General features: G+C 72.8%; 47 protein-coding genes and 1 tRNA gene (1 of these 48 running past the window's edge). 24 read left to right on the forward strand and 24 right to left on the reverse strand.

Going from position 1 to position 56,405, the window contains the following annotated elements; genetic code table 11:
• Positions 1-659 carry the 5' portion of an AEC family transporter gene (locus tag ACGFYY_RS08300; RefSeq protein ID WP_393707686.1) on the reverse strand. Its footprint begins 304 nt before the window's first position, so only the first 659 of its 963 coding nucleotides appear in the window; the start codon lies at positions 657-659; its stop codon lies off the left edge, out of view.
• Positions 660-725: 66 nt separating this feature from the next.
• On the opposite strand from ACGFYY_RS08300, the gene ACGFYY_RS08305 reads away from it, so the two are divergent.
• The 4 genes from ACGFYY_RS08305 to ACGFYY_RS08320 all read left to right on the forward strand — a co-directional run bounded on the left by ACGFYY_RS08305 (position 726) and on the right by ACGFYY_RS08320 (position 5,216).
• Positions 726-2,093: a histidine kinase gene (locus ACGFYY_RS08305; protein WP_393707687.1), complete on the forward strand. Its 1,368-nt coding sequence runs from the start codon at positions 726-728 to the stop codon at positions 2,091-2,093.
• Positions 2,090-2,770 carry a response regulator transcription factor gene (locus tag ACGFYY_RS08310; protein ID WP_030384870.1) on the forward strand — a complete coding sequence of 227 codons (681 nt, stop codon included), beginning with the start codon at positions 2,090-2,092 and terminating at the stop codon, positions 2,768-2,770. Before ACGFYY_RS08305 ends, ACGFYY_RS08310 begins: the two co-directional genes overlap by 4 nt.
• Positions 2,771-2,886: 116 nt before the next feature.
• Complete coding sequence (locus ACGFYY_RS08315; protein WP_393707688.1) at positions 2,887-3,990, forward strand: alpha/beta hydrolase; 1,104 nt, start codon at positions 2,887-2,889, stop codon at positions 3,988-3,990.
• Positions 3,987-5,216 (forward strand): acyltransferase, encoded by a 1,230-nt coding sequence (locus ACGFYY_RS08320; protein WP_393707689.1) that lies wholly within the window; start codon positions 3,987-3,989, stop codon positions 5,214-5,216. Before ACGFYY_RS08315 ends, ACGFYY_RS08320 begins: the two co-directional genes overlap by 4 nt.
• 83 nt (positions 5,217-5,299) lie before the next feature.
• Here ACGFYY_RS08320 and ACGFYY_RS08325 read toward each other — a convergent pair whose 3' ends face one another.
• Positions 5,300-5,722: a DUF350 domain-containing protein gene (locus tag ACGFYY_RS08325; protein ID WP_030766760.1), complete on the reverse strand. Its 423-nt coding sequence runs from the start codon at positions 5,720-5,722 to the stop codon at positions 5,300-5,302.
• A gap of 95 nt (positions 5,723-5,817) precedes the next feature.
• Between ACGFYY_RS08325 and ACGFYY_RS08330 the strand changes: the two genes are divergently transcribed.
• The gene (locus ACGFYY_RS08330; protein ID WP_393707690.1) at positions 5,818-7,593 is read left to right on the forward strand and encodes a GNAT family N-acetyltransferase; all 1,776 of its coding nucleotides are present in this window, start codon (positions 5,818-5,820) and stop codon (positions 7,591-7,593) included.
• Between the two features lie 74 nt (positions 7,594-7,667).
• Here ACGFYY_RS08330 and ACGFYY_RS08335 read toward each other — a convergent pair whose 3' ends face one another.
• A complete protein-coding gene (locus ACGFYY_RS08335) occupies positions 7,668-9,731 on the reverse strand; it encodes an AMP-binding protein (protein WP_393707691.1) in 2,064 nt (687 codons plus the stop codon).
• A gap of 140 nt (positions 9,732-9,871) precedes the next feature.
• Between ACGFYY_RS08335 and ACGFYY_RS08340 the strand changes: the two genes are divergently transcribed.
• The 3 genes from ACGFYY_RS08340 (at position 9,872) to ACGFYY_RS08350 (ending at position 12,959) form a co-directional block, all read left to right on the forward strand.
• Complete coding sequence (locus tag ACGFYY_RS08340; protein ID WP_393707692.1) at positions 9,872-11,761, forward strand: ABC transporter ATP-binding protein; 1,890 nt, start codon at positions 9,872-9,874, stop codon at positions 11,759-11,761.
• A 7-nt stretch (positions 11,762-11,768) separates the two neighbouring features.
• Positions 11,769-12,152: a VOC family protein gene (locus tag ACGFYY_RS08345; RefSeq protein ID WP_393707693.1), complete on the forward strand. Its 384-nt coding sequence runs from the start codon at positions 11,769-11,771 to the stop codon at positions 12,150-12,152.
• A gap of 273 nt (positions 12,153-12,425) precedes the next feature.
• The gene (locus ACGFYY_RS08350; protein ID WP_393707694.1) at positions 12,426-12,959 is read left to right on the forward strand and encodes an HIT family protein; all 534 of its coding nucleotides are present in this window, start codon (positions 12,426-12,428) and stop codon (positions 12,957-12,959) included.
• 2 nt (positions 12,960-12,961) lie between these two features.
• Here the strand turns inward: ACGFYY_RS08350 and ACGFYY_RS08355 are convergent, their stop codons facing one another.
• A complete protein-coding gene (locus ACGFYY_RS08355) occupies positions 12,962-13,309 on the reverse strand; it encodes a hypothetical protein (RefSeq protein ID WP_052872935.1) in 348 nt (115 codons plus the stop codon).
• Between the two features lie 101 nt (positions 13,310-13,410).
• Between ACGFYY_RS08355 and ACGFYY_RS08360 the strand changes: the two genes are divergently transcribed.
• Together ACGFYY_RS08360 and ACGFYY_RS08365 are read left to right on the forward strand one after the other, a co-directional pair.
• Positions 13,411-14,328, forward strand: coding sequence for a sigma-70 family RNA polymerase sigma factor (locus ACGFYY_RS08360; RefSeq protein ID WP_393707695.1), 918 nt, complete (start codon positions 13,411-13,413; stop codon positions 14,326-14,328).
• Positions 14,329-14,421: 93 nt separating this feature from the next.
• On the forward strand, positions 14,422-15,648 hold the full coding sequence (locus tag ACGFYY_RS08365; protein ID WP_393707696.1) for a hypothetical protein: 1,227 nt from the start codon (positions 14,422-14,424) through the stop codon (positions 15,646-15,648).
• Positions 15,649-15,681: 33 nt separating this feature from the next.
• Here ACGFYY_RS08365 and ACGFYY_RS08370 read toward each other — a convergent pair whose 3' ends face one another.
• On the reverse strand, positions 15,682-16,398 hold the full coding sequence (locus ACGFYY_RS08370) for a FadR/GntR family transcriptional regulator (protein ID WP_393707697.1): 717 nt from the start codon (positions 16,396-16,398) through the stop codon (positions 15,682-15,684).
• A gap of 130 nt (positions 16,399-16,528) precedes the next feature.
• Here ACGFYY_RS08370 and ACGFYY_RS08375 point away from each other — a divergent pair, with 130 nt between their 5' ends.
• A complete protein-coding gene (locus ACGFYY_RS08375) occupies positions 16,529-17,050 on the forward strand; it encodes a gluconokinase (RefSeq protein WP_393707698.1) in 522 nt (173 codons plus the stop codon).
• Between the two features lie 53 nt (positions 17,051-17,103).
• On the opposite strand, the gene ACGFYY_RS08380 is transcribed toward ACGFYY_RS08375, so the two are convergent.
• From ACGFYY_RS08380 to ACGFYY_RS08410, 7 genes are all read right to left on the reverse strand, one after another.
• Complete coding sequence (locus ACGFYY_RS08380; RefSeq protein WP_393707699.1) at positions 17,104-18,381, reverse strand: glycosyltransferase; 1,278 nt, start codon at positions 18,379-18,381, stop codon at positions 17,104-17,106.
• Positions 18,382-18,614: 233 nt separating this feature from the next.
• Positions 18,615-19,967 carry a collagen-like protein gene (locus ACGFYY_RS08385; RefSeq protein ID WP_393707700.1) on the reverse strand — a complete coding sequence of 451 codons (1,353 nt, stop codon included), beginning with the start codon at positions 19,965-19,967 and terminating at the stop codon, positions 18,615-18,617.
• 578 nt (positions 19,968-20,545) lie between these two features.
• Entirely contained in the window at positions 20,546-21,514 is a 969-nt protein-coding gene (locus tag ACGFYY_RS08390; RefSeq protein WP_393707701.1) for a hypothetical protein, read from the reverse strand.
• A 142-nt stretch (positions 21,515-21,656) separates the two neighbouring features.
• Positions 21,657-23,006 (reverse strand): cytochrome P450, encoded by a 1,350-nt coding sequence (locus tag ACGFYY_RS08395; RefSeq protein WP_393707702.1) that lies wholly within the window; start codon positions 23,004-23,006, stop codon positions 21,657-21,659.
• Between the two features lie 264 nt (positions 23,007-23,270).
• Positions 23,271-23,780, reverse strand: coding sequence for a protein phosphatase (locus ACGFYY_RS08400; protein ID WP_393707703.1), 510 nt, complete (start codon positions 23,778-23,780; stop codon positions 23,271-23,273).
• A gap of 51 nt (positions 23,781-23,831) precedes the next feature.
• Complete coding sequence (locus ACGFYY_RS08405) at positions 23,832-24,587, reverse strand: hypothetical protein (protein ID WP_393707704.1); 756 nt, start codon at positions 24,585-24,587, stop codon at positions 23,832-23,834.
• A 137-nt stretch (positions 24,588-24,724) separates the two neighbouring features.
• Positions 24,725-28,333: a S8 family serine peptidase gene (locus ACGFYY_RS08410; protein ID WP_393707705.1), complete on the reverse strand. Its 3,609-nt coding sequence runs from the start codon at positions 28,331-28,333 to the stop codon at positions 24,725-24,727.
• A 164-nt stretch (positions 28,334-28,497) separates the two neighbouring features.
• On the opposite strand from ACGFYY_RS08410, the gene ACGFYY_RS08415 reads away from it, so the two are divergent.
• The 3 genes from ACGFYY_RS08415 to ACGFYY_RS08425 all read left to right on the forward strand — a co-directional run bounded on the left by ACGFYY_RS08415 (position 28,498) and on the right by ACGFYY_RS08425 (position 32,349).
• Complete coding sequence (locus ACGFYY_RS08415) at positions 28,498-29,979, forward strand: MFS transporter (RefSeq protein WP_393707706.1); 1,482 nt, start codon at positions 28,498-28,500, stop codon at positions 29,977-29,979.
• Between the two features lie 4 nt (positions 29,980-29,983).
• Positions 29,984-30,610 (forward strand): DUF6629 family protein, encoded by a 627-nt coding sequence (locus ACGFYY_RS08420; RefSeq protein ID WP_393707707.1) that lies wholly within the window; start codon positions 29,984-29,986, stop codon positions 30,608-30,610.
• A gap of 92 nt (positions 30,611-30,702) precedes the next feature.
• Positions 30,703-32,349 carry a GMC oxidoreductase gene (locus ACGFYY_RS08425; RefSeq protein WP_393707708.1) on the forward strand — a complete coding sequence of 549 codons (1,647 nt, stop codon included), beginning with the start codon at positions 30,703-30,705 and terminating at the stop codon, positions 32,347-32,349.
• 60 nt (positions 32,350-32,409) lie between these two features.
• Here ACGFYY_RS08425 and ACGFYY_RS08430 read toward each other — a convergent pair whose 3' ends face one another.
• The 4 genes from ACGFYY_RS08430 to ACGFYY_RS08445 form a co-directional block, all read right to left on the reverse strand.
• On the reverse strand, positions 32,410-32,889 hold the full coding sequence (locus ACGFYY_RS08430) for a carboxymuconolactone decarboxylase family protein (RefSeq protein WP_030717911.1): 480 nt from the start codon (positions 32,887-32,889) through the stop codon (positions 32,410-32,412).
• On the reverse strand, positions 32,886-33,968 hold the full coding sequence (locus ACGFYY_RS08435; protein WP_393707709.1) for a dihydrodipicolinate reductase: 1,083 nt from the start codon (positions 33,966-33,968) through the stop codon (positions 32,886-32,888). Before ACGFYY_RS08435 ends, ACGFYY_RS08430 begins: the two co-directional genes overlap by 4 nt.
• Positions 33,969-34,038: 70 nt before the next feature.
• A complete protein-coding gene (locus tag ACGFYY_RS08440; RefSeq protein ID WP_393707710.1) occupies positions 34,039-34,242 on the reverse strand; it encodes a DUF6126 family protein in 204 nt (67 codons plus the stop codon).
• A gap of 16 nt (positions 34,243-34,258) precedes the next feature.
• Positions 34,259-34,933: a helix-turn-helix domain-containing protein gene (locus ACGFYY_RS08445; RefSeq protein WP_393707711.1), complete on the reverse strand. Its 675-nt coding sequence runs from the start codon at positions 34,931-34,933 to the stop codon at positions 34,259-34,261.
• Between the two features lie 201 nt (positions 34,934-35,134).
• Between ACGFYY_RS08445 and ACGFYY_RS08450 the strand changes: the two genes are divergently transcribed.
• Positions 35,135-36,115, forward strand: coding sequence for a CorA family divalent cation transporter (locus tag ACGFYY_RS08450; protein WP_393707712.1), 981 nt, complete (start codon positions 35,135-35,137; stop codon positions 36,113-36,115).
• A gap of 21 nt (positions 36,116-36,136) precedes the next feature.
• Here ACGFYY_RS08450 and ACGFYY_RS08455 read toward each other — a convergent pair whose 3' ends face one another.
• Positions 36,137-37,669 (reverse strand): ATP-dependent DNA ligase, encoded by a 1,533-nt coding sequence (locus ACGFYY_RS08455; RefSeq protein WP_393707713.1) that lies wholly within the window; start codon positions 37,667-37,669, stop codon positions 36,137-36,139.
• Between the two features lie 183 nt (positions 37,670-37,852).
• Here ACGFYY_RS08455 and ACGFYY_RS08460 point away from each other — a divergent pair, with 183 nt between their 5' ends.
• The 3 genes from ACGFYY_RS08460 to ACGFYY_RS08470 all read left to right on the forward strand — a co-directional run bounded on the left by ACGFYY_RS08460 (position 37,853) and on the right by ACGFYY_RS08470 (position 41,954).
• Positions 37,853-38,251: a hypothetical protein gene (locus ACGFYY_RS08460; protein ID WP_393707714.1), complete on the forward strand. Its 399-nt coding sequence runs from the start codon at positions 37,853-37,855 to the stop codon at positions 38,249-38,251.
• A 128-nt stretch (positions 38,252-38,379) separates the two neighbouring features.
• A complete protein-coding gene (locus ACGFYY_RS08465) occupies positions 38,380-41,085 on the forward strand; it encodes an alpha/beta fold hydrolase (protein ID WP_393707715.1) in 2,706 nt (901 codons plus the stop codon).
• Positions 41,082-41,954, forward strand: a complete 873-nt coding sequence (locus tag ACGFYY_RS08470; RefSeq protein ID WP_393707716.1) for an ABC transporter permease — start codon at positions 41,082-41,084, stop codon at positions 41,952-41,954. The genes ACGFYY_RS08465 and ACGFYY_RS08470 overlap by 4 nt, the downstream gene beginning before the upstream one ends.
• Before the next feature lie 152 nt (positions 41,955-42,106).
• Here ACGFYY_RS08470 and ACGFYY_RS08475 read toward each other — a convergent pair whose 3' ends face one another.
• From ACGFYY_RS08475 to ACGFYY_RS08490, 4 genes are all read right to left on the reverse strand, one after another.
• Positions 42,107-43,060: an aldo/keto reductase gene (locus ACGFYY_RS08475; protein WP_365272749.1), complete on the reverse strand. Its 954-nt coding sequence runs from the start codon at positions 43,058-43,060 to the stop codon at positions 42,107-42,109.
• A 101-nt stretch (positions 43,061-43,161) separates the two neighbouring features.
• Positions 43,162-44,385 (reverse strand): galactokinase, encoded by a 1,224-nt coding sequence (gene galK, locus ACGFYY_RS08480; protein WP_393707717.1) that lies wholly within the window; start codon positions 44,383-44,385, stop codon positions 43,162-43,164.
• On the reverse strand, positions 44,382-45,428 hold the full coding sequence (gene galT / locus ACGFYY_RS08485; protein ID WP_393707718.1) for a galactose-1-phosphate uridylyltransferase: 1,047 nt from the start codon (positions 45,426-45,428) through the stop codon (positions 44,382-44,384). Before galT ends, galK begins: the two co-directional genes overlap by 4 nt.
• Before the next feature lie 152 nt (positions 45,429-45,580).
• Positions 45,581-46,474, reverse strand: a complete 894-nt coding sequence (locus tag ACGFYY_RS08490; protein WP_393707719.1) for a hypothetical protein — start codon at positions 46,472-46,474, stop codon at positions 45,581-45,583.
• Between the two features lie 151 nt (positions 46,475-46,625).
• On the opposite strand from ACGFYY_RS08490, the gene ACGFYY_RS08495 reads away from it, so the two are divergent.
• The 5 genes from ACGFYY_RS08495 to ACGFYY_RS08515 all read left to right on the forward strand — a co-directional run bounded on the left by ACGFYY_RS08495 (position 46,626) and on the right by ACGFYY_RS08515 (position 52,458).
• A complete protein-coding gene (locus ACGFYY_RS08495; protein WP_393707720.1) occupies positions 46,626-48,257 on the forward strand; it encodes a N,N-dimethylformamidase beta subunit family domain-containing protein in 1,632 nt (543 codons plus the stop codon).
• A gap of 146 nt (positions 48,258-48,403) precedes the next feature.
• Entirely contained in the window at positions 48,404-48,802 is a 399-nt protein-coding gene (locus ACGFYY_RS08500; RefSeq protein WP_393707721.1) for a VOC family protein, read from the forward strand.
• Positions 48,803-49,502: 700 nt separating this feature from the next.
• A complete protein-coding gene (locus ACGFYY_RS08505; protein WP_393707722.1) occupies positions 49,503-50,753 on the forward strand; it encodes a protein-glutamine gamma-glutamyltransferase in 1,251 nt (416 codons plus the stop codon).
• A gap of 257 nt (positions 50,754-51,010) precedes the next feature.
• Complete coding sequence (locus tag ACGFYY_RS08510) at positions 51,011-51,562, forward strand: SigE family RNA polymerase sigma factor (RefSeq protein WP_393707723.1); 552 nt, start codon at positions 51,011-51,013, stop codon at positions 51,560-51,562.
• Positions 51,559-52,458 carry a hypothetical protein gene (locus ACGFYY_RS08515; protein WP_365272773.1) on the forward strand — a complete coding sequence of 300 codons (900 nt, stop codon included), beginning with the start codon at positions 51,559-51,561 and terminating at the stop codon, positions 52,456-52,458. Before ACGFYY_RS08510 ends, ACGFYY_RS08515 begins: the two co-directional genes overlap by 4 nt.
• Before the next feature lie 129 nt (positions 52,459-52,587).
• On the opposite strand, the gene ACGFYY_RS08520 is transcribed toward ACGFYY_RS08515, so the two are convergent.
• Positions 52,588-53,811 carry an alpha/beta fold hydrolase gene (locus tag ACGFYY_RS08520; protein WP_393707724.1) on the reverse strand — a complete coding sequence of 408 codons (1,224 nt, stop codon included), beginning with the start codon at positions 53,809-53,811 and terminating at the stop codon, positions 52,588-52,590.
• 104 nt (positions 53,812-53,915) lie between these two features.
• Between ACGFYY_RS08520 and ACGFYY_RS08525 the strand changes: the two genes are divergently transcribed.
• Positions 53,916-54,515 carry a TetR/AcrR family transcriptional regulator C-terminal ligand-binding domain-containing protein gene (locus ACGFYY_RS08525; RefSeq protein ID WP_393707725.1) on the forward strand — a complete coding sequence of 200 codons (600 nt, stop codon included), beginning with the start codon at positions 53,916-53,918 and terminating at the stop codon, positions 54,513-54,515.
• 31 nt (positions 54,516-54,546) lie between these two features.
• On the opposite strand, the gene ACGFYY_RS08530 is transcribed toward ACGFYY_RS08525, so the two are convergent.
• Together ACGFYY_RS08530 and ACGFYY_RS08535 are read right to left on the reverse strand one after the other, a co-directional pair.
• Positions 54,547-56,061, reverse strand: coding sequence for a PE-PGRS family protein (locus ACGFYY_RS08530; protein WP_393707726.1), 1,515 nt, complete (start codon positions 56,059-56,061; stop codon positions 54,547-54,549).
• 129 nt (positions 56,062-56,190) lie between these two features.
• Positions 56,191-56,264: transfer RNA gene (locus ACGFYY_RS08535), tRNA-Trp, on the reverse strand.
• Positions 56,265-56,405: the final 141 nt, after the last annotated feature.

Consider the following 56,405-nt stretch of genomic DNA (forward strand, 5'->3'; position numbering starts at 1 on the left):
CCGAGGGCGAACAGGGCCACCGGGGAGGCACTGTCCCCGACGAACGCGGCGCCGTCCAACACGACGGCCGGGATCCGTACCGAGAGCAGGTTGAGCAGGATCCCCGCGTTGCAGGCGAGGACCAGGGGGGTCGCGAGCGAGGCGCCGACGGCGCGGGAGAGGCGACGGCCCGGGCCGCCGACCTCCGGGCCCGCGCGGCCCAGTTCCATGAGGGCGATGACGACCAGGGACAGTACGCACACCTGGAACAGCAGGATCGGGAAGATCGGCGCCGCCGTCCCGAACACGGTGATGAAGACGGGGACGGCGAAGTAGGCGGTGTTCACCTGGACTCCCGCCATCACCCGCAGCGCCACGTCGCGGGGCTCGCGCAGGCCGTGGGCGACCGCCCCGACGGACACCGCCACCACGGCGAGGGCCGCGGCCCCGGCGTAGCCGCCGATCGCCCGCCAGTTGAACAGGGCCCCGAGGTCGCTGGCGTAGATGTTGCCGAAGAGGTAGCAGGGGACGGCGAAGAGGAAGGCGTAGTCGGAGAAGACCTTGGAGGCCTCGGCCGGCACGATCTTCCGACGGGCGAGCAACACCCCGCCGCCGAACGCCAGCAGCACCGGCACCAGTTTCTCCAACGCCGCCGCGCCACCCATGTCCGCATCCCCCATGATCGACAGGCCAGCAGCCTAGCCCCACCCGCACACGGGCCCACCGGCGCATAGGCTGGACCGATCATGAGCGACGAACCTCCCACCCGGCCGCGCGGCCGGACCCGCGCACGAGTCCGCACCTCGTCGGCGGCCGGTGCCGCGGTGCCCGGCGCGCCGGCCCGGCTCGGCCTGGTGCTGCGCACGCCCCCCGGGGCGGGACAGCCCCTGTTCGCCCAGGCTCCCAGGCGGTGGCAGCGGGCGATGCCGTTCCTCGTCGTCGGCATCTTCGTCGTCACCCTGCTGCCGGTGACGATCACGGTGCTGTCCGACGACTACGGGGTCGGCGGCGGCTGGGCGGGCGCCCTGGGGGTGGCGCAGACCGTACCCCTGCTCCTCGCGCTGACCCGGCCGCTGCACGCCTGGATCCTCGTCCTGGCCGCGGATACCGTCGCCGCGGTGCTGCTGATGGGGGCCGACAAGGTGGCCGGGCATTCCTGGCCGTGGCCGCCGATGACCATCGTGGGCTATCTGGTGCTGATGGCCTGTCTGGGGCTGCGCGAGCCCGTCCGGACCCTGGTCGGGGTGTGGCTGGCGACCGGTGTCGTGGGAACGGCGCTGGGCTTCTCCCAGCCCACCGGCGTGATGAACACCAACGCCCTGCTCTTCGTGCTCAGCGGGGTCGTACTGGCCCTGACGGGCGCCCTGCGGGGGCTCGGCGACGCGCAGCGGCGGGTCGCCGAACAGGAGAGCATCAGTGAGGCGGAGCGGTCCCGCCGCACTCTGCTGGAGGAACGGGCCCGGATCGCACGCGAGTTGCACGACGTGGTGGCCCACCACATGTCGGTGATCACTGTGCAGGCCGATTCGGCGCCGTACCGGGTGCCGGGCATGTCGGAACCCGTACGCGAGGAGTTCGCGGCGATCGCGGCGAGCGCGCGGGAGTCGCTGGGCGAGATGCGGCGGCTGCTCACCGTGCTGCGCGGCGACGGCGCGAACGGGGCGGGCACGGCGGACGGCGCCGACGGCGAGCGGGCACCGCAGCCGGGGATCGACCGGCTCCAGCAGCTGGTGGAGGCGACCGTACGGGCCGGGCAGCCGGTGGAGCTGTCACTGGCGGCCGGCGCGGCCGGGGCGGCACCGCCGGCGGTGGACCTGTCGGCGTACCGGATCGTGCAGGAGGCCTTGGCCAATGTGGTGCGGCACGCGCCCGGCGCCCCCACCCGGGTCTCGGTGACGGTGGACGAGGACGAGGTCCTCGTGCTGGTGGTCAACGGTCCGGCCCGGGACGCCGTGGTGGAGCTGGAGAGTACGGGCACCGGGCACGGTCTGGTGGGGATGCGCGAGCGCGTACGGTTGACCGGCGGGACGCTCGACACGGGTCCGCTGCCCGACGGCGGCTTCCGGGTCGCCGCCCGGTTGCCCTTGAACGATCCGACCGAGGACTTGAGTTGACCATCCGCGTGATCATCGTCGACGACCAGGCCATGGTGCGGGCCGGGTTCGCCGCGCTGCTGTCGGCGCAGGCCGACATCGACGTGGTGGGCGAGGCCCCCGACGGGCGGCAGGGGGTGCAGGTGTCCCGCTCCACGCATCCCGACGTGGTGCTGATGGACGTGCGGATGCCGGAGATGGACGGGCTCACGGCCGCCCGGGAGATCCTCGATCCCCCACCGGGGGTGGTGCACCGGCCGAAGGTGCTGATGCTGACCACCTTCGACATCGACGACTACGTGTACGAGGCGCTGCGCGCGGGCGCCTCCGGGTTCCTGCTCAAGGACGCCCCACCGGCCGATCTGATCGCGGCGGTCCGGGTCGTCGCCTCGGGCGAGGCGCTGCTGGCGCCGTCGGTGACGCGTCGGCTGATCGCCGACTTCGTGCAGCAGCGCCCGGCGCCGCGCAAGGACCCCGCGCTGCGGTTGAAGGGGCTCACCCCGCGCGAGACCGAGGTGCTGGAGCTCATCGCGCGCGGCTTGTCGAACCAGGAGATCGCGGGGCATCTGGTGCTGGCGGAGCAGACGGTGAAGACGCACATCGGGCGGGTGCTGGCCAAGCTCGACCTGCGGGACCGGGCGCAGGCCGTGATCTTCGCGTACGAGGCGGGGCTGGTACGACCGGGCGACTCCGGCTGACGGTCTCTCCTCCACCCCCTACCGGGGTATGACATCCGACTTGGCTCCACGGTCCGACGTGACGGCCGATGCCCCCTCCTTACCTTCCTCCTCGTCACGAGGAGAGGAGAAGGGGCATGCGCCGCTTCGGAAGGACGCTGGTCACGGCCGCACTGGCGGTGGCCCTCGTCGGGGGGACCGCCGGGTGGGCCTCGGGAGACAGCCAGGCGGCGGTCACCGGCCCGCCGCCGGGCACCGCCGCCTGGCGGGCCGACACGACGTCCGGCCGGCCGCTGCCCGATCCGGCGACCGCGACGCCGCGCGAGGTCGCCGCCTTCTTCGCCGGGCTGGACGACGCGGCACGCCGGCGGCTCCTGCGGTCCCACCCGCTGGTGGTCGGCAATCTGGAGGGGGCGCCGCTCCCCCTGCGGTACGAGGCGAACCGGATCGCGGTGGCCGCCACGGGTGAGGCGCGGTACGCCTCCCTCGCCGCCCCGGAGCGCCGGATCCTGGCCTTCGACCCGCGGGGCCGGGGCCAGGTGGCCGAGGTGTTCGGGGACCTGGAGCACGCGGAGCACGTCTCGGTGATCGTGCCGGGCTCCGACAACGACGCCGCCGGGTACGACGCCCGGCGCAAGCCCGCCACCGGGCCCGCCGGAATGGCCCGGGCCTTGCGCGAGGCGACCGGGTCCGGGTCAGGCTCCGGCACCGGCTCCGGCACCGGCTCCGGCTCCGGCTCCGGCTCCGGCGGGTCCGTCGCCGTCGTCGCGTGGATCGGTTACACCACCCCGGTCGGTATCGGCCTGGACGCGGCCGACGGCCGGCTCGCCCGGGCCGGGGCGGCCCGGCTGGCCCGTTTCACCGCGGGACTCGACGCGGTGGGGGCACCGGACCCGGTGCTGTTCTGCCACAGCTACGGCTCGGTGGTGTGCGGGCTCGCGGCCCGGCACACCGACGCCACCGACATCGTGGCCTTCGGCTCCCCCGGGATGCGCGCCGACACCGCGGCGGCCCTGCGCACCGGAGCCCGCGTCTGGGCGGCCCGGGGCCCCTCCGACTGGATAGCGGATGTCCCGAACGTCGAGTTCGCGGGGATCGGGCACGGCGCCGACCCCACCTCCGCGGCCTTCGGTGCCCGCCGGGTACCGGCCGCCGACGTACAGGGCCACACCGGCTACTTCACGCCCGGCACCCAGTCCCTCGCGGCCTTCGCCGCCATCGCGGAGGGAGAGGTCCGATGAGCGCCTCCGCCACCCTGGCCCCGCTGCGGAAGGCCGCCGCGCGGATCGACGCCCGGACTCCCGCCCACCGTGACCGGGCGATCGACGGGTTGCGCGCCCTGGCCCTGCTGGCCGTACCCACCGGCCACTGGCTGCTCGGCGGTTTCACCCTCGACGCCGACGGCGGCCTGCACAACGCCAGCCCGCTGTCCGCGTTCGGCGGCCTGGCCCCGGCCAGTTGGGTGCTCCAGATGCTGGGCGTCTTCTTCCTCGTCGGCGGATTCGCCTCGGCGCTCTCCTTCGGGCGGCGCACCGGGTCGACGGGCGCCTGGTTGAAGGGGCGGGTCGTCCGGCTGGGTCGGCCGGTGCTCGGGGTGACCGCGGTGTGGGCGCTGGCCGCGCCCGTGCTGTACGCGGCCGGGGTGCCGGAGGCGTCGCTGCGGACCGGCGCGACGCTGGTGGTGCAACCGCTGTGGTTCGTCGGGGTGTACGTGGTGGTCACCGCCCTGACCCCGTACTGCGTGCGGGCGGCCCGGCGCCTCGATGGCTGGGCGGCCGCCCCACTGCTCGGCTGCGTCGCCGCGGTGGACTTCCTGCGTTATGGGCCGCTCGCCGACTCCGTGCCGTCCTGGCTCGCCCTGGTGAACATCCTGCCGGGCTGGCTGTTCGCCTACCAACTGGGCGTCTCCTGGGCCGAGCGGAGGATCGGGCGGCGCGGGGCCTGGCTGCTGCTGGCGGGCGGGACGCTGCTGTTCGCCGCGCTGCTGGCGGTCTTCCACTATCCGGCGTCGATGGTCGGCGTCCCCGGTGCGGCACGCACCAACTCGCACCCGCCGTCCCTCCTGGTCCTGGCCCTGGCCTCGGCGCAGTCGGGCGCGGCCGTCCTGCTGCGCGACCGGCTCGCGAAGCTGCTGGCGCGACCGGCCCTGTGGGCCCCGGTGGTCGTCATCAACCTGTCCGCGATGACGATCCTGTGCTGGCACCAGACGGCGATGCTGGCCGCGGCCGTGCCCGGCTCGTTCGTGGGTGAGCTGGCGGGGCTCACGACGGCGCCGGACAGCTTGGGCTGGATCGCGGCACGGCTGGCGTGGATGCCGGTGTTCGCGACGCTGTTCGTCGCTCTCGCCCGCCATGTGCGGCGGTTCGAGGGCCCGCCGCGCGAGGGGCGGCGGGCGAGCGCGCTGCGCCGGACCGTGGCCGGGTTGCTGGCGGCGGGGTTCGCGGTGTTCGCGCTGGGCCTCGCCTGAGCGCGGCCGGGTGGGTCCCGGATACGGCGAGAGCGCCGCTCCCTCGCGGGAGCGGCGCTCTCGTCAGGTACGGGTGCTCCGCGTCAGGCGATCGAGGCGGCGACGATCGCGGCCACCGCCAGATTGCAGGCCGCCGACACCCAGACCGCCGGGTGCGGCTCCCGGTCGACGACGATGGCGCCGAGCTTGCCCGGGGTCACCAGGTCGAGCACGAGGAACGCCACCGCCATCAGGATCAGGCCGAGCACGCCGAAGGCCGCGGTGGACAGCAGGCCCTTGCCGAAGTCCGCGTACGTCGTCCAGATCGAGGTGAAGACGATGCCGCCGATGCCGAGGAGCGCGGAGCTGAGGAAGAGGGCCGCGTTGCGGTTGCGCTCCTCCCAGATCTGCTTGGGTAGCTTCCCCGGCGTCAGCACGTCCACGAGGACGATGCCGAGGATCAGCAGCACCAGGCCGAGAGCGCCGTAGGCGCTGGTGCGGCCAAGGCCGTTGATGATGTCGCTCATTGAGAAGCCTGTCTCCGCGTGGGTGGGAAAGTATGTGCCGTGGGGAGGCCGAATCTATCGCACGGCCTTGGCGCGGACCATGGGGAGGTCAGCAGATGGTAAAGGTCAGGGCCGCGCGGCCGGCCGAGGCGGAGGACCTGACCGCTCTGGTGATGCGCTCCAAGGCGCACTGGGGGTACGACGCCGCCTTCCTGGCCGCGTGCGCGCCGGAGCTGCGGATCCGGGCCGAGGACGTGACGGCCCGCCGTCTCGTCGTGGCCGAGAACGGGCGGGGCGAGGTCCTCGGGGTCGCCTCGCTGGAGGGGACTGCCCCACGGGCGGAGCTCGGACTGCTCTTCGTCGATCCGTCGGCCGTCGGCCGGGGCGTGGGCCGGCTGCTGTACCGGGACGTGCTGCGGCGGGCCGTGGAGCTGGGGGTGCGCCGGCTGGTGATCGACTCCGATCCGCACGCGGCCGGGTTCTACCGGGCGATGGGAGCGGTCGCGGTGGCAGCCGCGCCGGCCGTGGAAGCCGACGGTACGGCCCTGGTCCGGTTCGAGGCGGCCCCGGTCCCGCTCGCCGACTGGGCGCGGGCCTGGACCGGTGGCGGGCGGGCCGTGCACCTGGGCAATGTCGGTGAGTTCAACGCGCAGTTCGCCGACGCCACTCTGGACCGGGAGCAGCGGCCGGCGCACCATTACGCGTGCCTCGCGGCCTTCTACAGTCCGTACCCGGCCGCGCTGGTACTGCCGCGGCCGGTGCCGCGGGGCTGGACCGAGCTGGTCTGCCGGCAACTGGGCTGGACCGGGGTCGAGGTGTACGACGACCTGCTGGACGCGGATCCCGGCCTCGCCGATGCCGTACGGGCCCGGCCGGCGCTGGCCGCGCTGCTCACCGGAGCCGGGCTGCCCCTCGTACCGTGGGGGCGTACCCGGTCGTTCGGGCGGCTGGCGGGCCGGCCGTGGCGGCCCGGGGAGCTGCGCTACGAGTCGAAGTCGGCGGCGCACGAGCTCTTCGGGCGGATCCTGGCGGACGGCGGACATCCCGGGATCGTGCTGCCGCGGCAGTGGCGGGCCGACGGGCGGTGGGCGGCGGCCCGGATGGTGGCGGCCCGGACCAGGGCGGGCGAGAGCACCGTTCTGAAGTCGGAGCACGGTGTCGGGGGTTCGGGCACCACGGTGCTCACCCCCGCGCGGGTGCGGGCCGCGGGCGGGGCACGGGCCGTGCTGCGCCGGCTGCCGCGCGGCCCGCTGCTGGTGGAGGAGTACGTCGGCGGTGCGGCGTCCGGGGCCGACGAGGGGGCGCGGGATCTGACCTACGACGGTTTCGTCGACGAGACGGGCCGGGCGCACGAGGTGGGCGCAGCGGTGATGGAGGTGGTGGACGGCTGCTACCGGGGTGCCACCGTGGGCCCCGGTGTGGTGCCCGCGTGGGTGGAGAAGCCGCTGACCGACTTCGGCACGGCGGTGGGCCGGGAGCTGGCGGATTCCGGTTACCGGGGCTGGTTCGACGTGGACTTCGTCGCCGACGGGGCGGGGCGGCTCGCGCCCACCGAGACGAACCTGCGGCTGACCGGGCCGTCCGTCGCTTTCATGGTGGCGGCTCGGCTCGACGCGCTGCGGGGTGCGGGGCACCTCGTACGGATCGCGGACCGGGTGGAGTTGGGCGCGCGCTTGCCGGAGGCGCAGCTGGACGAGTTGTGCGCGACCCTGGCCCGGGGCTGCGCGGAGCTCGGGGCGGTGTTCGTCCCGGCGATCCCGACCGGGGCGTTCGAACCGGCGCCCTGGCTCGGTGTGCTGGTGGCCGCGCGCAGCAGCGAGGTGCTGGACGCGGCCGAGGCGTTGGTGCGGGCCGAGGCCCTGGCCGTCGGGGCGATGTTCGGCCCGTCGTAGACGGGGAGCCGGCCGCCGGCCGAAGGCCCTGGGACCCGGTCGGCAGCCGGCAGTCAGCGGTCAGCGGTCGGCGGTCAGGGCAGGTCGTCGTCGGGGTCGTGGAAGTCGAACGGGTCGGCCGGTTTGCTGACGACATAGGCGGCGACGACGGCGCCCGCGATCATCAGGGGAATGTTGAAGGCGTAGACGAGCGCGGCCTGGCGCGGCCAGTCCTGTTTGGCGGCCAGCCGGTAGAGGTTGTCCTGCGGCCACCAGGACACCAGCAGGTAGGACACGGCCAGATGGGCGGCCACCGTGAGGGAGTGGCCACGGCGTTGGCGCAGCATCCGGGCACGGCCGCCGAAGAGGAAGACCACGCCGACGCCGAAGGCGACGCACTCGAACACGTAGAGCAGGAAGAACAGGAAGGCCCAGGGCTGCGGCACCCCGGTGAGGTCGGTCGATCCGGGCCACAGGAGGTTGGTCAGGATCAGGGCGACGAGGCCCAGTCCGACACCCCCACAGCCGGCCGCGCAGCCGGCCGAGGTCTCGCCCCCGCCGGTCGTGGTCCCGGACTTGCCGGACTTGCTTCCGGCGCCCCGCGCCGCCTCGGGCAGGATGGGGAGCGGCAGGGCGTCGCGGTCCTCCCCGCCCGCCGGGGTACGGGGCAGGGTGCGCAGCCGGATCACGGTGCGCGGGAACTCCTCCCGGAGCACCTTGCCCGCGAGGTGGTCGCGGAGCTCCTCGATGTCCGGCAGGGCGGCCCCGGCCGGCCAGGTCGGGCCGCCGGGTGGTGGGGCCACGTACGCGACGAGCCGCCGCGGGCCGCGCGGGCCGTCGACCCCCTTGACGATGACCGCGCCGATCCCCTCGTGACCGCGGATGGCGGATTCGACGGGGTACGGGTCGAGCAGGCGACCGCCGGGCAGGGCGATCCGGTCGCGGATCCGGCCGCCGTACTCCAGCAGGCCGTCGTCACGGGTCAGGCCGAGGTCGCCGGTCGGTATCGCGTCACCGCCGTCCGGGGGGACGAGGAAGATCTCCCTGCCGCGTACCTCGGCCCGGAAGCCGGGGAACGCGGTGCCGAGCAGTGAGATCTCTTCCAGGTCGTCCAACGGATGGGGCAGTTGCGACAGTTCGAACCAGGTGCCGATACCGGCGCACTCCGCGGACCCGTAGACGTTGAGGACGCGTGCGCCGGGATGCAGCCGGGCCTGCAGGGTCGCCTGCTCGTCGAGGTAGAGCCGGTCGCCCGAGACGGCGAGCATCCGCAGCGACCGGCAGGCCGGGTCGGGCCCACGGTGGGCGACCGGGGCGAGGGTGCCCGTTTCCGCCTGCCGGATCAGCAGGTGGGAGGCGCCGGCCGGGTCGGTGTGCAGTACGGTGACGCGCTCGCTCTCGACGGCCGCGCGGATGTCCTCGGGTTTCCAGGCGGCGCGCGGGGAGAGCACGAGGGCGCCGCCCGAGCACAGGGCGCGGGTCCAGCCCGCGGCGAAGGCGGTGACATCCGTACCGAGGGTGAACAGGTGCCGGTCGCGCGGGGTCGGCCGGGCCACCTCGGCCCAGCCCTCGTGGGCGGCGAGGAGCAGCCCGTGGCCCACGGGGACCGCGCGCGGTTCGGACGCCCCGGTGAACAGGACCGCGGCGGTTCGGCCGGGGGGCGGGGCGGCCGCCCCGGGAAGCGGGTCCTCCGGCCGATCCGCCGGGCGTTCGGTGCGCGGCCCGCCGATCGCCGGGGCCTGCGCGTCGAGCCGGATCACCCGTGGGCCGCCGCCGTTGTCGAGGGCGGCCTGCTGGGCGGCGTCCGTGAGCAGGAAGTGGGGCTCGGCCGCGGCGAGCTGCCGGCGCCCCACGCGCGGGCTCTCCACGTCGACCACGGTGTAGGACCCGCCGGCCTTGAGGACGGCGAGGACGGCGACGACCAGTTCGGTCTGCCGGGCGGTGCCGATGGCGACGAGCGCGCCGAGCGGAAGGTCGGAGTCGAGCAGACGACGCGCCAGCCGGTCGGCACGCGCGTCCAGTTCCCCGTAGGTGAGGGTGTCCGGTCCGGCGGCGAGCGCGCGGGCCCCGGGCGTGTCGAGGGCCCACTGCTCGAAGCGGTGCAGGACGGTGTCGGTGGTTCGCTCGCCGAAGCGTACGGACTCGGATCCCTGCGTCATGGATCGATGATGCCACCGGGCACCGACAACGGACGGAAGTCGACAAAATCGCTCGTGCGGGCGGGAGTTGACGCCCCGTGCGGGCGATGCCGAACCGATTGCTTGACCTGAAGTTCGGTTGGGGTTCTAGCGTGCGGTCCATGGACATGGAAGTCACCGCCTGGACCTCGCTGCACAGCGCGATCAACGCCCAGCAGGACCGTCGCCCGCTCTCCCGGGCCGGCCTGCGCCGCGTCGCCGCCTTCGCCCGCCCGCACCGTCGCGGGCTCACCCTCTTCTTGCTGCTGAGTGTGGTGACCGCGCTCCTCGCGGTGGCCACCCCGGTGCTCGCCAGCCGGGTCGTCACGGCCATCGTGGAGGGCCGGGACAGCTCCGCGGTCACCCGACTCGCCCTGCTCATCGCGCTGATCGCGGTCGCGGAGGCCGGACTCGGGCTACTGACCCGTCGGCTCTCCGCCACCCTCGGCGAGGGGCTGATCCTGGACCTGCGGACGGCGGTCTTCGACCACGTGCAGCGGATGCCGGTCGCCTTCTTCACCCGGACCCGCACGGGGGCCCTGGTCAGCAGGCTCAACAACGATGTGATCGGCGCCCAGCGGGCCTTCAGCAACACCCTGTCGGGAGTGGTCGCCAACACCGTCACCCTGCTGCTGACCCTCACCGTGATGCTGAGCATCTCCTGGCGGATCACCCTGCTGGCGCTGGTGCTGCTGCCGGTGTTCGTGCTGCCGGCCCGTCGGATGGGGGCGCGGATGGCGGCCATGCAGCGGGAGGCCTCCGCGCTGAACGCCGCGATGGGCACCCAGATGACCGAGCGGTTCTCGGCCCCCGGCGCGACGCTGGTCAAGCTCTTCGGGCGGCCCGCCGACGAGTCCGTGGAATTCGCCGCCCGGGCGGCGCGGGTGCGGGACATCGGGATCCGTACGGCGATGGCCCAGTCGGCCTTCATCACGGCCCTCACCCTGGTGTCGGCGCTGGCCCTCGCGCTCGTCTACGGGCTCGGCGGGTTCTACGCCCTGCGCGGTTCCCTGGACGCCGGTTCCGTCGTCGCCCTCGCCCTTCTCCTGACCCGGCTGTACGCCCCGCTGACCGCGCTCGCCGGCGCCCGCGTCGAGGTGATGAGCGCGATGGTGAGCTTCGAGCGGGTCTTCGAGATCCTCGACCTGAAGCCGCTCATCGCGCAGAAGCCGGATGCGCGCCAGGTGCCGCGGGGGCCGGTGACCGTGGAGTTCGACCGGGTCTCCTTCGGCTACCCGGCCGCCGACAAGGTCTCCCTGGCCTCCCTGGAAGAGGTCGCCACCCTGGATGCCCGGGGCGGTACGCAGGTGCTGCACGAGGTGTCCTTCCGGGCCGAGCCGGGCCAGATGATCGCCCTGGTCGGCTCGTCCGGCGCCGGCAAGTCGACGATCGCGCAGTTGCTGCCCCGGCTGTACGACGCCGACGCGGGCGCGGTCCGCCTCGGCGGGATCGACGTACGGGACCTCACCGCCGACTCGATCCGCGAGACGCTCGGCATGGTCACCCAGGACGGGCACCTCTTCCACGAGTCGGTACGGGCCAACCTGTTGCTGGCCCGCCCGGAGGCCTCCGAGGAGGAGATCTGGGAGGCGCTGCGGCGCTCGCGCCTCGACGGGCTCGTCGCCTCGCTGCCGGACGGACTGGACACCGTGGTCGGGGAGCGCGGCTACCGGCTCTCGGGCGGGGAACGCCAGCGCCTGACCATCGCCCGACTGCTGCTGGCCCGGCAGCGGGTGGTGATCCTCGACGAGGCCACCGCGCACCTGGACTCCACCTCGGAGGCCGCGGTGCAGGAGGCCCTCGGCGAGGCCCTGGCGGGCCGGACCGCGGTGGTGATCGCGCACCGGCTGTCGACCGTACAGGCGGCGGACCTGATCCTGGTGGTCGAGGACGGCCGGATCGTGGAACGGGGCACGCACACCGAGTTGCTGGCGGCGGGCGGCCGGTACGAGGAGTTGTACCGCACCCAGTTCGCGGTGTCGGACGGCGAGGCACCGGTGTCGGGAGCATGATGCGGGGATGGACATCAAACTGGAACTCGTCGCCGTGCCCGTCACCGACATCGACCGGGCCAAGGCCTTCTACGAGAAGCTCGGCTTCAACGCCGACCACGACGTCACCGTCAGCGAGGACATCCGCTTCGTCCAGCTGACCCCGCCGGGCTCGGCCTGCTCGATCGCGATCGGCAAGGGGCTGACCCGGATGACGCCGGGGTCGCTGGACAACATGCAGGTGGTCGTCACCGACATCGAGGAGGCGTACCAGGACCTGCGCGGCCGGGGCGTGGAGGTGACGGAGATCCAGGACCTGCCGTGGGGCTCGTTCGTCTACTTCTCCGACCCCGACGGCAACGGCTGGGCGGTCCAGCAGACCACGCCCCGCAAGACGGCGGACACCGCCTGAGCGGCACAGCCCCGACGACCTCCGGCGGGCGGCGCGGTGAACGCGCCCGCCGGCCGGCCGTGGCCGGCGCCGGGTCGGCCCCGCTCTCACGACACGGTCCGGTCGGGCACGGGGTCCTTCCCCTTCCGGGCAGGTGACAGGAGCGCGTCGCCCGGTTGTTGATCATTTCGAGGACAATGACCGACACCGGTTCCGGGCCTGGCCGTTCCCCTTGGTCAGCGGCGCCGCCCCGTCCGACCGTCGACGGCGGGGAGCCGGTGGGAGGATGTGCCGATGCCGACCGAACGAGAACCGATGGACCGACGGCCGATGGATCTCGAGGCCTATGTCGAACGGACGCGCGGCGGGCCGTGCTTCGTCTGCGCCTTCCTCGCCGGCCATCCCGACTACGCGCACGAGAGCGTCTTCGAGGACGAACACCACGTGGCCTTCCTCGACCGCTGGCCCACGCTCCCCGGAAAGGTCCTGGTGGCCCCCAAGGCGCACATCGAGCACGCCGTGCGCGATCTGGACCCCGCGGCCTACACCCGGCTGATGCTGGTCGTACGGGAGGTCGCGCTCGCCGTCGAGGACGTCTTCGACAGCGAGCGCACCTACCTGTACTCGCTGGGAAGCCGGCAGGGCAACGCCCATCTGCACTGGCACATCGCGGCGCTGCCGCCCGGAGTTCCCTACGAGCGGCAGCAGTTCCACTCCCTCATGACCGAGAACGGGGTGCTGTCACCGGTGCCCGCGGATCAGGCCGCCACGGCGGGGCACCTGCGCGCGGCCGTCGCCGCGCGCGGAGTCCTCGTGGAGCGGCGGTGAGCTCAGGCCTCCGCGGCGGCGTGGTGGTGGTCGAGCTCCCAGGCGTGGTGCTTGAACTCGTGACGGAAGTCGGCGTGGTCCTCCCACTGACGGGCGATCCCGCGCAGCACGTCCCAGTTGTGCTCCACCGACTGGTCGATGACACGGCGCATGGCCGGCTCGGCGGATTCCCGCTTCTCGATGAGGCCCTTGATCGCGGAGGCTTCCAGGACGGAGTTGCGCAGTGCGCGCAGGGCGCGGGAGGTGTCGTCCATGGCGAAGCCGTGTTCGCTGCCCGTCGCCTCGTCGAACAGCGGGGTGAGCCGCGCCTCGATGAATGCGGTGATCCGCTCGAAGTGCTGCACGTCCATCGGGGGCTCCCTCTCCTGCCGGAGCACGTCGTGCGTCCGGCGTCTCCACTCGCTTCTGCTGTTCGGGGGCCATTATCCAGCAGGCGACGTGATCTGTTTTGATGATCCACTGTGCACGATCGACTGGGGGTCCGGTGGACGGGAACGCAAGGCTGACGGAACGCTTCGAGGAGCAGCGCTCTCATCTGAGAGCGGTGTCCTACCGCATGCTCGGCTCGCTCGCCGAGGCCGATGACGCCGTCCAGGAGACCTGGCTGCGCCTCGACCGTTCCGATGTCGGCGAGGTCGAGAACCTCGGCGGCTGGCTGACGACGGTCGTGTCGCGCGTCTGCCTGAACATGCTGCGCTCACGGGAGTCCCGGCGCGAGGACCCCATGGAGGCGTATCCGGCCGACCCCGCCGTCGACCGTGCGAAGACGGTCGACCCCGAGCAGGAGGCCCTGCTGGCCGATTCGGTGGGGCTCGCGTTGCTGGTGGTGCTCGACCAGCTGGCACCGGCCGAGCGGCTCGCGTTCGTGCTGCACGACCTGTTCGCCGTGCCCTTCGACGAAATCGCCCCGATGATCGAGAAGTCCCCGGCGGCGACCCGTCAGCTCGCGAGCCGTGCCCGCCGGCGCGTCAAGGGGGCCCCGTTGGTGCCCGAGGCCGATCTGACCCGTCAGCGCCGCGTCGTGGACGCCTTCCTCGCCGCCACCCGCGGCGGGAACTTCGACGCGCTCGTCACCCTGCTCCACCCCGACGTGGTGCTCCGGGCCGACAAGGCCGTCGTCCCCACGGCCGCCCCGATCCTCCTGCGCGGCGCCGTCTCCGTCGCCACGAGCGCGATGGCCGCCATGCAGCGGGCCCGCGCCACGGCGCCGGCCTTGGTCGGCGGCGTGGTCGGCCTGGCGATGGCCCCGCTGGGACGGCTGTTCCTGGTGCTCGGTTTCACGATCGAGGACGGTCTGATCACCGAGATCGACATCGTGGCGGAACCGGAACGCCTCGGCACGCTCGAACTCGCCGCGCTCGACGTCTGAGGACCGGACGGCCGCCGCCTCCAAGCGGCCGTAGCGATTCCGTGCCGCGGCCGCCCCTTCTGGGCCGCGGCACGGCGCTCACATACTGGCGCCGTGACCGACTACGTCAAGCACCTGCCCACAGCGGCGATACCGGAGGGCCCGGTAGCCGTCCAGGAAGTCGACACCGCCCGGCGCTGGCTCCGGGCCCGCGTCCCCGCGGTCTTCTCACCCGTCGCCGGCAGCCGGCTCCTGGTGATTCCGGTCCTCCTGTCGATCCTGCTGACGGCCCGGCAGAACTCCGAGGAGCCGGGGCGCGTATTCGCGGCAATCGTCCTGTTGGCCGCGCTTCCGCTCTGGTTCCGCTACCTTCCGGTGGCCGCCCTGCTCTCCTCACTCGCCCTCGCGTTCGACGCGGCCCGGACCCTCTCCGACGTCTCCGGCCCCTCCGGCACGACGGGCCGGGCCGGTCACGGCCTGGTCCTCGGTCTCGCCGTGTGGGCGTCGACCGGCGTACTGCTGCGCCTGAGTGCCCGCCGCCACCAACGCGAACTGGCCCTCGCCGCCGCCGGACCCGCCCGCTTCCCCCTACCGGCCACCCTTCCGGCCGGTCACCGTCACCGCGGTCGACCGGGGATCGTCCTCGGCTCCGCGTGCTCTCTCGCGGCCGCCCCGGCCCTCACCCACCCGTACGGGCCGTTCGAGGGGCGGTTGTTCACCGCGCTGCTGCTCGTCGTCGGTTCCACCGCGCTCGGCCGGGGCCTGTCGTCGCACCGGACGGCGCGCCGCCTGCGCGCACGGCCGCAGCCCGCCCTCCTGGTCGGCGTACGGGAGGCCGGGTCCGGCCACCACTGGCTGTACCCGGACGCCGATTCCCCCACCGGTCCGCCCCTCGTCGCCCTCTTCCCCCGGGCCCGGGACACCGTCACGGGGAGTCGGGTGCTGCGCGCCGGCTCCGAGTCGACCCTGCGCACGACCCACCACGACATCGACCCGCAACGGGAACCCTTCCAGGCCGTCCTGTACGGCGCCGTGTACGAGGGGGCCGAAGTCGTCCTGGAGAGCGCCGTCTACGAGCGGGGCGTCCGCCTCGTCCCGCAGGTGACGGCCGCGGTGCTGGTCCCGCGTCGGCGCCACGGGCTGGGCGGGTGGAAGCCGGCGGGCACCTCGCACCGGGAGGCCGTACGGGAGCGGGCCCGCCAGGAGGAGGAGCGCAGGCGCGAACGGGCGCGGGAACGGGCGGAGTCGCGCGGTTCCGACACCTCCACCGGCGGCGGCTGCGGAGGGGGATGCGGCGGAGGGTGCGGGGGAGGGTGCGGGGGCTGCGGCGGCTGCGGCTGACCCGCGCTCCGCGACCGGACTTGCAACGCCGGGTCAGGGCGCGCGCACGTCCAGTTCCGCCGGCGCGCCCACCGCGATCCGGCGGGTCAGTGCCTCGGCGCGGGCCGCGTCGCCCTCGCGAACCGCCTCGGCCACCTGGACGTGCAGGGTGACGGCGGCGGGATCGGGATCGGGGAACATCACCGCGTGTGCGGTGCGGCCGGTCAGGACCTCGGCGACGACGTCCCCGAGGCGGGCGAACATCTCGTTCCCGGAGGCGTTCAGTACGGCGCGGTGGAAGGCGATGTCGTACCGCAGGTAGCCGTCCGGCTGGTGGCCGCGCGAGGTGCGGACCATGCCGAGGGCCGCCTCGGTGAGTTCGGCGCACTGCTCCGGTGTGGCCAGCTTCGCGGCGAGCCCGGCCGCGACCGGCTCGATCGCGGAGCGCAGCACGGTGAGGGAACGCAGTTGTCGGGGCCGGTCGGGGCCGGCCAGGCGCCAGCGGATCACGCGCGGGTCGTAGACGTTCCACTCGTCGGTGGGGCGCACCGTGACGCCGACCCGGCGGCGGGACTCGACCAGGTGCATCGACTCCAGGACCCGGACGACCTCCCGCACGACGGTGCGGGAGGCATCGAAGCGCGCGGCGATCTCGTCGGTGCGCAGGACGCTGCCCGGGAGGTACTCCCCCGCCGTGATCGCGAGCCCGAGGGTGTCCAGCACATGGGTGTGGAGGCCTTGCCCCTCTCCAGGACTGCCTCCGGTGGTCATGGCGCAAGCGTACGGTGACGCCTCCACCGGCAAAAGATGCGACGTTTCCCGCCTGAAGCTTGAGTACGTACTACTTAATGCGCTTCAGTGGTGCTACACGACCGATGTCGACGAGGACAGCGAGGTAGGCGTGAGCACCCAGCGCGTCATTGTGGTGATGGGCGTGGCCGGCACGGGTAAGACGACCGTGGGTCAACTCCTCGCCGAGGCACTCGGCGTTCCGTACGCGGAGGGCGACGCCTTCCACCCGGCGGCCAACGTCGCCAAGATGTCGGCCGGCACCCCGCTCGACGACGCCGACCGCCGGCCCTGGCTGGACGCCATCGGCGAGTGGATCCGCAACAGCGCCGACCGGCGCGGCGGGGTCGTCGCGGCCTCCTCGCTCAAGCGCGCCTACCGTGACCGGCTGCGCGCCGCGGCCCCCGGCGCCGTCTTCGTCCACCTCGCCGGCGAGCGCCCGCTGATCGAGCAGCGCATGGCGGCACGCAAGGGCCACTTCATGCCCACCAGCCTCCTCGACTCGCAGTTCGCCACGCTGGAGCCGCTCCAGGACGACGAACTCGGCGTCGTCGTCGACGTGTTCGGATCCCCTGAGGACATCACCGAGCGGGCGCTGGCCGCGCTGCGCCGGCTCCCGGCACCAGAGAGCTGACGCCGGACCGATCACCTCGGGCCGGCGACACCTCGATCACCTGGCCTCCCACGTCAGACCAACAGGGGTCCCCCACAACGGTCGGCTCCCTCCTTCACGGCGATCAGGTTGGCCTGCACGTACGAGATCAGGTTCCGCGAGTGCCAGTCGGTCGGGTAGTACGTGACGAGCCGGGACTGCTGGAAGCGGGCCTCGATCTCCGGCACGAAGGCCCGGTACTGGTCGTCGGTGTAGTACCAGAAGGAGTTCTCGTTGTAATACGCGACGTGCGTCGGGTCCTGGTACGCACCCCGGCCGTCCGAGCTGGGCGTGAGCGTCATCAACATGCCGCCGGGGGCGAGCAGCCGGTACAGCTCGTTGATCAGTGGGATCTTCTCGGGCACGTGCTCCAGGAAGTCGACGGCCCGCAGCAGGCCCACCGAGCCCTCGGCCAGGTCCAGTTGTTTCGGCAGTGTCGCGACGATGTCCACGCCGTCCCGCGGGTGCCGGTCGACGCCCAGGTAGCCGGGGGGCTTGCGGTGGGCCGCCCCCAGGTCCAGGGCCAGCAGCCCGCGCCGCCGGGTCCAGGCGAGCGTGTTGGCCTCGATGTACTTGTCGTAGAGGGCGACCGTCTCGCGCTGGATGTGGGCGCTGACCTCGGAGTCGCGCTGGGTGTTCTCGGGGTGCATGCGCTGGAGGTAGAGGCAGCGCGGGACGTGGTGGAACTCCCCCGCCTGGAACAGCCGGCACATCAGGTCCTGGTCGTCCAGCACGGCGCGCGTGGCGTCGTAACCGCCGATCTGCTCGTACACGTCCCGGCGGAACGCCCTCACGTGGTTGGGCGCGTACCAGATGTACGAAACGTTGTGCGGGGTCGGTGCCATGGCCACCGCCTGCAGCAGCCGGCGACCGTCCACGTCGACGTCCTCGTACGACCAGCCGTGGGCCTCGTTGAAGCGGGTCTCGTCGCGGCCGCCGTCCTCACTGATCTGCGCGGTGTTGCTGTACACGAGCACGGCGTCGGGGTGGGCGTCGAAGGCCGCGGCGAGTTCCGCCAGGCAGTCCCTGGCGAGCAGGTCGTCGTGGTCGAGTTCGACGAGGATCTCCCCGCGGGCGAACTCGCAGGCACGGCGTTTGGCCGCCCCGACTCCGCGGCTGTCGTCGGAGATTTCCACCCGGACGCGGTCGTCGGGGCGCTCCGGGCGCCAGCGCGCACCGTTGTTGAGGAGCACGATCCACTCCCAGTCGGTCCGGGTCTGCGCCTGGAGGGTGGCGAGGCACTCGTCCAGGTAGCGCGGCCGGTGGCTGGGGGTGAAGACGGAGAAGCGGGGCGTCGGGGAAGCGTTGCTCATCGTGTCGTACCTGTCGTGGGGGTGTCGGCCGTGACACCACGGCCCGCACCGCCGGGCCTTCGGGCAGGGCCTCGGCGAGCGGGCGGCGGAGTCACGGAGCGGAGCGGGCGGCGCCGGGGCGCACCCGTGGGCCGGACGGCCGGGACGGGGAGGGTGGCCGAAGGCGTCGCCGCCCAGGGGCCCGTCCCGGCGCCGTTGTCCGGTAGGGAGCGTTCACCGTCAGCGGGTGGGGCTCAGGGGGCGCAGATGACGTACGCGGTGACGCTGCGGGCGTCTGCGGTCATCACCTGCCAGCCGGTGGGGGGCGATCCGCCGACCGGTCGACTGACGGTGAGCTCCAAGTTCCCCCCGGCGCCGGACTGGTAGCCGCCTCCTGTGGCGAAGCGGCCGGCCGGGCAGGAGGCCGTGACGGTCCCGGTGGCCGAGGTGGCCGTGACGACGGTCCCCTGCGCCCCGAGACCGGGCCCCTGAACTCCCTGAGTTCCTTGAGCCCCTTGAGTTCCCTGAGTGCCCTGAGCCCCTTGACCGCCTTGGAAGCCTTGGAAGCCTTGGAAGCCCTGGTTACCCTGCGCGCCTTGGACACCCTGGTTGCCCTGGAAGCCCTGGTTCCCCTGGAAGCCCTGGAAGCCCTGATTCCCCTGGAAGCCCTGGAAGCCTTGGTTCCCTTGGTTCCCTTGGTCGCCCTGCGCGCCCTGGAAGCCCTGGTTCCCTTGGTTCCCTTGGTCGCCTTGGAAGCCTTGATTCCCTTGGTTGCCCTGGAAGCCCTGGTCGCCCTGCGCGCCCTGGAAGCCCTGGTTCCCTTGGTTGCCCTGGAAGCCTTGGTCGCCCTGGAAGCCCTGGTTCCCCTGGTTGCCCTGGTTGCCCTGGAAGCCCTGGTTCCCTTGGTTGCCCTGGTCGCCCTGGAAGCCCTGGTTCCCCTGGTTCCCTTGGCTGCCTTGGAAGCCCTGGTTCCCTTGGTTCCCTTGGCTGCCCTGGAAGCCTTGATTCCCTTGGTTGCCCTGGAAGCCCTGGTTCCCCTGGAAGCCCTGGTTCCCCTGGTTCCCCTGGTTGCCCTGGTTGCCCTGGAAGCCCTGGTTCCCCTGGTTGCCCTGGTTGCCCTGGAAGCCCTGGTTCCCTTGGTTGCCCTGGTTACCCTGGTTGCCCTGGAAGCCCTGGTTGCCCTGCGCTCCGGCCTCACCCTGGGCGCCCGCGTCGCCCTGGGAGCCCTGCGCGCCCGCGTCGCCCTGGAAACCCTGGAAACCCTGCGCACCAGGAGCGCCTTGGAAGCCCTGATTGCCCTGCGGGCCCGGGGCTCCCTGCGCCCCCTGCGGGCCCTGCCCCTTCTTGTGCCACTCCGGGTCGCACTTCGAGCCGCCGCCGTGATCGTCGCCCCCGCGCGCCGGCCGCGGGTCGAACTCATGGCTCAGCGCACCGTTCGGGCCCGGCACAGCGGCAGGACAGGCGGCAGCGGGGCGGCTCGGCGCCGTGTCGAGCGCGTCGGCGACGGCCGCCGCCGACGAGGCCACGTTGACGGCCAGGCCCAGCGCACCGGCCGAGAGCACCGTGGCGGTCCGGACCCAGGATCTGCGAAGTGACTGACGCTTCATCCATCGACCTTTCTGCGGAACAGGACAGGCGCCCCGCGCATCGGCCCCCAGTCGCAAGGCCGGAGGCGAAGCGGGGTGTCCGCGAGCGCCTGGTCCGGAAGACCTCGGCTCCCGACATCCCACCGGAACGGTAGCCATCGAAGATTCCGGCCGGCGGTTCCGCGGGCGCAGCCCGTACATGGTTTCGCCGCTCTTCATTCCATCGGCCTACGCCCGCCCGGGAGCCACTCGGTCGGCTTCTCCACCGCACGCCCGTGCAGGTGTCACAGCGTCGCCGGTTGCTTTCGGGGTTTCGCCGGAGTGTGCCGTCCGGGGACGGCTCCGAGGGCTGCGGTGGCCTGGGGGCGGATGGCGACCAGGCACAGGTCCGTCCGGTGGAGGATCTTCCGGAACGGCACGAGCCATAGCTGGCACATGCGTCGCAGCAGGTTCCCCGGCACCTCCGCATCGTCGCGCCGAGCCTGGAAGAACCGCACGGCGCGGTCACGGACCGCCGTCCCGCTCGAACCGGCGCCCGTTCGAGCGGTCGAAACCGCCGCGCACATCATGGGTGTCCCGGAGTCAGGAGCCTGCTGCCGTCACCGGTTCCGCGACGGTTCCTTCGGCGGCTTCTTCAGCTGGGCGGCGGCCAGGGCGAGGCCGCCCGCCGCCGTCGCGCAACGGGCCGCCAGCCTGGCGACCTCGGCCCGCAGCGCCTCGTTCTCGGGGCCTCGCCACTCCGGGGCCCCCGCCGCCGTGTGCAGCCGGAACGCGTGCGTGCGCAGTGCGGCGGCGTGGCCGCTCAGGCCGCCGTCCGGCGGTGTCGGCCCCGGCCGGGGTGCCCGCTCCGTGACCCGGCGGCGGGCCGGGCCCCGGGTGGGGGCGCCCCCCGCTCCGGCCGGCCTCTCGGGGAGGCCAGGACCGCGGTCGCAGAAGGCCCAGAGGGCGGCGCCGAGGCCGAGGACGGGTTCGGCGGTCTCGGCCCGGCCGGTGGCGACCTGCCAGCCGGCGTGGTCGTTGAAGGGGTTCGCGTCGGTCAGCGCGTGCCAGGCGAGGACGTCCGCGAAGGACGGGGCCAGCAGTGCGAAGGCGTGCTCGGCGCCCCGCTCGCGCATGATGGCGCGGAACAGTCGGACGGCTTCACCCTGGTGGCCCGCTCCGACGGCGCCCAGGATCGCGGCCGCTCCGGGATCGTCGAACAGCTCGGGGCGCTCGGCGCTCGCGGCCCGGATCCGGGCCTTGAGTCCGCAGACCGCGATGCTGATGGCGAGGTTCTCCCGGCCGGCCAGGATCCCGGCGAGCCGGCCGGCGCGGGCCACCCCACGGCCGCGCGGCGCCCAGCCGAGGCCCGCCGGGTCGGTGAGCGTACGCAGCAGGGTGCGCCAGCCGAGTCGGGTTCGCCCGCCTCGGGCGAGGGCGGCCGCCGGCAGACGGGCGCCGAGGGCCAGGCCGGAGGCGTGGCGGGCGGCCTCGCCGACCGCGTCGGCGGCCTCGGCGAGGGCGCGGCACGGGGCGTCGAGCAGGGCGATGTCCGGGGCGGTGGACGCGGAGGTCGCGGCGTCGGGCATGTCATCCTCGTGGGGTTCGGCAGGGTCGCGGGGACGGGCGGGGTCGCGGCGGGTCGGACGTGAACCGGTGCGCGAGCGGGGCCGGTTCGGAAACGGGAGCCGGGTGCGGGGTCCGGGTACGGGGTCCGGGGCGGGGGCGTCCTCAGCGGCGGGTGAGCCTGAGCCGGATGCGCTGCGGGTCGAGGGTCACGGGCAGCGGCCCCACCGGATCGAGGACCGGCCGGGTACCCGCGACGCGATGGCCGCGCAGCACCTCGGCGCAGAGCGCGGCGGTGGCCATCAGGCCGAGCTGGTCGCCGGGGCAGCGGCCGCCGCCGTGGCTGAAGGGCGCCATCCGGATGTCCTGGTCCGCGCCCGGGTTCTTCCACCGGCCGGGGACGAACACGTGCGCGGCCGGCACCCGTTCCGGATCGCGCTGGTGGAACGCGGCGGGGAGCAGCAGCGAGGTGCCGGCCGGGTAGCGGACGCCCCGCCATTCGGTGTCGGCGCGGGTGACGCGGATCAGCTCGGGCACCACCGGGTACAGCCGCAGGGACTCCCGTACGCAGGCCCGCAGACGGGGCAGTTCACCCCGGTCCGCACCGGCGGCGGCTTCGGCGACCGCCTCGGCCGCGGCCAGCTCCTGCTCCGCGGGGTGCGCCCCGAGCAGGAGCAGGGTGCGCACCAGGGTGTCCGGGACGGCGTCCATGGCCAGCAGCCAGTGCTGGGCCTGGCCTACGGGATCGAGGGTGCCGGTGGGGTCGGGGTGGCGGGCGGCCCGAGCGATCAGGGTGTCGGCGTCGGCTCGGGCGGCGTACTCCTCCACGCGGGCGCGGGCCTTGTCGTGCACGGAGCAGGCGGTACGGGCGGAGCGCACCCGGCCGCCGCGGGGACCGCTGCCCTCGGCGCGCAGTTGGGTGAGCCATCCTGTGAGCTCCTCGTCCGCGGCGGCCGCGTCGCCGAGCACGATCCGCCGGGCCGCGCGCTGCACGGCGTACCGGGCGCGCGCGAGGTCGAGGGTGGTGGTGGGGGCGGTCGGGCCGGCGGGGGTGGTCAGGTGTCGGGCCTCCTCCGCGAGGGCGGTGAGGAAGGGCCCGCGGGAGGGGTGCACGGGCCGGTCCGCGGCCAGCACCTCGGCGCCGACCTGGCGCTGCTCCGCACGGAGGTCGCCGCGGGAGCAGCCGGATTCGGCGGGCTCCTCGGGGCCGAGGGCCCGGCACTTGTCCGGTGCGGCGGCCGCGAGGAGGCCGACGGGCTCGGCGTAGAACCGGCGCAGGTCCTGCGGGTCGAGGAGGACGAGGAAGGTGTTGCCGGAGCGGGTGCGGATCAGGGCGGGCGCGTCCCCGCGGCGGGCGCGCAGGGCGCGCAGCGCGGCGGCGGAGGGACGCGCGTCGCCGGGGCGCGGGCGGGCCAGGCCGCGGAGCAGGCCGCCCACGCCGGCGAGGGCGGCCAGGGCGGTGGTTCCCGGGACCGGGGCAGGGGCGAGGGCCGCGTACCGCGGCGATTCCCTCATGGAGGTCCGCCGGCCGGGGGTTTCCGTTCCCGGCCCCGGCAGCGTGGGCGCGCGGTCCGCGCGCGGCGCCTCACCACGGGGTGCCCGGCCGGCGCGCTCGGGGCGACGCCTGGCGGCGAGGGCCCGTACCCGGGCTCGGAGCCCCTCGAGGGCGGTCCCTTGGACCGTACGCATCCGTGTACCTCCGCGGCGGGAGCGACAACGCTCGGCGACATCGGCATCACCGTACGTCCCACCTGCGCACTCCGCGCTCCGAGGACCGTCTCAGGGATCGAGCCCGACCAGCAGCGCGGCGGTGTCCAGGCCGGCGGTGAGGTAGGCGGTGAAGACCTCGTTGTTCAGGGCCCACGGGGAGCGGCCGCGGCGCACCCGGGTGATGGCCTCGGCGGGTGTCAGCCCCCGGTCGACCAGGCACTGGGCGACGACGAGGCCGGACCTGTTGTAGCCCGAGTGGCAGCGGACGAGCGTGGTGAGGCCCGAATCGAGGGCGAGTCCCACGGTGCGGGCTAGGCGCTGGACGGTGTGTAGTTGGTCGGCGGTGAGCGCGGCGTCCGGGATCTCCCCCACGACGTGCTCGGCGCGCGGTCCCGGGCCGTGGCCGGTCCGCGTGAACAGGCTGATGACGAGGTCGAACTCGTCCGCCACGACGACGGGCCGCGGCTCACCGGCCGGGTCGGTCCAGTAGTGGCCGCCCATCCATAGGCCCGGTGTGATCTCGTCCCATGGGGAAGGCGGCCCGGGCATGTCCCGGTCGCGCCGGCGGGTTTTCTTCATACGGGCCGCGACCTCCTCGGGACGGCCTCCAGGATCTCACACAACCATCCGTCATTCAGCGGCAGTCGGGGCGAAGACAGCCTCGCGGAAGGCGGTACGCGACGTCCTTCGCCCGGCGGTCGGCAGCAGGACCGCCCAGCGGTGGTGGCGGGGGGAGATCCACAGGGCGGGGCCACCGTCCCGGGGTGCGTGGTGGCTCCAGACCCCGTGCGGCGCCGGGTCCCAGAGCAGGCCGCGGGCGGGGGTGAGTTCGCCGGTGCGGATCCGGAGGGACTCGGTGGTCCAGGCGCAGCTGATGCCCTCCGCGCCCACCGGGTCACCCGGACCCAGGAGGTGGCACAAGAAGCGGACGAGGTCGGCGAGGGGCGCGCGGAGGGCGCCGTCGATCCGGCCGGTGCCGGTCATGCCCAGGGGGCGCCAGACCCGCGTGGCGGCGAAATCGGCGAGGGGGCTGCCGGAGAGGAGTTCGACGAGGCGGGACAGGTGCGTCAGGTGGGCGGACCCGCCGGGGTGTGTGAGGAGGTGGTGGGCGGTCGTCCCCGCGGGGGCGCCCTCGGCGGCGGTGTCCCCGTAGGCGGTGAGCGGTGTGTGCAGGCGCAGCGCGCCCTCGTCGACGAGGGCGCCGATGGCCGGCCAGAGGGTGAGGACGGCGCCGAGCCCGTCCACGTCGAAGGCGGCGTCGGCCGGGTGCCCGCCGTCCGAGCCCGCCTGTGGGCCCTCGGGTCCGCCGACGGCCCACACGGCCCCGGGGTCGGCGGACTCCACGAGGGCCCGGACGGCGGCGGCCTGGTCGTACAGGGGCATCATGGTCGCCCACGTTAACGAGCCGGGCACCGGCCTTCCGGCAGGCCGCCGCGGAGTGCGCGCTCCCGCCACCCGAATGCCCCGCGGCGGGAGGGGCGGGGCGCCCGTAGGCACCCCGCCCCCGTGTTCTACCGGCCGGGTCAGCCCTTGTCCGGGCGGTCGGTGACGCGCAGGGTGTTCAGCAGGGGCTTGCCGAATCCGCTGTGCGTGACGAAGCGGACGTTGAGCACCCCGTCCGTGACCGTGACCGTGTACGTGCGGGTCAGAGCCTTGTAGGTGCCCGCCTCCAGGGAGATGTCCAGGGAGGGCAGGACCTGCGTGCCCTCGGCCAGGACGTCGAACACGCGCTTGTTCGGCTTGGTGGAGGAGAGCTCCGCGAAGCCGAGCTCCACCGTGTAGGTACCGTTCGGCACGTTGTCGAAGCGGTACTCGTACATGCCCTCACGGGCGTTGCGGAAGAGCCGCTGGTCGTCCGTGCCGGCGATGGTGCGGCCGGTCGCCTCCACGGTGCTGTTGCCCTGGTAACCGTAGGAGCCCGCGGTGTACTTGCGGTCCGGGGACCAGGCGTCGCCGAGGGCGTCCGTGCCGGCGTAGCCGGATCCCGCGTCCAGACCGACCTGGTAGCGCGGGACGACGACCTTGACCGGGACGGTGAGCACCGGGGTCCGGCCGCTCGCCGAGGTGATCTTCAGGTCGGCGGTCAGGACCGCGCCCGGGGTCAGTCCGGTGGTGTCCACCGAAAGGGTGACCGGGGCCTTCGCGCCGGTCGCGAGGTCGCCGGTCGCCGGGGTGGCGGTCAGCCAGGTCGCGTCCTCGGACACCGTGAACGCCGTGCCGAGGCCCGGGTTGGTCAGGTCCAGGGTCCGCGTCCGCTGCTGGTTCGCGGGGAGCACGACCTCGACCGACGGCTTGGAGGCCGTGACCTTTCCGGTGCGCAGGGACTGGGTGACGGTCGTGACGTCGGCGGCCTTCACGTTCACCGTCGCCGTCGCGGACTCGTACTGCGGCGCCGCCAGCGAGACGGGGAGCGCGCCGGACGGGCTCTGGACGACGTATCCGCCGTCCGCGGCCGTGGTGGCGGAGACCGCCGTGTCACCGGTGCCGACGGTCACCGTGGCGCCCGCGACGCCGTTGCCGTCGTTGGCGTCGAGCACCCGACCCGCCACCACACCGCTCTTGGTGGTCCGGAAGGCGATGGAGAGGCCGTCCGTGATGACCGCGGTGTTGAAGGAGTACTTGAAGGCGTCGGTGCCGGCCGCGTTCTCCACGCCGACCGTGGCCGTGGAGCCGCCCTTGATGCCGGTGCCGCCGGTTCCCTTGTAGGAGTAGGAGACGGTGCCGTCCTCGCCGATGGTGGCCGAGAAGGAGAACGTGTCGGTCTGCGCGGACCAGTGGGAGACCTTGCGCCACTCGATCACGTAGCTGCGGTGCGGGGCGGTGCCGGTGACGCCGGTGAAGACGCCGGATCCGCTGCCCGGGGCGCCGACGACCAGGTCGTCCCAGAACGGGTACAGGGCCGCGTTGGGTGTGGCCGTGCTCGGCAGGTCCCCGTTGATGTCGCCGGTGTTGTTGCCGCCGAAGCTGACGGTTCCGTTGGTGCCGATCCAGGCCTGGCCGTACGTCTTGCCGTACAGGGGCAGCGGGAAGGGCAGGTCGACGCGCTCGGTGGTGTTGTCACCGGTGAGCGCGAGCTGGCGGGTGCCCTCGACGTACGGGCGGTCGCCGGCGGCGGCGCAGGCGTAGCCGTAGGCGTCGGTGCGTTCGGGCAGGTTCACCGCGACGGTGGCGTCGCCGGCGACGGTGACCTTCGCCGTGCCGCCGGTGACGCAGCGGGAGGCGTGGGTGGCGTTCACGTCGTACGTGCCGTGCGGCAGGATGACCTCGAAGCGGCCCTGGGCGTCGGCGGTGGCGGTCACGGGGGTGTCCGCGATGGTGATCGAGGCGCCCGCGGCGGGGCCGGCGGCCGAGGAGACGGTGCCGGTGAGCTTGCCGGAGGCCGCCTGGGTGAGGGTGAAGTCACCGGTGGCGGTGGCGTTCTCGGTGACGGTGGCCGTCGCGGTCTGCTGCCCGTAGCCGAACTTGGCGGCGGTCAGGGTGTAGTCGCCTACCGAGAGGGAGGTGAAGCGGTAGCTGCCGTCGGCCGCGGTGGTGGTCGTACGGTCGATCGGGCCGTCGGCGGTGATCTTCACGCCCGCGACGGGCTGGTCGCCGGCGCGTACGGTGCCGCCGAGCGAGCCGATGGAGCCGCGCGGGGCGGCGTTCACGGCGGCGAGGACGTCGAGGCGGCCCTCACCGAACACGTTGTTGTCGGCGGCGTTGCCCCCGCACTGGTTGCTGTCGGTGTCCAGGGCGGTGCCGTCCAGGAGCGACTCGGTCTGCGCGACGTCACCCTCGAGGGCGGGAGCGGCGGACCACAGCAGGGCGACCGCGGCCGCGGTGTGCGGCGAGGCCATCGAGGTGCCGGAGAAGGCCTCGTATCCGCCGCCGGGGACGGAGGAGCGCACGTTCACGCCGGGTGCGGCGATGTTGGGCTTGACGATGCCGCCGGGGCCGGCGCCTCGCGAGGAGAACGACGCGATCGCGTTGTTGATGTCGAAGGCGCCGGAGCTGTAGGAGCTGGCGTAGTCGCCGGGCGAGCCGGCGGTGTTGCAGCTCGGGCCGGAGTTCCCGTTGGAGAAGGCCGGGAAGATGCCGGCGGCCCGCCAGGTGTCGACGATCTGCTGGTACCAGGTGTCGCCGCCGCCACCGCCCCAGGAGTTGTTGACGATGTGCGGGGCGAGGTCGGGGCGCGGGTTCTGACCGCTCGGATCGGTCGGGGCGACGATCCACTGGCCCGAGGCGAGGAGGGAGGCCTCGGAGCAGGAGTTCGACTCGCAGCCCTTGGCGGCGATCCACTTGGCGCCGGGGGCCACGCCGATCTTGTTGGCGCCGCCGTCGTCGCCGACCATCGTGCCCATGGTGTGGGTGCCGTGGTCGTTGTTGTCGCACGGGGCCGCGGTGGTGCACACGCCCGCCGGGTCGAACCAGTTGTAGGCGTGGTCGTAGGTGCCGTCCGCCTTCTTGCCGCGGTACTGGTTGTTCACGGCCGGGTGGGTGTAGTCCACGCCGCTGTCGATGTTGGCGACGACGATGCCCTCGCCGCGCACACCGACCTGGTCCCAGACCTGCGGGGCCTTGATGCGGTCGATGTTCCACTCGACGGCGTCGGCGACGGCCTTCTCCCGCTTGCCCTCGGTGGGCTTGGGGAGGGCGACCTTGTCGTCGGCGTCGATCCGGGCGACCTCGGGGCGCTGGGCGAGGGTCCCGGCGAGCTTCTCGCTGCCGACGACGCGCACGGCGTTCACGATCCAGTACGAGGTGTAGTCGGCTCCCGCGCCCTGCAGGGCCTTGATCACATCGGCCTGGCTGCGCGCGGCGTGGTCCTTCTTGATCCGCAGAACCGTTTCGGCCTTGGCTGCGCGGGTCTGCTGTTTGCCCGCGGCGGTCAGGTCGGCGGCACTGTCGAAATAGACCCAGAAGACGGCCTTGGCGGAGTCGTCGAGCTGGGCGCGGAGCTTGGGTTCGATCTTGCGCTCGGCCGCGGTGAGAGCCGCGGGGCCGGGGTCCTGCGCGGCCGCGGCGACGCCCGCGCCGATCGGCAGGAGCAGGACCGAGGTGAGGGCGGCGAGCGCCGCGCGTAAGGACCGCGCGGGCCTTGATGACCTTGTGGGTCGTAAGGCTCGTGAGGACCGGTTGTCGCGTTGGGCCACGTGTTGTCTCCTCGTACGCCGTGTGCGGGTTGTGCGGGAAGGGTGCGCGTGACGTGCGCGGGTCATGGTGATCGAGAGGTCATGTTCATTACAAGGGGGGCTTTTCGGCCGTCGTCCGGTGTGCCCCGGTGGCCCCCACCGGCCGGGCGGGCCAGCCTGAAGACATGACTGCGCCCACCGAGCCGTCCGGAGCCGATGTCCCGATCGCGTCCGCGCGCGGCCGGTGGATCCTGCTGACCACCGTGCTCGGGTCGACCATGGCCATGCTGGACGGGACCGTGGTGAACGTGGCGCTGCCGCGCATCGGGGAGGACCTCGACGCCGATCTGGCGGTGCTCCAGTGGACGGTGAACGCCTACCTGCTGACCCTGGCCGGGCTGATCCTCGTCGGCGGGTCACTGAGCGACCGCTTCGGGCGGCGGCGGATCTTCGTGCTCGGCGTGGTGTGGTTCGCGATCGGTTCGCTGCTGTGCGGCCTCGCACCGAACGCCGGGGTGCTGATCGCCGCCCGCGCGCTCCAGGGCATCGGCGGGGCGCTGCTGGCGCCCGGCTCGCTGGCCCTGATCCAGGCGTCCGTCCGCGCCGAGGATCGGGGGCGGGCGATCGGCCTGTGGTCGGGGCTCGGCGGGGTGGGCGCGGCCGTGGGGCCGTTCCTCGGGGGCTGGCTGGTGGACGGGCCGGGCTGGCGGTGGGTGTTCCTGTTGAACGTGCCGCTGGCCGCGGTGTGCGTGCCGGTCGCCCTGCGGCACGTACCGGAATCGCGGGACCCCCAGGCGCACGGGCGGTTCGACGTGGCCGGGGCCGCGCTCGGCGCGAGCGCCCTGGGGCTGGTCACCTACGCGCTGATCGAGGCCCGGTCGGGCGCGCCGGCGGTGATCGTCGCCGCGGCGCTCGGAGTCCTACTGGGCATCGCCTTCGTCGCCGTGGAGCGGCGGCGGCCCGATCCGATGGTGCCGCCGGACATCTTCGCGTCCCGACTGTTCACCGCCGTCAACCTCGTCACCCTGTGCGTGTACGCGGCGATCGGCGGGTTCTTCTTCCTCGTCGTGCTCCAGCTCCAAGTGGTGTCCGGCTACTCGGCACTGGCCGCCGGGGCCGCGATGCTGCCGACGACCCTCCTCATGCTCCTGCTCTCGGCGCGCTCGGGTGAGCTCGGGGAGCGGATCGGGCCGCGCGTCCCGCTCACGGTGGGGCCGCTGCTGTGTGCGGGCGGAACGCTGCTGATGTTGCGGGTGGGGCCCGCAGCCTCGTACGTACGGGACGTGCTGCCCGCGATGGTCGTCATGGGCATGGGCCTCGTGGCGCTGGTGGCCCCGCTGACGTCGACCGTGCTCGCCTCGGTGGATCCCGGCCGGGCGGGCCTGGCCAGCGGCATCAACAACGCGGCGGCGCGCGTCGCCGGGCTGCTCGCGGTGGCGGCCCTGCCGCTGCTGTCCGGGATGGGACCGGAGTCGTACCGGTCGGCGACCCAGTTCGACGCCGCTTTCGGGCGGGCCATGCTCTGGTGCGGCGGGGCGTTCGTGGCCGGCGCCGCCCTGGCCTGGGCGACCGTGCGCTCCCCCGCGCCCGAGGCGTGCCACCCCCAGTGTCATACGTACTGCGCGGTGTCGGCCCCGCCGCTCGAACCCCGTGAGGAGCGCGGCTGATCCCGTGTGCTGGAGCGCGACGGCCGATCTGGTGGCGGGCACGGTGATCTCGGCCGCAGGGATCGTGTGCCTGGCCCGGGTGCGGCGGGCCCGTGACCTGCCCGTCGCCGCACTGCCGCTGCTGCTGGGCGTGCACCAGCTCGTGGAGGCCGCGGTCTGGGGCACGGGCGGCGGCTGCTCCCCGGCCGCCACGGCCTGGGCGGTGATCGCCCTGCCGTTGCCGGCGGTCTGGGTGCCCGCCGGGGTCCTGTGGGCCGCCGCGCCCGAGGTCCGGCGCCGCCTGTGGGGGCCGATGGCCGTAGGTCTGGCCACCGCCGGCGTACTCGCGTACTGCCTGGCGACCGGGCCGGTGACCGCCGAGATCCGGGGTCGCACCATCGGCTACGGCGTGAATGTTCCGTGGATGCCGCTGGTGCTGACGGGCTACCTCTTCGCCACTCTGGGCGCCCTGCTGCTCGGCGGTGACCGAAGGCTGCGGACCCTCGGCGTGGTGCTGGCCGTGGGGGCGCTCGCCTGCTCAGCGCTCTGGCGGCTGGAATTCGCCTCCACCTGGTGCGCCTTCGCGGCGGTCGCGTCCCTGCTGGTCCTGGGCTGGGTGCGGCGCCCTCACCCCCCTCCCCCTGTCACGTGATCGACCGAAAGTTACCTAGACGTATGTAGTGACTTCGCATGCGGGCAGCAGTAGAACTCGTTCCCATTCCATCGCTGAGTGAGGAACGTCACATGAGCGAAAAACCGCTGTCCAGAAACAGTTCCAACGGACTCTCCAGGCGCGGATTTCTCGGTAGAACAGGTTCTGTTATAGGGGCCCTGGCCCTGGCGGGTCACCTCACCCCGGCACACGCGGCCGCGGCCGCCCCGCCCGGCCCGATCCCTGACGGCGCCCGCGTACCGGCACTGGTCATCGGCACCGGCTACGGCGGATCGGTGGCGGCCCTGCGGCTGGCACAGGCGGGCGTGGACGTGCAGATGATCGAGATGGGCATGTCCTGGGACACCCCGGGCTCCGACGGCAAGATCTTCCCGAAGGTGACCACCCCGGACTACCGGTCCTTCTGGCTGCGCACCCGCACCAAGGCGCCGCTGAGCAACTTCCTCGGCTTCCCGATCGACAAGGACGTCCCCAAGTACACGGGGATCCTGGACGCCGAGGACTTCGCCGGCATCACGGTCTACCAGGGCCGCGGCGTCGGAGGCGGCTCGCTGGTCAACGGAGGCATGGCGGTCACGCCCAAGCGGGCGAACTTCGCCGCCGTCCTGCCCTCGGTGGACGCCGACGAGATGTACGACACCTACTACCCGCGGGCCAACGCCGGGCTCGGGGTCGGCATGATCGACCCGGCCTGGTTCGACGCCGCCGACTGCTACCAGTTCTCCCGCGTCGGCCGCAAGCACGCCCAACGCTCCGGCTTCGCCTGGACCTTCGTACCCGACGTGTACGACTGGGACTACATGAAGAAGGAGGCCGCCGGCACCGCCACCAAATCCGCCCTGGCCGGGGAGATCCTCTACGGCAACAACCACGGCAAGAAGTCGCTGGTGCAGACGTACCTCGCCCAGGCGAAGGCCACGGGCCGGGTCGCCATCTCGGCCCTGCACAAGGTCACCTCGGTCTCCCCGGCGGCCGGTGGCGGCTACACGGTCACCATCGACCAGATCAACACGACCGGCGACACCGTGGCCACCAAGACCGTCACCGCGGACCGGGTGTTCTTCGCGGCCGGCAGCGTGGGCACCAGCAAGCTCCTGGTCAAGCTGAAGGCCACGGGGGCACTGCCGAACCTCAACGGCGAGGTCGGCAAGGGCTGGGGCGAGAACGGGAACGTCATGTGCGGCCGCGCCAACCACCTGTGGGACCCGACCGGCAAGCTCCAGTCGACCATCCCCTGCTCCGGCATCGACAACTGGGACGCGGGCGGCGCCTTCGCCGAGGTCGCACCCCTGCCCACCGGCATCGAAACGTACGCCTCGTTCTACCTCTCGATCACCAAGAACCCGAACCGCGCCGAGTTCACCTGGAACGCGGCCGCGGGCAAGGCCGAGCTGAGCTGGCAGACCGCCTGGAAGCAGCCGTCCATCTCCATGGCCAAGACCATCTTCGACAAGATCAACTCGAAGGAGGGGACGATCTACCGGACCGACCTGTTCGGTGGCAACAAGATCTGGAACGACACCCTCACCTACCACCCGCTCGGCGGCGCGGTCCTGAACAAGGCCACCGACAACTACGGGCGGCTGCACGGCTACACCGGCCTGTACGTGATCGACGGCGCGCTCATCCCCGGAAACGCGAGCGTGAATCCCTTCGTCACCATCACGGCACTCGCCGAACGCAACATAGAGAAGATCATCGCCACCGACCTCCCGTAGGGCCGCGTCCTCCCCCCAGCGGCCGGGGCCGTTCGGATCCGCCGAACGGCCCCTTCTCCTTCAGTGCCCCGGCAGCGCGCAGACGCTGTCCAGGCCGAGCACGTGGTTGAGCCGGCCGAAGGCCAGCCAGGACCCGATGCTCATCGTCAACTCCACGATCTCCAGCTGGCTGTAGTGCGCGGTCATCCGGTCCCAGAACTCCTCGTCGAGCCCGTGGTGATCGAGGGTGTAGCGCTCGGCGTACTCCGCCGCGAGCCGGGTGCGCTCGTCGAACGCGTCCGTCGTACGCCACTCGGTGACCGCGTCGGAGAACTCCTCCTCGACCTTCTCCCCCTCCCGCTCGGTGCGCCAGTCCAGGCAGAAGACGCACCCGTTGATCTGCGCCACGCGTAGCCGGGCCGCCTCGAACTCGCGCAGGCCCAGGGTGGTGTGGGCGTACACCGACAGCGAGAAGTTCGCGGCGGCCATGCCGATGCCTGGGACCATGTCGCCCCACACGTACTCGATCGGGTGTTGGCCTTCGGGGATGTCGATCCTCATGACGTCTTCCTTCCGAGTCTGCCGATGGCGGGGCGCAGCGGGATGTCGAGGGCGTCGTAGAGGCCCGGTTCCGCCTCGACGAGCCAGTCGATGGCGCCGACCAGGCGGCCGACGGCGGTGGCGTTGCCGCCCGCCGAGCGGTTCTCGTCCTCGTCCGTGGCCTCGATGGTGACCTCGATGCGCGGGCGGCCCTCGATGACGACCCGGTGGGCACCGTCGCCGCCGTCGGGCGGCATGGGCCAGTCCGGTGCGCACGAGGCGTGGATGCGGGTGACGTGCTCGATGACGATGCGGGGCTCGCCCTCGACGATGCCCTGCACCTCGAAGCGGATCGCGCCCTGGGTGCCGGCCTCGAACTCGCCCATGGTCCTGGTGGTCACCGTGGTGTCGAGCGCGCGGCGCTCCGACGTCTCGCGGATCTCGTCGAGTTCGACCCCGAGCGCCCGGGCCATCATCCGTATCTGTCCGCCCCAGACCATGGTGGGGATCGAGGGCATGAGCATCATCGGCTGGTGGTCCATGGGGTGGCCCATGCCGACGAGGTCACGGACGGAGTCCGGCTGGTCGTAGGTGGAGTAGTCGAAGATCTCCTGGCAGCGGATGACGTCGATGGTGGTGCCGAGTCCGCTGAGCAGGAGCGGGAGGACGTCGTTGCCCCACCCGGGGTCGACGCCGGAGGCGAAGAGCGAGCCGCCGCCCTCCGCGACGGCGGCCAGCACCGGGTCGCGGAACTCGGGCGGGGCGCCGCGGTGGTCGTAGAGCGGGTAGAGGGCGGGGCTGACGACGACCGCGCCGGACCGGACGGCCCGGGTGATGTCGGCGAGTGCCTCGTCGGGCCGGACGTCCCCGGACGCGGCGTACACCACGGCCTGGGGGCGGGCGGCGAGGACGGCTTCGATGTCGTCGGTGGCCTCGACCCCCAACAGGCGGTCGAGTCGGCCGAGTTCACCCCCGTCGCGGCCGACCTTGGCTGGATCGTGGACGATGACTGCGCAGAGTTGGAGCGCGGGATGGGCCTCGACGGCACGGATCGCCAGACGGCCCACGTTGCCGGTACCCCAGACAACCGTGGAAATCATGCGCGGAGGGTAGCCACAGGGCCTTGACGTTGCCAGAGTCGCGCGGCCTGAACTCGTCTTCCGGGGCGGGTTACTGGTTCTGGCCACCCAGGACGAAGAGGAGGTAGACGAAGAAGGCGAAGAGGTGACCCACGAAGAGGTACGCGATCAGACGGATGATCAGGCCGCGCGGGAACTTGGACTCGAAGCGGGCCCGGATCGACGTGGGCGCGGGTGCGGGCGCCGGCGTGGTCGTGCTCGACGTCGCGGTCGCGGGCTGCTCGGCTCGGGACATGGGTACGGCTCCTCGGCTATCGGTGGTGCGTGGTGGTGGGCGTGCTCGTGGGCGTGGGCGTGGTGGTGCCGCCGAGGCACAGCCCGGCCAGGCTGCTCTGCAGCAGGGTGTGGACGAAGAGCAGGTCGGCCCCGCCCGCCGAAGCCGCGCCGATCCGGTGCGGGGTGAGCGAGTCGAAGTGCGCGCTGTCCCCCGGCTCCAGCAGGTGCTCGGCCTCGCCCAGGTGCAGCCGCAGCCGTCCTTGCAGGACGTACAGCCACTCCTCGCCGGGATGTACGCGGACCAGCTCGCCCTGGCTGCGGCCGTGCGGCACGTGCACGCGCAGCGCTTGCATCCCGCGCCCGGAGCCGCCCGCCTGCCAGTACGTCCAGCCGTCGGCCTCGCGGGCACCCGGACCGCCGGCCCGTACGATGGGATCCGCGACGGCGGGGGTCTCGCCGAGCAGCTCGGATACGGTCGTACCGTAGGTGCGGGCGAGTCCGAGCAGGAGCGGCAGCGAGGGCTGGCGCCGACCGGTCTCCAGCCGGGACAGGTGGGCGGGCGAGAGCCGGGCCCGCGTGGCCGCGGCCTCCAGGGTGAGTCCGGCACGGCGGCGCAGCTCGCGCAGCTGCGGTGCCACGGCGGGGAGCTCGTCCGCCGGTTCGTCGGTGCCGGCCACGCCCTCGGGGCCGGTGTCGGGTCCGGGTGTCATACCCCGATTGAGCCAGATTGTTGCCTGCCTGGCAAACCTCCTTGCCTCTGAGGCAAACCATCGGCGGGGCGGCCCTTCCCTCACCTGTTCGGGGGCGCGATCACGGGCGAACGCGTGACCACGGTTGCGCGCGCTCCGCGGCGGTACAGGCTGGGAGGCACCGCACCAGGTGACCTACGGCGAGGGACGATGATCGTATCGATGATGTCCATGCCGGAGGGCACCGTGACGCGCGGCCACGTGTCGGAGGCACGCGAGCGCCTGGCCACGGCCCGCTTCCTGTTCGTGGACGTGGAACTGCCCGAGGAGGGCGCTTCCGACGAACCCCCGCTCGCCCACCTGCTCGGCCTGGAGGCCGAGGACGTGGCGTGGCTCGGCCGGAAGGAGGAGTCCGCCCGGGCGGACATCGTCGGGGACAGCGGGGCGTTCGTCCTGCCCGCGGTCGACACGGACCGGGTCGTCCACGTCCACGCCCTGGTGACCGATCGGTACCTCCTCACGGTGCACCGGGGGCCGGCCCCCCTGATCGGGGACGTCACCGCCCGGTTCCCCCGGGAGAGCCCGCCGGACTCCGTCGCCATGCTGTTCCTGCTGCTGGACGAGGCGATGGAGACCTACCGCCGGGCCGCCGTCCAGGCGCTGCTGGAGGTGGAGGACCTGGAGGACGCCATGTTCCGTCGGCGCGAGCCCGAGCAGCTCTACCGCCTGGCCCGGCTGCGGCGCACCGCGGCCCTGCTGCACCACACCCTCCTCCCGTACCACCGGGTGGCGGAGGAGACGGTCACGCGCCGGGTGATGAACCGTGGCTTCCAGCAGCAGCGCCGGCAGCTCGTCCGCGAGTACCGGCGCACCGCGAATCTGGTGCTCACGGACATCGAGTCCCTCCAGGAGTCCGCCCGGCGGGCCTTCGGCAGCTACTCCTCCCTGGTGTCGGGCGACCAGAACGGCGTGATCAACCGCCTGGCGGTGGTGTCGACGATCTTCCTGCCGCTGACCTTCCTGACGGGGTTCTTCGGCATGAACTTCGCCTACCTGACGGACGAGCTGGAGAGCAGCGCCGTCTTCTGGCTGCTCGCCGTGGGCCTCCAGGTGGTCTTCCTGCTCGCGGCCCTCTACGTGCTGCACCGCACCCGTCTGTGGCGCATGCTGCGCGAGGACGACAGCGACCCCGACGACGCGTAGGACTTCGGCGGCGGGGCCCGCCTACATCGCGCGCACCGCCAGGACCGTGTCCACCGTGTCCGCCTCCGCCGCCGTCTTGTCCGGGCGGTGGCGCACGACCCGCGCGAAGCGCAGGGCCACCCCCGCCGGGTAGCGCGAGGAGCGTTGCAGGCCGTCGTACGCGATCTCGACGACCAGTTCCGGGCGGACCCGGACGGTGAAGCCGTCGTCCTCGACCGCCAGCTCGTGCAGCCGCTCGGTCTGCCAACGCAGCATCTCGTCGGTCAGCCCTTTGAAGGTCTTGCCGAGCATGGCGTACGTCCCGTCGGCCCTACGCGCCCCCAGGTGCAGGTTCGACAGCAGTCCGGTGCGTCGACCGTGACCCCGTTCGGCGGCGAGGACGACCAGGTCCAGGGTGTGCACCGGTTTGACCTTGAGCCAGTGCTTGCCGCGCCGCCCGGCCGCGTAGGACGAGTCCATCCCCTTGACCACGACCCCTTCATGGCCGCGACGCAGGGTCTCGGCCCAGAACTCCTCGGCCTCGGCCGCCTGCCCCTCCGGGTCCTCGACGGCGAGGCGGCCGACCCGCGCGTGCTCGGGCACGAGCGCGGCCAGGGCCGCGTACCGCTCGCGCACCGGACGGTCGAGAAGGACCTCGTCGCCCGCCACCAGGACGTCGAAGAAGTAGGGGAGGACCGGAAGCGTCCGCCGGGCGGCCTCGACGTCGACCCGGGATCCGACGCGGCTCGCGATCTCCTGGAACGGGACCGGGCGGCCGTCCGCCGCCCGGCCGATGACCTCACCGTCGAGGATGAACCGCTCCCCCGGCAGCGACCGGGCCAGCTCCGCCACCTCCGGCAGCCGCCCGGTGATCTCGTCCAGGGAGCGCGTGTACACCCGTACGTCGTCCCCGTCCCGGTGGACCTGGACGCGGATCCCGTCCAGCTTCTCCTCCACCGCGCAGGGCCCGAGCACGGCCAGCGCCTCGGCGACCGACTTGGCCGTGCCCGCCAGCATCGGCTGGACGGGCTGCCCCACGCGCAGGGTGACCGTGCGCAGCGCCTGCGGCCCCTCGGCCAGTACGGCGGTCGCCACCCGGGACAGAGAGCCGTCCAGCATCACCGCCCGGCGCAGGTCGGCGGCGGGCACCCCGGCGGCCGTGGCCACGCCTTCCAAGGCCACCGCGTCGAGCGCGCCCTGGCGTACCTCTCCGGACAGCAGGCTGCGCAGAAACCTCTGCTCGGCCTCGGTGGCACGGCCCAGCAGGCCGGCGAGGACGGCGCCGCGCCGCTCCACCGACCCGGCGCCCCGGGTGGTGGCGAGTTCCGCCACCGCCGCGTCGACGTCGAGGACGGTCAGGGTGGGCTCGGCCGCCGGTGCGGTCTCCCGACCCAGCGTGCGCCACCCGATGCCGGGGCGGCCTTGTGGGAGGCGCCCGGAGAGGTACGCGATGACCAGGCCGGCCTCCTGCGCGGGCGCGGCGGCGAACAGCTCGGCGAGCAGGGCGGTCTTGCGGGAGCGGGAAGAGGTCTCGGCGACCTCGCGGGACACGCGTGCGACCTCGGCCAACAGCATGCGGCCATCCTCCCGCCCCCGGACGCGGCGCGCAGGTCGGGCGGCGCGGGGCGCCGTCACGCGCCCGTGACGATCGGCGGACGTTCTCGTGAGGATCGGCCGCCAGCCTCGTACGTAGGGGCAAAAGCCACATAGCAACCAAACGCCCCTTCCGATCCCACCCCCACTCCCTGGAGAACTCTCATGATCCGCACCTCCCGCAAGCAGCGTTTCGCGATGGTCGCCGTGTCGGGCGCGTTCGTCGCGGGAGGCGTACTGCTGCCCGGGACGGCCTTCGCCGCTCCGCACGCTTCGGAGACGGCTTCGACCGCCGCCCACCAGGCCGGGCACGAGAAGAGCGGTCATCGGAACCAGGGCGACAAGGACCACCGTGGCGAGCGGAAGGGCCACCACGACAAGAAGGACCAGCACGGGAAGAAGGGCAAGGTCCGGGACGTCGACAACATGCCGGGCTGCAAGTTCTACCAGGGCAAGGTCTACTGCGAGCACCAGCCGAACCCGGCACCGAACCCCGCCCCGGCACCGAAGCCGGACCCGGCCAAGGCGGAGAAGGACAATCCCGACCACGTGCCGAACGTCTAGGAGACCGCGCCCGGCCCCGGGCGTACCGCAGGCGCGGTACGCCCGGGGCTCCGCCTAGTCCCTGAGAAGGTGGGCGGTTCCGCCTGTGGGTGCTCGGAGCCCGGCGAACGGGCCCTTAGGGTGCCCGTATGAAGCTCCGAATGCCCCGGCGTCGCCGAGACCGTCTGCTCGCGGGCGCCGCCGCGCTCGCGGTCGTGGCGGGGGCCGGCACCTGGACGGCCGCGTCCGCGACCGGTGACGAACCCGCCGTGCACCGCCAGGACCAGGTCATGACCATGCCCGGCGCCGGGATCGACACCTCCTATTTCACCGCGGGCGACAGCGGGGAAAAACGTCCCGCCGTACTCCTCGGACACGGTTTCGGCGGCAGCAAGGACGACGTCCGCGAGCAGGCCGAACGCCTCGCCCGGGACGGGTACGCCGTCCTGACCTGGTCGGCGCGCGGCTTCGGGCGCTCCGAGGGCCGGATCGGCCTGAACGATCCCGCGTACGAGGTCAAGGACGTCTCCCGGCTCATCGACTGGCTCGCCGCCCGGCCCGAGGTGAAGCTCGACGCCGCCGGCGATCCGCGCGTCGGTGTCTCCGGGGCCTCCTACGGGGGCGCGATCTCGCTGCTCGCCGCCGGTCACGACGCGCGGGTCGACGCGATCGCCCCGCAGATCACCTACTGGAACCTCGCGGACTCCCTCTTCCCGAACGGCGTCTTCAAGAAGCTCTGGTCCGGCATCTTCTTCACCAGCGGCTCGACCGACGGGATGCAGCAGGCCCCGCGCGGACAGCGCCCCGACGCCACGGCCGCGCCCGGCTGCGGACGCTTCCAGCCCGAGCTCTGCGCGATGTACGAACGGGTCGCGGTGGCGGGCAAGCCCGATGCCGAGGCCCGCGCCCTGCTGGAACAGCGCAGTCCGTCGGCCGTCGGCGACCGGATCAAGGTGCCGACCCTGATCGTCCAGGGCCAGGACGACTCCCTCTTCCCGCTGGACCAGGCCGATGCCATGGCCAAGGCCATCGCGGCGAACGGCGCGCCCGTGTCCGTGGACTGGGCGGCCGGTGGCCACGACGGCGGGATGCGCGAGGCCGACCGGACCGAGGCCCGGGTGGCCTCCTGGTTCGACCGCCACCTCAAGGGGGACGAGGGCGCCGACACCGGCCCGGCGTTCCGGGTCACCCGCTCCGGGGGCATCGACTCCACCGACGGCGAGGTCACCCTGCGGGGTGCGACCGGTGCCCGGTACCCCGGGCTGGAAGCCGGCCCGAGGGAGTTCGCCCTCACCGGACCCGAGCAGACCTTCGCCAATCCGGCGGGCGGCGCACCCCCCGCCCTGTCCTCGCTGCCGGGCATCGGCGGGCAGCTGGCCGCCTTCGGGGCCGGGCTCTCGCTGGACTTCCCCGGCCAGAACGCCCGGTTCGAGTCGGCGCCACTGACCGGTGACGTCACGATCACCGGCACCCCGACCCTCACCCTGAAGGTGAGGTCGACAGCTGCCGACGGTTCGGCCGTTCTGTTCGGCAAGGTCTACGACGTGGGGCCCGACGGTCGACAGCAGGTGCTGCCGAGCCAGCTGGTCGCTCCGGTCCGGGTGGAGAACGCGCAGGAGGGCACGACCGTGCGCCTGCGGCTTCCCGCGATCGACCACGAGGTCGCGGCCGGACACCGGCTCCGGCTGGTGGTCGCCGCGACCGACCTGGGCTACGCGACCCCGGCCGCGCCGGCCACCTACACCGTCGCCGTGGAGGGCCCGCTGACCGTGCCCGTCGCGGCCCAGGTGCGGACCGCCTCGGCCGGAACGCCCGCCTGGACCTGGTGGCTGCCGCTCGGCGCGGTGGCCCTGGCCGCGGCGCTGCTCGGGATCCGGCGGCCCGGCCGCGGCTCCTCGGGTCCGGGATCAGGCACTCCGCAGCCGGACCCCGCACTGGCCGACGTACCCCTGGAGATCACCGGACTGACGAAGCGGTACGCGAAGGCGCAGGACCGGTACGCGGTGCGGGACCTGTCCTTCCGCGTCGAGAAGGGGCAGGTGCTGGGACTGCTCGGGCCCAACGGCGCCGGGAAGACCACCACCCTGCGGATGCTGATGGGGCTGATCTCCCCGGACGCCGGGGAGATCCGGGTGTTCGGGCACGCGGTACGGGCCGGGGCGCCCGTGCTCTCCCGGGTCGGGGCCTTCGTGGAGGGTGCCGGGTTCCTCCCGCACCTGACGGGCCGCGCCAACCTGGAGCTGTACTGGCAGGCCACCGGCCGCCCGGCCGAGGACTCGCACATGGCGGAGGCCCTGGAGATCGCCGGGCTCGGCGACGCGCTGGAGCGCGCGGTCCGCACGTACTCGCAGGGCATGCGCCAGCGCCTCGCGATCGCCCAGGCCATGCTCGGGATGCCGGACCTGCTGATCCTCGACGAGCCGACGAACGGTCTGGACCCGCCGCAGATCCGGGAGATGCGGGACGTGATGATCCGCTACGCCGCGGGCGGCCGGACCGTCATCGTCTCCAGCCACCTGCTGTCGGAGGTGGAACAGTCCTGTACGCACCTGGTGGTCATGGACCGTGGGCAGCGGGTCGCGGCAGGCGAGGTCGCCGAGATCACCGGTGGCGGGGACACCCTGCTGGTGACCCTGGCGGAGCCGGTGGACGAGGTGAGCGTCGAGAAGGTGGCGGCGCTGGAGGGAGTGGGTTCCGTGGTGGCCGCCGACGACGGGCTGCTCGTACGGCTCGAAGGCGCGACGCCCGCGGGCCTGATCGCCGAACTCGTACGGCTGGAGGTGCCGGTCAGCGGAGTGGGGCCGCACCGGCGACTGGAGGACGCGTTCCTCACCCTGATCGGAGGTGCGGCGTGAGTACGGCGACGACGGTGCGGGAGGTGGCTCCGGGCTACCGGGCGAGCCGTACGCTCCCGCTGCGCGTGGAGGCGCTGCGGCAGTGGCGCCGGCGGCGGACGCTGGTGATGGCCGGGGTGCTGGCCGCACTCCCGTTCATCCTGATGATCGCGTTCGCGGTGGGCGGCGGGCCGGGCAGCCGGAACGGTGGCAACGGCCGCGTCACCCTGATCGACACGGCCACGGCCTCGGGGGCGAACTTCGCCGCGACCTGCCTGTTCGTCTCGGCCGGTTTCCTGCTGGTGGTGCCGGTGGCCCTGTTCTGCGGGGACACCGTGGCCTCGGAGGCGAGCTGGTCCTCGCTGCGCTACCTGCTCGCCTCGCCGGTGCCGCGGGCGCGGCTGCTGTGGAGCAAGCTCGTGGTGGCCCTGGGCTTCAGCCTGGCGGCGATGGTGCTGCTGCCGGTGGTGGCACTGGCTGCGGGTACGGCCGCGTACGGGTGGGGGCCGCTGAAGCTTCCGACGGGCGGGGCGCTGGCGGCCGCGGACACCGTGCCGCGGCTCGCGCTGGTGGTGGCCTTCATCTTCGTGTCCCAGCTGGTGACGGCAGGTCTGGCGTTCTGGCTGTCGACCCGGACGGACGCACCGCTGGGCGCGGTGGGCGGGGCGGTCGGCCTGACGATCGTCGGGAACGTGCTGGACGCGGTGACGGCGCTCGGCTCGTGGCGTGAGTTCCTGCCGGCGCACTGGCAGTTCGCGTGGGCGGACGCCCTGCAGCCGCAGCTGGAGTGGGGCGGGATGGTCAAGGGGGCTGTGGTGTCGGCGTCGTATGCGCTGGTGCTGTTCGCGCTCGCCTTCCGCAGCTTCTCCCGCAAGGACATCGTGTCCTGAATCCGCGCGGGCGGCCCGCGCGGCCGGCCCGCAGCCCACGGCCCACGGCTCACGGCCCACGGACTCAGGACACGATGTGTCCCGGGCCATGGGCCGTGAGCCGTCCGTGGCGATGCGGCCGGACGTCCTGACGGGCGCGCCGGCCTGAGACGTCACTCGGGCTTGCCCGCCCCCGGGATCGCGTCGATCGCGGCGAGCAGCTCGGCGTCCAGCGGACGGTCGGCGACGGCCGCGTTGGCGCGTACCTGCTCGGGCGAGGTGGCTCCCGCGATGACGGAGGCGCAGCCGGGCTGGGCGGAGAGCCAGCCGATGGCGAGTTCGAGGACGGTCCGGTCGTGCTTCTCGGCGAGCGCGGCCAGCGCTTCGACGACGTCGAGGCGTGCCTCGGTGAGGTACGCGTCGCGGCCTTCGAGGCGGGAACCGGCCGGTACGGGAGCACCCCGGCGGATCTTGCCGGTCAGCAGGCCGTTGGCGAGCGGGAAGTACGGGAGCACGCCGACCCCGTAGTGGAGGGCCGCCGGGACCAGCTCGCGCTCGACCGACCGCTCCAGCAGCGACCACTCGTTCTGCGCCGACACGAAGGGGACCGAGCCGGTCTCGCGGGCGATGTGAGCGGCTTCGGCGAGCTGCCAGCCGGAGAGGTTGGAGTGGCCGATGTATCGGATCTTGCCCTCGGCGACGAGCTCGGTGAGCGCGGCCAGGGTCTCGGCCATCGGGGTGGCCGGGTCGGGGCTGTGCAGCTGGAAGAGGTCGATGTGGTCGGTGTCGAGGCGGCGCAGGGACTCCTCGACGGCCCGCCGGATGTAGGCGCGGCCACCTCGGGAGCCCGCGGCGGGCCCGTACTTCATGTCCACGCCGTCGTAGCCGAACTTGGTGGCGAGGACGACCTGGTCGCGACGACCCTTGAGGGCCTGCCCGAGATGGACCTCGGAGCCGCCGGCGCCCCCGTAGATGTCGGCGGTGTCCAGAAGGGTGATGCCCGCGTCCAGAGCCGCGTCGACGACGGCACGGGTGGCCTGGGCATCCAGTCGGCCGCCGAAGTTGTTGCAGCCGAGGCCGACGGCGGAGACCTGCAGTCCCGAACTGCCCAGCGGGAGATGGCGCATGCGTTTCGTTCCTCCGACTCTACGGGTGAATGATCGACCGACCGGTCAGTCTAGGTCGCCGGACCGGGCGCGGGACCGGAATCTGCAAGCCCGGTACACCCCTACAGGAGGCGGACGGCGCCCGGGGACGGGGACGCCGTCGTGAGGCGGGGCGGTGTGAGGTTCGCGCGGAGGAAGGCGTTCGTCACCGCCCGGGTCACCGCCGGCTCGGCGTCCGCGTCGATCAGGGACAGCGCCGAACCGCCGAAGCCGCCGCCGGTCATGCGGGAGCCGTACGCGCCCGCGGCGTTCGCCGTGGAGACCGCCAGGTCCAGCTCGGGGCAGGACACCTCGTAGTCGTCGCGCAGCGAGAGGTGGCCTTCGGTGAGCAGTGGGCCCGCCTCGCGCAGCCGGCCCGCGCGCAGCAGCTCCTCGATGCGCAGGACCCGTTCGTTCTCGGTCACCACGTGCCGGACCCGTTTGCGGCCGACCGGGTCCGCGAGGCGCGGAAGAGCCTGTTCCAGCTCTTCGTACCCGAGGTCGCGCAGGGTGGGCAGGCCCAAGGCCTCGGCCGCCCGGTGGCAGGAGGCCCGGCGCTGGGCGTAGGCCCCGTCGGCGAGTGCGTGCTTGACCCGGGTGTCGATGACGAGGAGGCGCAGGCCGGCCGCCGCGCAGTCGAAGGGGATGTGGTGCTGGTCGAGGCTGCGGGTGTCCAGGTGGAGGGCGTGTCCCTCGGTCGCGCAGGCCGAGGCTGTCTGGTCCATGATCCCGCAGGGGACGCCGACGTACGCGTTCTCGGCGCGCCGGGCGAGTGCGGCCAGTTCGGGTCGGGTGAGCGGGACCCCGTACAGGTCGGTGAGGGCGAGCGCGGTGGCCACCTCCAGGGCGGCGGAGGAGGACAGGCCGGCGCCGGTGGGTACGTCGGACCGTACGTGCAGATCGGCGCCGCCGACCGGAAGTCCGGCCTCCAGCAGGGCCCATGCGACCCCGGCGGGGTACGCGGCCCAGCTCGCGGCACCCTGTGGAGGGCGCTGCGGATCGAGAGCGGCGAGGTCGAGGGTGACGGCGCCCGAGGGGGCGTCGGCGGAGTGGACCCGCAGGATCCGGTCGGTGCGGCGGGCGGCGGCCACCTCGGTGCGCTGCGGGAGGGCGAAGGGCAGCACAAAGCCGTCGTTGTAGTCGGTGTGCTCGCCGATCAGGTTGACCCGGCCCGGGGCCGCCCAGACCCCTTCGGGCAGATATCCGTAGAGCTGCCGGAAGCCGTCCTGCGCCGACCCGCCGGGTGCGTGGGCCTCGCCGAATGCGTGGGACCCGCCGGATCCGCCGGGTTCGATGGATCCGCTCACGCGCTCGCCACCTCCCGCAGCCGCGCGGCCGCGTCCTCGGGCCGGACGTCGTTCATGTAGGCCTCCATGCCGGACTCGGTCCCGGCCAGGTACTTGAGCTTGTCGGCGGTCCGGCGGATCGTGAAGAGCTCCAGGTGGAGCGCGAAGTCCGCCCGGCCCTCGCCCGTCGGGGCCTGGTGCCAGGCGGAGATGTACGGGGTCGGCTCGGGTCGGTCGAAGAGCCGGTCGAAGCGGCGCAGCAGCTCCAGGTAGACCCGCGGGAACTCGGCGCGGGCGGCGTCGCCGAGGGCGGGCAGGTCGGGGACCCGGTGGCGGGGGTAGAGGTGGACCTCGTACGGCCAGCGCGCCGCGTAGGGCACGAAGGCGGTCCAGTGTTCCGTTTCGAGGACGAGGCGGGTGCCGTCGGCGCGCTCGGCGGCCAGGACCTCCTCGAAGAGGTTGCCGCCGGTGCGCTCGCGGTGGGCTGCGACGCCGGCGAGCATCCGGGTGGTGCGTGGGGTGACGAAGGGGAAGGCGTAGATCTGGCCGTGCGGGTGGGCGAGGGTGACGCCGATCTCGGTGCCTCGGTTCTCGAAGCAGTAGACCTGTCGGACACCCTCGCGGGCGGAGAGTTCGACGGTGCGGTCGCTCCAGGCGGCGAGCACGAGCGCGGCGCGCTCCTCGTCGAGCTCGGCGAAGGAGGTCAGGTGGTCGGGGGTGAAGCAGATGACCTCGCAGCGGCCGGTGTCGCCGGCGAGCGAGGGGAAGCGGTTCTCGAAGACGGCCACCTCGTAGTCGGGGGCCGGAATCTCGCTCGCGCGTCCTTCGGTGGAGGGGCACAGCGGGCAGGCGTCGGCGGGCGGGTGGTAGGTACGGCCCTGTCGGTGGGCGGCGATGACGACCGGGTCGCCGAGCAGCGGATCGCGCCGTACCTCCGGGCCGGGCGCGGTGTCCGGCGCTTCGAGGGGCCGGGTGTCGGGGACGGTACGGGCGCCGGCGCCGTCCCCGGTGGCGTAGTAGAGGATCTCGCGGCCGTCGGCGAGGCGGTTGCTCGTGCGCTTCACGGGAGGAACTCTCTCACTGGGCGGTGACGACCGTGGTGCGGCCGAGGTCGGGCCGAACGCGCACCGGCGGTGTGGTGCCGGTGCGCTCCGGTTTCGAGAACAATGATCGCGTTCTCGTCCGCCGCCGTGGGCCCGAGGTGCTCCCCGGGGGATCAGTCCTCGTAGTCGTACTTCACGCCGATGCCCAGGGTGCCCTGGGTCGGCAGGATCCCGGCGCCGACGATGTCGAGGACCGGCGGCAGGAGCAGGTCCGCGAGGCGTGCCACGTCCTGCGGGGTCAGTGCCGACCACGGCTCCGAGGCGAGTTCGTCGGTGAGCTTCTCCACGGCGGTGCGCAGCGCCAGCCCGGATTCGGTGGCCGAGCCGTCCTCGGCCAGCAGGCCCCGGGAGTCGAGCCGCTCGCGCGCGGCGTCCCACTCGTCGGCCGACCAGCGGCGGCTCTCGAACCATTGCGCCGGGGCGGCTCCGACACCTGACTGCAGGACCAGGGACTCGACCGGGTCGAGGTGGTGGGCCTGGAGGGCGACGAGGTGGCCGTCCCCGCGGTGCTCGCGCAGGATCGTCGCCGCGTGCCAGAGCACGGCGTGCGGTGCGGTCGGCCAGGGCAGGGCGGCGTTGGCGGCGGCCAGCGGACGCCCGCCCGTGCCGGCGGCCTCGGCGGCGCGCCGGGCGAGGTGTGCGGCCTCGGCCAGGTCCGGGGAGGCGGTGCGCTCGCCGAGCAGGCCGCGCAAGGAGCGGTCGGCGGCGACGGCGCGGGCCTCCAGGACCCGGGCGGGCTCCGCGGTGCGCCAGGACTCGGCGAGGTACTGGTCCACCATGCGGGGGCTGAGGCTGTAGAAGAGGGAGGTGACGAGCCCCGGTCCGGCCGGACCGAGCGGTGCGGCCCGGTAGGCGAAGTACATCGGCCACCGGTCGTCGGTGGCGTAGCCGAGCGCGGCCGCCTCCTCGTAGGCCTCGGGTGTGAAGTAGACGACGGCGTGGACGGGTTCGAGCAGTTGCCACAACTGCCGTACGGTGCCCGGTCGGTGTGTGCCGGCGTATGTCATCTCGTGGTCCCCCCGGAGTCGATTGATTGCCGACCCTACAGGGGCCGTGGTGCGCGGCGCCGAGGGCCGTCGGTGGGTGCCGCCTCGTGTGCGGGCCGGTTCCGGGCAGCCGGTGGAAGCGTGGGCCCGAGCATCACATAACGTGCCTCGCATGGATCAGCAGTACATGGCCGGCCGCGCCGGGGACGGCGAAGGCGCGGGCAGGCGGTGGTTCCTCGGGATCGCGACGGGGGCGGCCACCGCCGCGGGACTCGGGGCCGTGGCCGGTTGCACGAACGGTGAACGCGACGGCGGATCCGGGACACGGCCCGCGGCGGTGTCGCAGTCCGCCGCGCCCGGCGGGAAGCCGTCCCCGGCCGGCACACCGGGTCTCGACGTCAAGGCCGAGAACGCCCTGCCGGGCCATGCCGACTGGCCCGTGGGCAAGGCCGGCCCGGCGCGGGCCGTCGAGGGGTTCGCGGACAAGGTCAGCGTCCTGCCCGGCGAGTCCTTCGGGCTGCACGTGTCGACGACCGCGCCCCGGTTCACCGTCTCCGCCTACCGGATGGGCTGGTACGGCGGAGCCCGCGCGCGTCTGGTGTGGCGCTCCGAGGCCCTGCCCGGAGCCCGGCAGCCGGAGCCGACGGTGGACGCCGGGACCAGGACGGTCCGCACGCGGTGGGCCCGTAGCGCCACGGTCGAGACGAAGGACTGGCCGGAGGGCTGCTACCTGCTACGGCTGGACGCGCAGGGCGGTGAGGGTCGGCGTTACGTCCCCCTCACCGTCCGCTCAGCGACCACCGTCGGCCGCACCGTCGTGGTCAACGCGGTGGCCACCTGGCAGGCGTACAACCGGTGGGGCGGCTACGGCAGCTACGACGGCCCCCACGGCGGATTCGCCTCCCGCTCCCTCGCCGTGAGCTTCGACCGCCCGTACGAGTACGACGACGGCGCGGGCCTGTTCCTGGTGTACGAGGCTCCGCTGATCGCGCTGGCCGAGCGACTCGGCATACCCCTCGCCTACACGACCACCACCGACGTGGCACGGGAGAAGCGGCTCCTGGAGGGCGCGGCGGCGGTGCTCTCGCTCGGACACGACGAGTACTGGTCACCGGAGCAGCGGGCGCATTTCGCGGCCGCCCGCGACGCCGGCACCAACATCGCGATCCTGGGCGCGAACTGCTGCTACCGCCGGATCCGCCTGGAGGCCTCCGACCTCGGGCCGGACCGGACGCTGGTCTGCTACAAGTCCTCCTACGCGCAGGACCCGGCCTTCAAGCGGGGCCAACCGGCGACGGTGGACTTCCGTTCGGCGCCCGGCGCGGATCCGGAGAGCTCGCTGCTCGGCGTGATCTACGACGGCTATCCGGTGGACGCCCCGTACGTGGTGACCAACCCCGGGCACTGGCTCTTCGAGGGCACCGGCGCGCGGGCGGGCGACCGCTTCGAGCATCTGGTGGGGGTCGAGTACGACAAGGTCTCCCTCGATTTCCCCACGCCGCGGCCGATCGAGATCCTGGCCCACTCCCCCGTGGTGTGCGAAGGGCGGCCCAGCCACCAGGACACGGCCTACTACACGGTGCCGAGCGGGGCGGGGGTGTTCGCGACGGGGACGATGCGGTGGGTGGAGGCCCTGGACGCGACGGGCGACGGGCGCGGCGGACGCAACCACGGTCTGGACGCGCGCTCGGGGGCGCTGACCACCCGGGTGACGGAGAACCTCCTGCGGGTGTTCGCGGCGGGTCCGGCCGGCCGGACCCATCCGGCACAGGACAACGTCAAGGCCGTGTACGGGAGTTCGTGAGCCGAGGCATCGGTGGCGGACGGCGGGCGGAGCGGTGGACTTCACCCGAAGGCGGTGTCTAGGATCGTGATCACGGCATCGCGTGTCGGTCACCGACCGGGTGAGGCATGGAGGTGCCGTGACGTGCCTTTCGGAGGCATCCACCCATGTCCGTCCAGCTGAACCACACGATCGTCCACTCCCGTGACAACCGGGAGTCCGCCACCTTCCTCGCCCACGTCCTCGGCCTGGAGGTCGGGACCGAGTGGGGACCCTTCGTCCCCGTCGAGACCGCGAACGGCGTCACCCTGGACTTCGCGACCGTCCCGGCCGAGTCCATCACCGTGCAGCACTACGCGTTCCTCCTCTCCGAGGAGGAGTTCGACGTGGCGTTCGCGAAGATCCGGTCGGCGCGGGTCCCGTACTTCGCCGATCCCCACGGCCGGCACCCCGGCGAGATCAACCACAACGACGGGGGCCGCGGGGTGTACTTCACGGACCCGAACGGTCACGGGATGGAGATCATCACGCGCCCGTACGGCTACCAGGAGCCCGAGGCCGAGTAGCCCCGGCCGAGTAGCCCGACCGGGCAGGCGGGCGGTGAGGCATGGGTCCTCCACTCAGCCCTCACCGCCGCCGACCTCGCAGACCTGGGCCCGTCACCCCGCGTCGACTCCAAGAGCCGGAGCCGGAGCCGGAGGTCCAGAGATCGCAACCGGCCCTTCTCCGGAGGCCGAGGGCGAACGACAGCCCTGGAACGAACAGTTCAGCGGCCGGCGGCCCGCCGCAGGAACTGGCGAGGATCTTGCGGTCCTTCCGGTGGGCGTTCGTCCGGTCGAGACCCGGAGCGCAGGGACCGGAGCCTGCGCGTGCGGATCGCCGTCGCCGGCACACGAGGCGCTGCAGCCCGGCCGACAGCGCCGTCGCGCGACACCGTTCAGGAGTTCCGAGGTCGCCGTTGCCGACCTCGCCGCGGGCCATATGCCAGAGGCAGGCGAACGCTCCCGCTCCGTGTACCGATGCCGGGCTCGCCCACCTTGATGACTGAATACCGCCCTATCGGACAGTGTGGCCGATTTTGCAGCCACGCTGTTGTCACCGGGTCGGCAGCGGGCAATGCTCGCTTCTCGTAGCAAGACATGGCCACCTCGTGCGTGCGCGGCGGCTCCGGCCTGATCATCGGCTCGCCGCGTTCCCCTCCACCGTGCCGCTCTCCCGCATGCCCTGCATGCGCACATTCCACTCCAGAAGGAGTTCTCGATCCACATGTACAAACGCTCGGGGTTTCTCGCCCTCACCACGGTGGGTGTCGTCATGTGCACCGCCGGTCTCGCGCCCTCGGTCAGCCAGGCGGTCGGCAGCGCCGCCGACGGGGGTGGGTCCTACGCCGAAACGCACGGCCTGACCACGGATGACATCAGGCATATCAACGCGGTGAACGAAAAGGCTCTGAACTCAGGTCGGCCGGGCCATCCGACGGGATTACCGCCGAGCGCCGGCGAGTCCCCCGGGACCTCCGCGACGGCCGACGACCGGGTGACACCTCCCGCCGAACCGCTCGGCAGCCTGCCCGACGCGTACCGGGCCCGCGGGGACAGGGCCGCCACCGGTATCAGCAATTACATACGCAAGTGGCAGCAGACCTACAGTCACCGCGACGGCCGACCTCAGCAGATGACCGAGGCGCAGCGAGAGCAGTTGTCCTACGGATGCGTCGGCGTCACCTGGGTCAATTCGGGCCCCTACCCGACGAACAAACTGGCCTTCGCGTCCTTCGACGAGGACCGGTACAAGGACGCTCTGGAGAACACCGGCCCACGACCGGGCGAGACGCGTGCCGAGTTCGAGGGACGCGTCGCCAAGCAGAGCTTCGACGAGACGAAGGGGTTCGACCGGGCTCGTGATGTCGCGTCCGTCATGAACAAGGCCTTGGAGAACGCCCACGACGAGGGCACCTATCTCAGCAACCTCAAGGCGGAACTCACGAAGAAGAACGACGCCCTGTCCGAAGAGGGCAGCCGTTCGAACTTCTACTCAGCCCTGAGGAACACGCCTTCCTTCAAGGAAAGGAACGGGGGCAACCACGACCCGTCCATGATGAAGGCGGTCATCTACTCGAAGCACTTCTGGAGCGGACAGGACCCCAGGGCCTCCTCCGACAAGCGGAAGTACGGTGACCCTGAGGCTTTCCGACCCGACCGGAACACAGGGCTGGTCGACATGTCGAAGGACAGGAACACCTCACGGAGCCCCGCCGCGCCCGGCGAGAGCTACGTCAACTTCGACTACGGCTGGTTCGGGGACCAGAAAGAAGCAAACCCCGACAACACCATATGGACCCACGCCAATCACTATCACTCGCCCGGCGGCGCCATGGGACCCATGCAGGTGTATGAGAGCAAGTTCCGCAGCTGGGCCGGCGGCTACACGGACTTCGACCGCGGAACCTACATCGTCACCTTCATACCCAAGAGCTGGAACACCGCCCCCGCCAAGGTGAAGCAGGGCTGGCCGTAGCATCCCGCCCCTCACCACACGGAGCGGGGCGACCCGTCGATGACGCACGGCGGACCGCACGGTGGTGCCCGGGGGCGTGAGAGCTCCCGGGCACCCTCCGAAGGCTCAGCGGGTGGTGGAGCCGAGACACCGTGGGCCGTGCCATGGCATCGGGACAGTGGGTGGCGACGGGACGCGAGTTCAAGCGCATGTGTCCCGGATCACTCAACCTCACCGCCGGTCCAGGTCGTCGAGAGGGTGAGCTCAGAGGAGGGGACATGCAAAGTGCTGTCGGTGACGCGGAATTCGCCGAGTTCACACGGGCCCGCTGGGGGCCTCTCGTGCGCTTCGCGTACGGGCTGACGTTGGACGTCGGACGCGCGGAAGACCTCACACAGGAGGCATTGGTCCGCTTCTGGCGCATGCGCGGCAGGGTGGCGGTCGAGCGGCCCGAGGCCTACGTCCGCCGCACGCTCGTCAACCTGGCCGTGACGGCGGGTCGGCGTCGCTGGTGGAGCGAGCGGGTCCTCGGGCGTGTCCCGGACATCGCGAGTCATCCGGAGTCCGATCCCGGCCACGGCAGTGCCCAGCGCGACGAACTGCGCCGGGCGCTGGCGCGGTTGCCCGCGCGTCAGCGCGTGGTCGTGGTGCTGCGCTACGTCGAGGACCTGTCGGAACGCCAGGTCGCGGAACTGCTCGGATGCTCGATCGGCAGCGTCAAGTCCCAAGCGTCGCGCGGACTTTCGGCGCTTCGCGGCTCGGCCGCGCTCCAGGCGGCCCCTGAAGCGGTATCCGATTTTCGTCTGGCCCGAGGGGAGGCCGCGCGATGAGCGGCATGAACGGTGCGGAGCGGGTGTTGAAGGAATCGATCGACGAGGTCATCGACGGGTACCGGCCGACGGGTGATCCGTTCGACCGCGTCGAGACGGCCGTCCGTCGCCGTCGGCGCAGGAACCGGGCCATGGTGGGTGCGTCGCTCGCCGCCCTGGCAGCGACGTCGGTCGGCATCGTGGTCGCGCTGCCGGGCGGCGGCGGGCAGCCGTCCGAGGGGCCGGCGGCTTCCTCCGTCGAGTCACCGATCGTGGAGCTGCCGGGCTACGAGACGGTGCCCGGCACGGTCTACCGGGTCGCGCGCGGGACGCACGCCGGGGTCGAATGGCAGGTGGGTTCGGCCGAGGGCCGGCAGGGCCAGGCATGCCTGGTCTCTCGGAACACGCTGATCGGAATCGCCGCGTGCTTCCCCACCGGGGACGCCGCGGTCCATTGGGCCGCGGCATCGTCGAGCAGCGCGGGAAGGACGGCCGACGAGCCGTTCACGGTCGTCGGGGTCGCCCCGCCAGGTGCGACACGGGTCAAGGTGGTGCTCCCCAACGGTTCCGGACCGGAGGCGGAGACCGTCGTGACCCCGACCGCGCCCGACACGCGCTTCTTCGCCGTACTCGTCCCGGCGAGCATCCGTCAGCAGGTTCAGGTGCAGGCCTTCGACGCGGCGGGCAGCCCCTTGGGGGCATCCGTGGCGGCCGACGGAAAACAGCAGTTCAGGGACCGTACGCCGCCGTGGTGCCGGACCGGCGGCGAACACCCTTCGGACGGCCCGGACACGACGACCGCCCCCGACCCGGACCCGAACCTCATTCCCGGAGCCCCGTGCGGAACGCCCTCTTCGGCTCTGGGCCGGCCGGTTGCGCCCTCGTCGGCGCCGACCTCTTCGGGTACGGCCCGGTGACGGGGAGAGGTCGGCGACGATCGCGTCGGCCGATCTCGTAGCACCGACGGGTGCACGGTACGGACAAGGCCCCGCGCTCGTCCGCCGTCCGGCGGGGTACGGCGCGGTCGGGTGGGGGTGCGGTGGGCGTCAGGGGGTGTGGGTGAGGGTGTCGTCGAGCCAGTCGTAGATGCGGGCGTTGGCGAGACGCATGGCGCCGGGGTGGCAGTGGGCTCCGGCGCCTTCCTCCGCGGTGAAGAGCATGAGGGTCTTGGGGCAGGTGAGGTGGTCGTAGAGCTGCTCGGGCTGGCCCTGGAAGAACATGTCCTCCTCGGCGTCGCAGACGAGGGTGGGGCATTGGATCCGCTCGGCGATCCCGCCGGCGAGGGTGTAGTCGAGGTAGGAGGCGTTGAAGGCGCGGGGGGTGTCGACCCCCATGACGTACATGCCGTGGTTGAGCGCCCAGCGGGCGATCGGGTCCTTTTCCATGATCTGGTCGATGGCGGCGTCGAGTTCCGGGGCGGAGTCCGCCCGCAGGAGGCGTTCGGCTTCCTCGCGGTCACCGGGGATGTTGCGGACGGAGGTCTGACCGAGGTCGTAGAGGCCGTCGACGGCTATCAGCGCGGCCAGCCGGTGTTCGAACGCGGCGGCCCGGGGGGCGAGGACTCCGCCCATGCTGAGGCCGACCAGTGCGATGCGGCTGTTGTCGACCTCCGGGATCGTCTCCGCGAAGTCGATCACCGGGGTGATGACGTTCTCCCAGTCCGGGCGGAAGACGAGGCCCTGGTGGTGACGCGGTCCGGGCATGCCGGGGCCGTCGAAGGCGAGCACGGTGTAGCCCCGCTCGACGGCGGCCATCGCCCCGAAGAAGTGCAGCTCCTCGGCGGTGCCGTCGAAGCCGTTGTGCATGATCAGCGTCGGCCGGGGGGTGCCCGAGTCGTCGACCCGGTAGAGGTAGCCGGGCAGCGTGGTGTTCTCGTACGGGATCAGGACCGGCTCGATGCGCGGGTCGGCGTAGAGGGCCGCGGCGGCCCTGAAGCACTCCACGGAGCGGTCGTAGGCGTGGTCGTGGCGCGGGTCGCAGTCCTTGCCGTGCAGGAAGAACTCCGCCGACCGGTAGTAGTTCGAGGCTCGCAGGAACCCGTCACGGGCGCTGACCCGGTGACCGGCCGCCAGGGCCTTCCGGGCCTCCGCCGACACCCGGCCGGCGGTCGCGAACCACTCGGTGTACCAGCTGTCGTAGTCGCCCTCGGTGATCCGCGCGGCGGTGGAGACGACCTCGCCGAAGTCGGCGCCGCCGTAGGCGATGTGGCTCATCGAGCGCAGGGTCTCGTACCAGAACTGGGTGTTGTTCGGGAACAGCAGCTGCTTCATGGCGGTCTCCTCCGGTCGGAACGACAAGCACAGATATGTGCTTGCGAGATCGACTGTAGGACCTCGCCCCATCAGAAGCAAATATCTGTGCTTAAGATGAAGGCGTGACTCGGAAACAACCGGACGCGCGCGTCCGAAGAAGCCCTGAACAGGTCCGCGCAGCCGTCCACCAAGCGGTCCTCGACCTCCTCTCGGCGCCGGAGGGCGAGGACCTGACCATCCCCGCGATCGCGCAACGCGCGGGCGTCAACCACACCAGCCTCTACCGGCGCTGGGGCGGCCTCGACGCGCTGCTGGCCGACACGGTGACCACCCGCCTGGAGCGCGACTCCCCGCTGAAGGACACCGGCAGCCTGCGCGGCGACCTCATCGCCTGGGCCGAAGCCAGCACCGCGAGCATGGACACGCCCGAGGGGCACGCCCTCGTACGCGCCGTCGTCCTGTCCATGCCGAGAAGCACGCAGGAGCGGAGCGAGCGCGCCCCGCACTTCCGGCGCCGCATGCGTTCCATCGAGCAGATCCGTGAGCGGGCCATGGCCCGGGGCGAGCACCCGCCGCCGCTGGAGCAGATCCTCGACCAGCTGGTCGCGCCCTTCTACATCCGGGCCATCTTCGGCATCGGCGTGCCGGCCACCGGCTACCCACAACTCCTCGTGGACAGACTTCTCGGCAGCGCCGGCGGACCCCCGCCCACTTCTCGGTGAGCTCCGCGGCGATGCGGGTCGGCTGCGCGCCTCACGCCCCTGTCGCGGTCATCCGCTCCATGACGGCGACCGGCAGCACCGGGTTCCGGGCCGCGACCTCCGCCGTCCCCTCGTCACCGAGCAGCTCGAAGAGGAGGGGTACCGGCACCCGTGGGTGCCGCGCCGCCATCGCCCGTACGCCGCTGTCCGGGTCGTCGAGCAGCCGTACCACCGAGTCCGGCGAGAGCCGGGGGTCGGTGGCGGCGCGCAGCCGTACTTCGGCGTCCTCGTCCCCGCTGAACCGTTCCACCAGGTCGGCCGTCGAGTCCGGATCGTCCAGGGCCAGTTGCCGCAGCCGCGGATGCGGGTCGTCGGCGTACCGGAGCAGGTCGCGCCGCGGGAAGTTCGGGTGCCCGTAGGGTCGGTCGGGGGTGGAGTAGCTCCCGTTCCACCACTGCCACACCTCCAGCAGCAGGTCCGCCGGAGCGTCCTCGCAGCGCTCGGCGAGGAAGAGCCGTACGACCCGGTCCTCGTCCCGGGCCAGCCGTGCCACGACGTCCGGCGGCAGTCGCCGGGCTGTGGCGACACTGCTGCGCAGCAGGAGGTGCGCGGATGCCGCGAGTCGGCGCATGGCCTCCTCGTCCTCGTGCAGCGCCTCCACCCACGCGATCGTCCGCCGGATCGTCCGGGGGTCGATGTCCACCGGTACGGTGGCCCGCCGCTCCTCCGCCAGCTCGGGGCGGGTGGACACGGCGAGTCGTACGTCACCGTCGGGATCGGCGGCGAGTACGTCGACCAGGTCGGGCTCCAGGTAGGGATTGCCGGCCAGGATCCGACGCAGCCAGGGGTCCGGGTCCGCGCAGAGCCGTCGGACGAGGTCCGGGGCAAGCCGGTAGCTCCCGGCGAGGTGGCGGTTCCCGGCGGCATCGAAGAACTCGGCCGTGAGCGGTACCTCCTCGTGCCGGGCGAGGGTGAGGGCGCTCCGCACGGCGGGATCGGGATCGGCCGCGAGCCGGGCCCGGGCCGCCTCGTCGAGGTCACGCCGGCCGGCCTCGCACGCCGCGGCCCGCACCCCCGGGAGCGGGTCGGCCAGCAGAGCGAGGCGCAGCGGGAGGGGCAGGGCCGGCATCCGGGCCAGTTCCTCCCGGACCGGGCCGAAGGGGTCCGCGGCCAGCGTCTCGTACGCCTCCCGCGTCAGCCCCTGCCCGGACAGGGCCGCGACCTCCAGGAAGAGTTGGCGCCGCGCACCGCCGGTCTCGCCGAGCACCAGGCGCGACCACTGGGCGGCGGAGAGCCGGAGGCAGGCGGGCACCTCGGTGAGCCGGCCGCGCACCCGCCGGTCGGGGTGGTCGACCGCGGCATCGACCACGGCCGGCGACAGGTCGCGCCGTGCCAGGAGATAGGGGGCCGCGTCCGGGTGGTCGAGCAGCCGGATCAGGACGCGGTCCGGTGCGGCCGCGTTGAAAACCAACCCCCGCAACCAGGCCTGTCGAAGCCGCGGCGCGGCCTGCGGCCCCCAGTCCCGATCCGGCCGACGCCCGTCGAAGCCTCGTGCGTCTGTCCCCATCCGAGGAAGGGTAGACGATCTCGGATCTCGGCATGGTCGCGGAGCGATCGACCTCCCCGGGGAACAGCGACGCCCGGCCGGGAGACGTGCTCCCGGCCGGGCGTCCCGACAGGCGTGCTGTCGGTGTCGCAGGGGCGGCAGGATTCGAACCTGCGGCCTTCGGTTTTGGAGACCGGCGCTCTGACCAGCTGAGCTACACCCCTTCGGTGGGACCAACCATGGCACGAACGCGCCCGGAGATCCAATCAATTCATACCTCGACCGGGTGAGAGTTCCTCCGTCACCGCTCCTCTCCGATCCGGGGGTGGCGGAACCTCGGGCCGCGGAGGATCGTGGGTGGGGGG

The organism is Streptomyces sp. NPDC048331 (assembly GCF_043201215.1).
Lineage (GTDB): Bacteria > Actinomycetota > Actinomycetes > Streptomycetales > Streptomycetaceae > Streptomyces.

Excerpts from the sequence above, each read along its gene's own strand:
- ACGFYY_RS08425 (WP_393707708.1), top strand. The coding sequence starts at position 30,703 with ATGAGCGAAAAACCGCTGTCCAGAAACAGTTCCAACGGACTCTCCAGG.
- ACGFYY_RS08430 (WP_030717911.1), bottom strand. The coding sequence starts at position 32,889 with ATGAGGATCGACATCCCCGAAGGCCAACACCCGATCGAGTACGTGTGG.
- ACGFYY_RS08395 (WP_393707702.1), bottom strand. The coding sequence starts at position 23,006 with ATGAGGGAATCGCCGCGGTACGCGGCCCTCGCCCCTGCCCCGGTCCCG.
- ACGFYY_RS08510 (WP_393707723.1), top strand. The coding sequence starts at position 51,011 with ATGCAAAGTGCTGTCGGTGACGCGGAATTCGCCGAGTTCACACGGGCC.
- ACGFYY_RS08445 (WP_393707711.1), bottom strand. The coding sequence starts at position 34,933 with ATGACACCCGGACCCGACACCGGCCCCGAGGGCGTGGCCGGCACCGAC.
- ACGFYY_RS08305 (WP_393707687.1), top strand. The coding sequence starts at position 726 with ATGAGCGACGAACCTCCCACCCGGCCGCGCGGCCGGACCCGCGCACGA.
- ACGFYY_RS08500 (WP_393707721.1), top strand. The coding sequence starts at position 48,404 with ATGTCCGTCCAGCTGAACCACACGATCGTCCACTCCCGTGACAACCGG.
- ACGFYY_RS08450 (WP_393707712.1), top strand. The coding sequence starts at position 35,135 with ATGATGTCCATGCCGGAGGGCACCGTGACGCGCGGCCACGTGTCGGAG.
- ACGFYY_RS08405 (WP_393707704.1), bottom strand. The coding sequence starts at position 24,587 with ATGATGCCCCTGTACGACCAGGCCGCCGCCGTCCGGGCCCTCGTGGAG.
- ACGFYY_RS08345 (WP_393707693.1), top strand. The coding sequence starts at position 11,769 with ATGGACATCAAACTGGAACTCGTCGCCGTGCCCGTCACCGACATCGAC.
- ACGFYY_RS08335 (WP_393707691.1), bottom strand. The coding sequence starts at position 9,731 with ATGACGCAGGGATCCGAGTCCGTACGCTTCGGCGAGCGAACCACCGAC.
- ACGFYY_RS08390 (WP_393707701.1), bottom strand. The coding sequence starts at position 21,514 with ATGCCCGACGCCGCGACCTCCGCGTCCACCGCCCCGGACATCGCCCTG.
- ACGFYY_RS08340 (WP_393707692.1), top strand. The coding sequence starts at position 9,872 with ATGGACATGGAAGTCACCGCCTGGACCTCGCTGCACAGCGCGATCAAC.
- ACGFYY_RS08355 (WP_052872935.1), bottom strand. The coding sequence starts at position 13,309 with ATGGACGTGCAGCACTTCGAGCGGATCACCGCATTCATCGAGGCGCGG.
- ACGFYY_RS08370 (WP_393707697.1), bottom strand. The coding sequence starts at position 16,398 with ATGACCACCGGAGGCAGTCCTGGAGAGGGGCAAGGCCTCCACACCCAT.
- ACGFYY_RS08415 (WP_393707706.1), top strand. The coding sequence starts at position 28,498 with ATGACTGCGCCCACCGAGCCGTCCGGAGCCGATGTCCCGATCGCGTCC.
- ACGFYY_RS08320 (WP_393707689.1), top strand. The coding sequence starts at position 3,987 with ATGAGCGCCTCCGCCACCCTGGCCCCGCTGCGGAAGGCCGCCGCGCGG.
- ACGFYY_RS08515 (WP_365272773.1), top strand. The coding sequence starts at position 51,559 with ATGAGCGGCATGAACGGTGCGGAGCGGGTGTTGAAGGAATCGATCGAC.
- ACGFYY_RS08360 (WP_393707695.1), top strand. The coding sequence starts at position 13,411 with ATGATCCACTGTGCACGATCGACTGGGGGTCCGGTGGACGGGAACGCA.
- ACGFYY_RS08475 (WP_365272749.1), bottom strand. The coding sequence starts at position 43,060 with ATGCGCCATCTCCCGCTGGGCAGTTCGGGACTGCAGGTCTCCGCCGTC.
- ACGFYY_RS08495 (WP_393707720.1), top strand. The coding sequence starts at position 46,626 with ATGGATCAGCAGTACATGGCCGGCCGCGCCGGGGACGGCGAAGGCGCG.
- ACGFYY_RS08440 (WP_393707710.1), bottom strand. The coding sequence starts at position 34,242 with ATGTCCCGAGCCGAGCAGCCCGCGACCGCGACGTCGAGCACGACCACG.
- ACGFYY_RS08520 (WP_393707724.1), bottom strand. The coding sequence starts at position 53,811 with ATGAAGCAGCTGCTGTTCCCGAACAACACCCAGTTCTGGTACGAGACC.
- ACGFYY_RS08330 (WP_393707690.1), top strand. The coding sequence starts at position 5,818 with ATGGTAAAGGTCAGGGCCGCGCGGCCGGCCGAGGCGGAGGACCTGACC.
- ACGFYY_RS08315 (WP_393707688.1), top strand. The coding sequence starts at position 2,887 with ATGCGCCGCTTCGGAAGGACGCTGGTCACGGCCGCACTGGCGGTGGCC.
- ACGFYY_RS08455 (WP_393707713.1), bottom strand. The coding sequence starts at position 37,669 with ATGCTGTTGGCCGAGGTCGCACGCGTGTCCCGCGAGGTCGCCGAGACC.
- ACGFYY_RS08460 (WP_393707714.1), top strand. The coding sequence starts at position 37,853 with ATGATCCGCACCTCCCGCAAGCAGCGTTTCGCGATGGTCGCCGTGTCG.
- ACGFYY_RS08435 (WP_393707709.1), bottom strand. The coding sequence starts at position 33,968 with ATGATTTCCACGGTTGTCTGGGGTACCGGCAACGTGGGCCGTCTGGCG.
- ACGFYY_RS08465 (WP_393707715.1), top strand. The coding sequence starts at position 38,380 with ATGAAGCTCCGAATGCCCCGGCGTCGCCGAGACCGTCTGCTCGCGGGC.
- ACGFYY_RS08380 (WP_393707699.1), bottom strand. The coding sequence starts at position 18,381 with ATGAGCAACGCTTCCCCGACGCCCCGCTTCTCCGTCTTCACCCCCAGC.
- ACGFYY_RS08530 (WP_393707726.1), bottom strand. The coding sequence starts at position 56,061 with ATGGGGACAGACGCACGAGGCTTCGACGGGCGTCGGCCGGATCGGGAC.
- ACGFYY_RS08490 (WP_393707719.1), bottom strand. The coding sequence starts at position 46,474 with ATGACATACGCCGGCACACACCGACCGGGCACCGTACGGCAGTTGTGG.
- ACGFYY_RS08385 (WP_393707700.1), bottom strand. The coding sequence starts at position 19,967 with ATGAAGCGTCAGTCACTTCGCAGATCCTGGGTCCGGACCGCCACGGTG.
- ACGFYY_RS08505 (WP_393707722.1), top strand. The coding sequence starts at position 49,503 with ATGTACAAACGCTCGGGGTTTCTCGCCCTCACCACGGTGGGTGTCGTC.
- ACGFYY_RS08325 (WP_030766760.1), bottom strand. The coding sequence starts at position 5,722 with ATGAGCGACATCATCAACGGCCTTGGCCGCACCAGCGCCTACGGCGCT.
- ACGFYY_RS08350 (WP_393707694.1), top strand. The coding sequence starts at position 12,426 with ATGCCGACCGAACGAGAACCGATGGACCGACGGCCGATGGATCTCGAG.
- ACGFYY_RS08400 (WP_393707703.1), bottom strand. The coding sequence starts at position 23,780 with ATGAAGAAAACCCGCCGGCGCGACCGGGACATGCCCGGGCCGCCTTCC.